Origin of the sequence: uncultured Ruminococcus sp., from assembly GCA_902785355.1 — a bacterium.
Taxonomy (GTDB): domain Bacteria; phylum Bacillota; class Clostridia; order Oscillospirales; family Acutalibacteraceae; genus Ruminococcoides.
Window position 1 is genome coordinate 1 of record CACZYF010000015.1, and the last position, 49,671, is coordinate 49,671.

The window sequence follows — 49,671 nt, forward strand, 5'->3', positions numbered from 1 at the left end:
TGGAAATCCCCTCGCGAGTTCCTTTACCATTTCCTCAATACCAGCGAGGTCATCTTTTCTTGAATTTGTGTAACACATCATTGACAAACCAACATTTTACGCAAAATATTGGGCTCAGTAGGAGCCGAGTACCCCGCCGTAGGACGGCACCGAGCCGACAATCACCGTCTGGGCGATCTCGAAGGTCGACGAGGTGCTGACGGTCTGACGGATACGGAAGGGATTATAGACCAGCAGATCGACGTACACGGTCATCGTGATATGGTGGACGGTCTGGTTCAGCCCCGCCCCCTCGAAGGTGCTCTCGAACTCGCAGGACACGGTCTGTGTACTGTCGACGGGGAGACGCACCTCGGGACCGACGTTGAGCAGAATGACCAGTCCCGTGAAGCTGCCCAGCCGCGTGCTGATCCCCTGCGTGTGCGACAGCTCGTCGATGTATGCCTGCGCTCTCTTCGTCACGGAGGTCTTGACCGCGTTGACCGCAGCGGTATCGGCGCTCAGAGCGGCGACGGATCCGTCATGGAAGCTGATACGGCACAAGCTCTCTCCGATATCGGGATTCTCCGCTAAATAATCGTCGACCGCCAGCGTGACCGCTCTCTCACTGAGGGTCTGCATATCGCGGATGATGATATCTCTGAGCTGGGTTTTTACCGCAAGCTCAAAATAGGTCAGACAAAGAATGATCCCCGCGACCGTCAGAGTGATCAGCTTACGCGCTCTGCGTCGGCGGGGCGTGGGTCGTTTACGGCACAGCATCATATCACCTCACGGTATCATATGCGCGAGAGGAGGAGAAGTGAGAAGTTAGGAACGGAGAATGGTGAATGGTGAATGGTGAATGGTGAATGGTGAATGGTGATGGGAAAGCCTGACGGCTTTGTTGAACTAAGAAATAAGAAATAAGAAATAAGAAATAAGAAGTTACGGAAAGCCTGACGGCTTTTGGATTGGTATAACGACTGCTTTTCATACGTCTGCGACTCTTTATCGGGTCGCAGGCATTACGGTTAAATCCCGTTTTACAAATCAGGTGCGGACAACGTCCGCCCTTCACCATTCACTATTACCCATTCACCATTCACCAAATAATCGGGTGCGGGGGATCTCCCCTAAGGGGAGGTGTCGCGAAGCGACAGAGGGGAGCCGTCTCCGGCGAGGAAGCGCCCGCCTTCCACCGTTCTCTGTTCTCCGTTCTCTGTTCTCCGTTCTCCGAATATTCCTCACTCCTAACCAAGAAAGCGCGCTCTGCGCGCATTTCGTATAGCCATCGCTCGTTGTTGCGCAGCAACAAACTGAGCGGGCATACAAATCTTTTTTACTTTACAGGAAACGAGCAGTTTCTTATAAAGTAAAAAAAGCGGCACGCCGCAGCGCACCGCTTTACATTCTCTTGATTATTTATCTTCTTCAACTTCCTCAGCGTCGGCTTCGAGCGCCTTGATGTCCTCGTCGAGCTCAGAGAAGTCGAACTCGATCTCCTCACCGCAGTAGGGGCAGTCAAGCTCGCCCTCGATCAGCGCGTCCTCGTCGACGATCGTGGTCTCGCCGCAGGTAGGACAGGTGACCTCATAGTAGGGCTCGTCGTCATCAAAATCGAAGTCATCGTCGTCATCATCATCGTCGTCGTCATCATCATCGTACCACTCGCAGTCCTCGCCGTCACCGTAGAGCTCTTCCTCTACCTCGGCAAGATCCTCGTCGATCTCGTCGACCTGATCACACACATCATCGATGATATCTTCCATATCGACTACATCGTACGCCATATCCTCCAAGAGGTCGATGATCGCGTTGATAACCTTGACCTCGTCCTTGGTCTCGTCGAGCTTGAGTCCCTCAGCCAGTCCGCGGATATACGCAATTCTCTCAGTCAGATTCATACTATTCTCCTTGTTAAATCGGTTGCGATTGCCACGGGGTCAAAGCCCCTCGCAATGACGATTTGTATATTCTTATGCTCTGCCCAGATACTCGCCGGTACGGGTGTCGATCTGGATCATCTCGCCTTCCTCGATGAAGAGCGGAACCTTGATCTCGGCGCCGGTCTCGAGGGTAGCGGGCTTGGTCGCGTTGGTCGCGGTGTTGCCCGCGAAGCCGGGGTCGGTCTGGGTGACCTTCAGCTCAACGAAGTTGGGCGGCTCTACGCCGAATACATTGCCCTTGTAGGACAGGACCTTGCAGACCATGTTCTCTTTGACGAACTTGAAGTTATCGCCGAGGATAGAAGCGTTGATCGGGATCTGCTCCCATGTCTCGGTATCCATGAAGTAGTACAAATCGCCGTCATTGTAGCTGTACTCCATATCCTTGCGATCGATGAACGCGGTGGGGTACTTGTCGTTGGGGTTGAAGGTCTTTTCAACCACGGCACCGGTAATGACGTTGCGAATCTTAGTTCTTACGAAAGCGGCACCCTTACCGGGCTTTACATGCTGGAATTCGATGATGGAAACAACCTGTCCATCCATCTCAAAGGTTACGCCGTTTCTGAAATCGCCGGCAGAAATCATATACATTTCCTCCTAGTAATTAAGTTTCAAGTGCCAAACAGCACTTTATCTCTAGTATTATACAGGGATTATCGGGAAAAATCAATACTTTCAAAGAATAATAATCCACTGAAATCAGATAATTGTCAATTCTTTCGGGATTTCGGCGAGGTCGACCGCCTCATCCCCCTTGACGAGGAACATATCCTCGATCCTCACGCCGAAGCGGCCGGGCAGATAGATACCGGGCTCGTCGGTGATGACCATGCCGTCCGAAAGGATCGTCCCGCATCTGCCGCTGACAGCGGGGGCTTCATGGATCTCCAGCCCTACGCCGTGACCCGTGCTGTGTCCGAAGTAATCGCCGTAGCCGCACATCGCGATGTGGTCGCGGGCGGCGGCGTCAACCTCCGCAGCGGGTACGCCCGCTCTGATCGCCCGCTGCGCCTTCTTATGCGCTTCGAGCACGGTCTCATAGATCATCCGCATCTCGTCGCTCGCGTGACCGACCGCGACGGTACGGGTCATATCGCTGTGGTAACCGTCGTAGACGGCGCCGATATCGAAGGTGAAGAAGTCGCCATCCCTGACGACCCTCTCCCCCGGTACGCCGTGCGGAAGCGAGGTATTCGCGCCGGTGATGCAGATCAGGTCGAACGCGACCCGCTCGCCGCCGTAGACATGGATCAGATGCTCGAGCTCCACGGCGATTTCGCGCTCGGTCACACCGGGACGTAGGAGATTCAGCACCTCAGTGTAAGCGCGCTCGGTGATCCGCTGGGCGGTGATGATCTTCTCGATCTCGTCGGGCGTTTTGACCATGCGTATCTCACTGAGCTTCTCGGACAATCCGCCCGCAATCACCTGAGCCGAAAGCGCCTCGTCGAGCTGTCGAAACACCGCGAGGGTGATCGAATCATCCTCGATCAGAATGGTCTTAATATTCTCTGATGGAATTATATTATTGATATTCTCCGTCATCCGCTGCATCCGCATGACCTCGATCGGCGGCTGCACCGACTTCTGCGCCGCCTCAAAGTAACGGAAGTCGAGCAGTAGGATCGCGCGGGTCTTGGTAACTAATACCGCACCCGCGGAGGAGGTAAAGCCGCTGAGATAACGGCGGTTGACGTCGCTCGTGATCAGCGCGGCGGAGGTTTCATCAGGCAGAAACGCCTGTACTCTCTCTACAGCTGTCATACGTCTTACGCGATATCATAGTCGATCGACTTGATCTTCAGGTCGTCGTCGTAGGTGATGCGGGTATGGTAGCCGTCCTGGGAATAATGGTCGGATACAAGCTCATGACCCTCGCGGTCGAGCAAAAACGGGAAATAACAGGACGGGTCGGCGTACTGCACCTTTGCGATCGGATCGCCGACCTGAAGCTTATCAAAATAAGCGCGGGTAAGCACGGTATAACGGAGCGACTCGAGCTTTGAGCGCTCGATCCAATTCGCGTCCTTATCAAAGTACAGCACGAGTATCTGATTCTCACCGACATAGACGGTATGATAGCCGTCGTCATCCTGTCTCAGACAGGTGATCGCGTACTTCTTGTTCACATCGTTGATATCCCTGCTGGACGCCATCAGGTTATAGATCTCGACGAGCTGAGCGTCCTTGTAATTCTCCTCCGCGAGCTCGTACATGCTACGGGCGGGATCGGACAGCGCCGCGGGAAAGCCGGGAGCGTTCTGAGAACAGCCGCAAAGGCATACGCAGAGCAAGAGCGTCACACCCAGTAAAAAAGCGGGTAGTGCGATAGATTTTTTCATAGCTGACACCTCGATTGGGTTACTCCGGTTTAATCGGTATCGGTCAAGGAACTGAACACGCTTGCCTGTAACCGTTTCGTTGATGGAAACGCGCGGTTTCCAATAAAGCAAAAAACGGACAGGAGACCTGTCCGTTCATTTGTTGATTATCTGTACTTGCGCTTGCGAGCAGCCTCGGACTTCTTTTTACGCTTTACAGAAGGCTTCTCGTAAGCCTCTCTCTTACGAACCTCAGCGATGACGCCGGCGCGTGCGCACTGCTTCTTGAAGCGGCGCAGAGCACTTTCCAAAGATTCGTTTTCTTTGAGTCTTACTTCTGACATGTATTTCCCTCCCATCCGCCATAAGGCAGGGGTAATTCGCATATAGCAACATTGATTATACATTAATGTTCCCGAAGTGTCAAGGGTTAACGCCCAATTTGTAGGAATTTGACAAATTCGAGTACAAAATTTTTACATATTGGCGAATATACGAGCTAAGGTTATACAAATCATCCGGCGTCGCCGATCAATCTCCTTGGTCGATCATTTGCCAGTAGCCCGCAGTATCGTGCTCAAAGCGCTCGCCGTAGGCGTCATACCATTTTTGCGATAAAAAAGGCATGGGCGTATGCGGCGGCAGCTGACGCGCCAGACGGTCGATGTTATCGCACAGGTAGAGGGCGATACGCTGCCGCTGTTCATCCATCGAGATCTCGGGATCATAGGCGATCGGCTTCCCGACAGAGATCACGGCGTTTTTCTTTTCAACATAGACCGGATAGAAATTGATCCGTTTACCGGATCTGCGGTAGTACAGGCGTGCAAAGTCGATAAAGCCGACCTGCAGACGGTTGATATACTCGGTATATCGCTCTGAGGATTCGGCGAAGATCACCAGGCTTTCGCCGTCGTTGAGAGCTTTTATACTCTGCTTAAAGGTAGAGATGAGATTACTGTCGTGGTAAACAGGGATCACGGGTTCATACTTCAAAAGCTCGGGCAGCGCTATGGAAATGACCTTTGACAAGAATCTGTAAAAGCCCTTGAAGCGCCTGCTATCCCCCACCAGGATATCATGAAAAGCATAGTTGACCGCCTTTTTACGATCCATCGCGTAGCTTAAGGTCCATGTTTTGTGCCTGACGTGAAAATCAAGCGTCATCAACACAGGTCCGCGAATTCCGGAATGATTGCAGACAAACACAGCCGGTTCATTATCAAACGGTATTTCAAATACCGTTTTCGCTTTCGGAAAAACCATTCTCGCGATGGCGTGCATGATTTTGTTGTAGACTTGTCCGAATTTCATTCCAAACCTTCCCTTCCTATACGATACGCACAAAACCAAGCAGCCTGAAGACTGCTTGGCTTTGAATCATACTGCGTCAGGGCTTGACGACGATATTGACGAGGCGACCCTTGATATAGATCTCCTTGACGATATTCATGCCGCTGATCACCTCGGCGACCTTCGGCTCCGCCTTCGCGAGCTCCAGCACCTCAGCCTGCTCGGCGTCGGCGGCGATATTCAGCTTCGCCTTGATCTTGCCGTTGACCTGCGCGACGATCTCGATGGTATCGTCGACGCACTTCGCCTCATCATACTCCGGCCACTTTGCCTCGGCGACGATGCCCTCGCCCAGCGCCTTCGCCTCCCAGACCTCCTCGGTCACGTGGGGCGCAAACGGATTGAGCAGGATTGCGAAGATCCCCAGCTCCTTCTTCGTGACCTTACCGGTCGCGTAGATACTGTTGATCAGCGCCATCAGCGCGGCGATCGCGGTATTGAACTTGATATTCTCGATGTCGTTACCGACCTTCTTGATGGTTTTGTGGAACTCCTTCTCGAGCTCGGGACGGATGAAGTCGTCTTCGGTCATGAACTCCTGCATATTCCAGAAGCGCTCGATGAACTTGCGGCAGCCGCGGACGGAGTTGGTGCTCCAGGGAGCCGCCTTCTCAAAGTCGCCGATGAACATCTCGTACATACGCAGGGTATCCGCGCCGTACTCGTTGACGATATCGTCAGGGTTGACGACGTTGCCGCGGGACTTGGACATTTTCTCGCCGTTCGCGCCGAGGATCATACCGTGGGAGGTACGCTTCGCATAGGGCTCCTTGGTCGGGACGACGCCGATATCATAGAGGAACTTATGCCAGAAGCGGGAGTACAGCAGGTGGAGGGTGGTATGCTCCATACCGCCGTTGTACCAGTCGACCTGATGCCAGTAGTCGAGGGCTTCCTTAGAGGCGAGCGCCTCGCTGTTGTGGGGATCCATATAACGCAGATAATACCACGACGAGCCCGCCCACTGGGGCATGGTATCCGTCTCGCGGTAAGCCTTGCCGCCGCAGCACGGACAGATCGTCTCGACCCACTCGGTCATGTTGGCGAGGGGGCTCTCGCCGGTATCGGTCGGCTCATAGCTTTCGACCATCGGGAGCTTTAAGGGAAGCTCGCTCTCGGGGATCGGGACATAGCCGCACTTGTCGCACTTGACGATCGGGATCGGCTCGCCCCAGTAGCGCTGGCGGGAGAATACCCAGTCGCGCAGCTTGAAGTTGACCTTCTGATGACCGATGCCCTTCTCGGTAAGTACTTCGATGATCTTCTTCTTCGCGTCCTCAACGCTCAGACCGTCGAGGATATCGGAGTTGACCATGATGCCGGTCGCGCAGTCGGTGAACGCCTCCTTCTGAACGTCCTCGCCGCCCTTGACGACCTCGATGATCGGCAGATCGAATTTCTTTGCGAACTCCCAGTCGCGGGTATCATGAGCGGGGACTGCCATGATCGCGCCGGTACCGTAGGAGATCAGAACGTAATCGGAGATGAAGATCGGGATCTCGCGGCCGTTGACGGGATTGATCGCGGTCACGCCCTCGAGGCGCACGCCGGTCTTGTCCTTGTTGATCTCGGTACGCTCAAAGTCGCTCTTCTTCGCGGACTCCGCCTGATAGGCTCTGACGGCGTCCATATTGCTAAGCTTATCCGCCCACTTCTCGATGTAGGGATGCTCGGGGGATACGACCATGTAGGTCGCGCCGTAGAGGGTATCGGGGCGGGTGGTATAAACGGTCAGCTTATCGCCGGCGGTGGTGTCGAACTCCACCTCGGCGCCGTAGCTGCGTCCGATCCAGTTCTTCTGCTGGAGCTTGACGCGCTCGGGGTAATCGACCAGCTCCAAATCGTCGATCAGGCGGTCGGCGTACTTGGTGATACGCAGCATCCACTGGCTCTTGACCCTGCGGACGACCTCGCTGCCGCAGCGCTCGCACACGCCGTTGACGACCTCTTCGTTCGCCAAAACGCACTTACAGGAGGTACACCAGTTGACGGACATCTCCTTCTTGTACGCTAAATCATGCTTGAACAGCTGGAGGAAGATCCACTGGGTCCACTTGTAGTAGTCGGGGTCGGTGGTATTGATCTCGCGGCTCCAGTCGAAGGAGATACCCAAGGACTGAATCTGCTTCTTGAAGCGGGCGATGTTATCCGCCGTGACCTTCTCGGGATGGATATGGTTCTTGATGGCGTAGTTCTCGGTGGGCAGGCCGAAGGCGTCCCAGCCGATGGGATACAGCACGTTGTAGCCCTGTAAGCGGCGCTTACGCGACACGGTATCGAGGGCGGTGTACGGACGGGGATGTCCGACGTGCAGACCCTGACCAGAGGGGTACGGGAACTCGATCAGGGAAAAGAACTTCGGCTTATCCGAATTGGTCTCGGCATGGAAAACGCCCTTATCCTCCCAGATCTTCTGCCATTTAGGCTCGACAGCCTTGTGATTATACTTCATGTTATATACCTCCAAGCGGACGCGCGCGTCATTATTCACCATACTACGGTGTCGGCGCTTGTCATTTGTTTAATCTATCACTGCAAGCAGCGTGTCATAATGAGAAAGGGAGCCTGTTTACTCGGTTATGACGTCCGAGATATCGACGACCTCGCCGTCCTCCCAGAGGCGGTCGAGATCATAGTACTGGCGGCTCTCCTCGTTGAACACATGGACGATGACGTCCACATAGTCGAGCAGGATCCAGGTATCGGAGCGGTGTCCCTCGATATGGCTGACGGACACGCCCTGCTCGTCCATCTCATACTCCACATAGTCGGCGAGCGACTTGACGTGGGTCGAGGAGGTACCGGTGGCGATCACCATATAGTCGGCAAGAGAGGAGATGTCCGCGATCTTCAGCACACGGACGTCCATTCCCTTGCGGGCGTCTAAAATCTTTGCGATAGCTTTTGCTTCCTGTAATGAATCCATAGTTTACCTCTTTTTGGCGAATGGTCAACGGTTAACTCTTCACCCTTATTTCTTAGTTCTTATTTCTTAGTTCTTAGTTCTTATTTCTTAGTTCTTATTTCTTAGTTCTTAGTTCTTATTGTTCTTCACTCAATAGTATTTCGTTATAAGCCGCGAGCGCGTCGGGGCTGACGAGATTGCCTCTGCCGATCAGTCGGGAGAGGGTGAATTTGAGCCCGTAGAGCATCCCTTCCTCAAGGGAATTCTCGGCATGCTCACGGATGATATCGATATCGGGATAATCGCGCTCCGCCGAGGTGAAGTCAGCGAGGAACACGACCTTCTCGAGCATACTCATCCCCGCGCGGGCGGTGGTATGGAAACGGATCGCGTTGAAAATATCGGGATCGTCGATACCCAGCACGTCGCGCACATAGCAGGCGCCGGAGATCGCGTGCCAGAGCTTAGGCGAGCGTTTCTCGGTTTCGCTGAGAATTATACCACCCTTTTCGATGATTTGCAACTGTTTATCGCCGTCTGTCTCCTTGGTGACGTCGTGCAGCAGTCCCGCCAGACGCGCCTTTTCGACGTCGGCGCCGTATTTTTCGGCGAAGCGAACCGCTTCCTTCGACACGTTCAGCGAATGGACGCGGCGGTATTCGGACAGAGCGTCAAGCTCACTGAGATATTGTTCGATATTCATAAGCTCACCTGTATAAGTCGTTATCCTGAATGTATTTCAATACGCGGCTGTCGATCATCGAGCTGACGTCCGCGCCCGAGGCGATCCCCTCGCGCACGATGGTGGACGACAGTTCGCCGATACCCTGATGGGCGATGATGGTACGGCAGTTGTACAGCAGTTTGTATTCCTTGTATTTTTCTTTTAAAGAATCATAATCCAGCTCGTCACGCGGCGCGACAAGGATCGTCGCGTTATCGAAGATATAGCGGAACTCGTGCCAGCGGTCGAGCGTCATATACATATCCGCTCCGACGATCAGGAACAGGCTGTCCTCGTCGTTCTTCAGCGCCGCGATGGTATCGGATGTGTAGCTCTCCCCCTCGCGCCTGAGCTCGATATCGCTGACCTCCAGCTGCGGGTAATCCTGCGCCGCGAGCTCGCACATCCTGTAGCGGTGCATGCCGTCGACGATATGGGAATTATCCTTCAGGGGTGTGACGCGGGTCGGGATCAGCGTCACGCGGTCAAGCTCAAACTGACGCGCAAAGGTCAGCGCCAGGCGGATGTGGTCGTTGTGGATGGGGTTGAACGAGCCCCCGTAGATCGCCCGCCTCATTTGACCAGCTTGATCTTGGGGTCTTTCTTATTGCGGCGGTACAGGACGAACTTGGAGCCGATGACCTGTACGACGTCCGCGCCGATCTGCCCGGCGATCTCGTCGGCTGCCTCGCGCGCGGAATACTCGCACGCCTCGAGCACCTTGCCCTTGATCAGCTCGCGGGCGGTGATCGCCTCGTCGGCGGTTTTATAAAGCTGCTCCGAGAAGCCGCCCTTACCGACCATCAGCACGGTGTCGATGGGGTTCGCGAGCGCGCGGAGCTGGGCTCTCTGTTTACTGGTTAACATAGCGTCCTCCGTTAAAGGTAATGAATGTTTCGATAGTGATTCAAATATCCCGCGATTTGTCTATCACAGAATCGCGGAATACGGAAGCAGCGCCTCGCGGAGCTTTCTCAGGGCGTTGCCGCGATGGCTGTACTTATCCTTCTCTTCCCCGCTGAGCTGAGCGAAGCTCACGCCGTTCACGGTGAATACGGGATCGTAGCCGAAGCCGCCTTCCCCACTCGGCGCGAGGGCGATTTTACCCTCACAGCGACCCTCGACCTCGATCACGGTATCGTCGTCGAGGATACAGCAGACAGCGCAGGAGAAATGTGCCCCGCGATCCTCTTCGGGAACGTCCTTCAGCTCCTTTAGCAATAAAGAGATCTTCTCGATATAGGTGCTGTCCTCTCCCCCGTAGCGTGCGGAATACACGCCCGGTCTGCCGCCGAGCGCGTCGACGCACAAGCCGGAATCATCCGCGATCACGGGCTGACGGCACAGGTCGTAGGCGTGCTTCGCCTTGATATAGGCGTTGGCGGCGAAGGTATCGCCGTCCTCGACTACGTCGCCGAGGTCGATCCCCTTCTCTTTCGCCGAGACGGCGGTCATACCCAGTGGGGCGAGGATACGTCCGATCTCTTCAACCTTGTGGCTGTTGCCGGTGGCGATCATCAGCTCCATCATCGCTCGTCCTTTACGAACAGCGCCTTGGAAAACTCGACCGGGTCGAAGGGCTGCAGATCGTCGATCTGCTCGCCGACGCCGACGAACTTCACAGAGATACCGAGGGTATCCTTGATGGCGAGGACGACGCCGCCCTTGGCGGTACCGTCGAGCTTGGTCAGCACGATACCGGTGATACCGGTCGCCTTGGCGAACTCAGCCGCCTGATTGATGGCGTTCTGACCGGTGGTCGCGTCGAGCACGAGCAGCGCTTCCTTATCCGCGTCGGGCAGTTCGCGATCGATGACGCGGCGGATCTTCGCGAGCTCGTCCATCAGATGCTTCTTGTTATGCAGTCTGCCGGCGGTGTCGATGATGATGATATCGGAGCCCTTCGCCTTTGCGGAAGAGATCGCGTCAAAGACGACCGCCGCGGGGTCGCTCCCCTCGCCCTGCGCCACGATATCGGCGCCGCTGCGGTCAGCCCAGATACGCAGCTGATCGATCGCCGCCGCGCGGAAGGTATCGGCAGCTGCCATCGTGACCTTCTTACCCTGCTTGATGTAATAATTCGCGATCTTGCCGATCGAGGTGGTCTTGCCGACGCCGTTGACGCCGATGACCAGGATCACGGAGGGCTTGGTGTTCAGCTGCATCGCGTTGTTCTCGGATAAAAGCTCCGCCGATACCTCGGCGATCTCATCCATGATCTTCGCGGGCTTGCTGATGCCCTTCTCACGCACGCGGATACGTACCTCGCCGCAAATCTTGTTGGCGGTTTCCATACCGACGTCACCCATGACGAGCAGCTCCTCGAGTTCCTCAAAAAGGTTATCGTCGATAACCGTAAAGGTCTGGAGCATCGCGTCGATCGAACCCACAACGCTGTCGCGGGTCTTTTTTAAGCCTTCTTTTAATTTACTGAAAAATCCCATAATCTACTCCTTCTCTATCAATGGTCAGTCAAGGAAAATACAAATCGGGTGCGGGCAGCGCCCGCCCGTAACCATTCACCATTCACTATTCACCATTCTCTTAATTCGCTTTCATTCCCAGTCTTGCCGCGACCTCGCTCGCGCGCAGCTCCAAGAGCTTGCTGATACCCTCGTCCTGCATGGTCACGCCGTAGAGGACGTCCGCCTCCTCCATCGTACCGCGGCGGTGGGTGATCAGGATGAACTGGGTGCTGCTTGTCAGATTGCGCAGGTAGCTTGCGAAGCGGTCGACGTTGACCTCATCCAGCGCCGCCTCGATCTCATCCATCACGCAGAAGGGCGCGGGACGGACCTTCATGATCGCAAAATACAGCGCGATGGCGACCAGCGCCTTCTCGCCGCCGGAGAGCGCCTCCAGATGCACCACGATCTTACCGGGCGGGTGGACGATGATGTCGATGCCCGAGGTGAGGATGTTCTCGGGGTCGGACAGCTCCAGATGACCCTCGCCGCCGCCGAACAGCTCCTTGAAGGTCACGGTGAAGTTGCGGTTGATCTCGCCGAAGGAGTCGACAAAAACCTCCTTCATCTGCTTGGTGAGATTCACGATCAGGTTCTCGATCTCCTTCTTGGACTTCTCGACGTCGTCGACCTGGGTTTTCATGAAGGTATAGCGTTCGCTTACCTCCTTGTACTCCTCGATCGCGCCGGTGTTGACGGAGCCGAGCGCCTTGATCTTGTTCTTGAGGGATGACAGGCGGGAACGCGCCTCGGTGAGGTTCTCGATCTCGATCGCCTGCTCCTCCGCCTCGCGGCGGGTCAGCTCGTATTCCTCCCAGAGCTTGCTGATAATATCGTCGAACTCCTTCTGCTTACTCGCCTTGCGTTCCTCCAGACGGGAGAACTCATTGGAGGCGAGCTCGCGCTCGGAGGTCTTATCTCTCTCTAACTGGCGGAGCTTGACGGTATCGCGTTCGAGCTCCAGCTTCTCGTTGTTCAGGCGCTCGATGTTCTCAGCGTTCTGCTTCTGCTTCTCGGTAAGCGCCTCGATCTCAGCCTGATAGCCGGTGATTTTATTTTCTATTTCAGAATTATTATTCTCATAATCCGTCTTTTCATTCTCGAGCTCACGGATGCGGAGCTGCTGATCGGAGCCGGTGCTCTCAGCGCTCTCGATCTCAGCCTTGCGGGTATCGACGTCCTTTTCGAAGCCGAGGATGTCGAGCCGCAGCTGCTGGAGCTTATCGGCATATTCCTCACGCTTCTGCGTAAGCTCCTTGCGGGAGCCGGAGATCGTCTTGATCTTCAGCTCGGTGGACTCGATATCGGCGTTGAACCGGATCATATCCTTCTGCGCAAGCTCGCGAGCCGCCTTCGCCTCGGTGATCTTCTCAGCGCCGGCACTCAGCTCGCGGTCGATATCCTCGAGGTCGCGGCTGACGGCGGCAAGCTCCGACAGACAGGCGTTGTACTCGGCGTTCAGGCGCACCTTGTCGTTCTGGGTATTGGTCAGGTCGGCGCGCGTACCGAGCAGGTCGGCTTCGACCTTCGCGTACTGCTGCTCGGCGTCGGTGAGCTTCTCCGCGGCGTTCTTCGCCTTGGCGCTCAGCTCCGCCGCCTGCTTACGCAGCGAGTCGATCTCGCTCTCACGCGAGAGCAGACCGCTGTTCTTCGCCCTCGAACCGCCGGTAAAGGAACCGCCGGCGTTGATGACCTGACCGTCAAGCGTGACCACCTGGAAGCGGTAACCGTAGCGCTTCGCGATCGCGGAAGCGGCATTCAGATCCTCGGCGATGACGATCCGTCCTAAGAGATTCGAGAGGATATTGGCGTACTTCGGCTCGGTCGAGCACAGCTCGGAGGCGATACCGATGTAGCCGTAGCAGTCGTCGAGCCCTTTTTCATCCAAGGTACGGGGCTTTATGGTCGTGATGGGCAGAAAGGTCGCGCGGCCGCCGTCACGCTTCTTGAGCATTTCGATCGCGCGCTTGGCGTCGGAATCGGTGTTGACGACAATGTGCTGCATCTTCGCGCCGAGGGCGACCTCCATCGCGATGTTATACTCGGACGGCACCTTGATCAGCGTGGTAACGGGACCGCAGATACCGCCTACAGCGCCGCGCTTCGCCTCTTTCATGACGATCTTGACGCTGTTGTAAAAGCCCTCAAAGTTTGCGGAGAGGTCTGACAGCAGCTTTGCGCGGCGGGATTTCTCCTCCGCGTCAAGGCGCAGCGTCTCGGCGGTGCGGCGGAGCTCCTCGCGCTTCTGCGCGCGGGCGTTCAGCTTCATCTGCAGGCCGTCGATCGAATTGCCGAGAGCGGCGATCTTCTGCTCCGCGGTTTTGATCTTTGTTTCGTAATTTTCTTTTATGGAAATTAAATCGTCGCGCTGGGTGCGCTTTGCTTCACTTGAAGCACGCAGCGTCTTGCCGCGTTTCTCCAGCTCGTCGATGGTTGACGCGCTGGTGATATCGGTCACGCGCACATCGGCTAATCGCTGGGACAGCGAGGCGATGATGGCGGAGAGCTTCTGCAGCTCGTCGCCCGAACGCGACGCGTCGTTGTTGATATGGTTCAGCTCGTCGGAGATCGCGTTGTAATCCGACTGCTTAGCGGCGATCTGCTCCTTTAAAGCGGTGATCTCGGCGATCTTCGTCTCGACGACCTTTTTGATGTCGACGGTGGAGCTCTCGGCCTTCTCGATCTCGCCGACGATACGCTCGATGTTTTCCTTATTATGCAGGATATCGTTCTCGGATACGGAGATCAGCGCGCGCTTCTCGGCGATCTGCGCCTCAAAGAGGGATGAAGCGGCGCGTTCCTGTTCGATCTGCGAGCTGAGCATGCCGTTCTTGACATAGATCTCCTCGGTTTGGGTCGCGATGGAGCTCAGGGTCGCCTCCGCCTCGTCATACTGCGCCTTGGCGACAGCGATCTTGTCCTCGTGATCGCGCAGTACCGCCGAGCTCTTATTCAGCGTATCGAGCCAGAGAGCGATCTCCAGGCCGCGTTTCTCACCCGAGTATTCAAGGAACTTCTGCGCCTTCTCGGACTGGATACGCAGGGGCTCTACCCTGTCCTCGAGCTCCGTGACGATATCGCGCAGTCTGAGCAGGTTATCCTCGGTATGGGCGAGCTTACGCTCCGCCTCGGTCTTGCGGTAACGGTAGCGGGAGATACCCGCCGCCTCCTCAAAGATTTCGCGCCTGTCCTCGCTCTTGGAGGCGACGATGGAGTCGATCTTGCCCTGACCGATCATGCTGTAGCCGTCGCGGCCGAGACCCGTATCCATGAACAGCTCATGGATATCCTTGAGTCGGACAGAAGCCTTGTTGATCAGGTACTCGGACTCGCCGGAGCGATAGTAGCGGCGGGTGACCGCTACGTCGTCGCCGCCGTAGGGCAGGCTGCGGTCGGAATTGTCGATGGTCAGGGTGACCTCGGCATAGCCCTGCCGCTTGCGCTTATCGGTACCGTTGAACACGACATCCTCCATCTTGGAGCAGCGCAGCGCCTTGGCGCTCTGTTCACCCAGTACCCAGCGGATGGCGTCACTGATGTTGGACTTGCCGGAGCCGTTGGGACCGACGACCGAGGTGATGCCGTGGTCAAAGGTCAATTTCGTTTTATCGGGAAAGGTCTTGAAACCTTGCAGTTCAAGAGATTTTAAAAGCATATGAACCTCTTTTGCTTATAGAATAACTTCCAGATCCTTCAGATTCTCATCTTCCAGTATAGTGATATCATAACCCCTGTCAAACAGGGCGATCAGATTCATTTTTTTATTGCCGGTCATCTTGGAGCGGCTCCTCGGCGACACACGAAGGGTGTATGCCCCGGGCTCTTTATCCTTCAAAAGCGCTGTCGCCTTATCGAGCATGATACGGCTCTCGCACAGCTCGCGGAAGGCGGGATGATACGGCCCCGCCAGCATATCGCGGCGCAGGCTCTCGGTATCGTGCAGACCGACGCGGATCACGCGGATGCCCCCGCGCTCAAACAGCGTGAGAAGTCTCGCGCACAGCGCGACCGCTCCGTCGAGCTCCTGCGGACGGTAAACGCCCTGTTCATAGAGTTCGCCGAGCCTTGTCCCCTTCATCACGATCGTCGGATAGACGCGCACGGTATCGGGGCGCAGCTCGATGAACCGCTCCGCCGTGTATAGATCGAGCTCGTCACTGCTGCCGTAGAGTCCTGTCATCATCTGCAAGCCGAGCTCGAAGCCGCCGTTACGGATCAGTTCAGCCGCGCATACAACGTCGGCTGAGTTATGTCCGCGCTCGTTCATACACAGCACCCGGTCATCCATGCTTTGGGCACCCAGCTCGATCGCCGTGACCTTATTCTGCCTGAGCAGCGAGAGGATCTCACCGTCGATACAGTCGGGGCGGGTGGATATCCTGATCCCCTTGAAGCGGTCAAAATACGGCGTGGCCGCTTCGAGCAGCATGTGCATATAATCACGGTCGAGGGCGGTGAAACTACCGCCAAAGAAGGCGATCTCACTGTGTTTTGTATTTTCTTTTAAAGAATCAACAGCTGTTTCCAGCGTCGAACGTACATCCTCAGCCGTCGGCTGATATACCCTGCCGGTGATACTGCGCTGATCGCAGAAGGAGCACCGGTGCGGACAGCCGTTGAACGGGACGAAGATCGCGACGTTAGCGTGCTTAGACACTGCCGCACCCCTAATAGCCCATCAGCTCCAGGGCTTCACGCGCCGCCTGCTGTTCGGCTTCTTTCTTAGAGCGTCCGCCGCCCCTGCCGATGACGTTGGAGTTCAGGCAGACCTCGACCTTGAAGTGCTTGTCGTGGTCGGGACCGGACGAGCCGATCAGCCGATACTCGAGCTTCTCGCCGGGATTCTTCTGGATGATCTCCTGCAAGGCGGTTTTATAATCTTTAAAAGAATTATTCTTATGATGCTCGATTTCCGGAATCACAAAGCGCAGAATGTGCCGCCGCGCGGCATCCATGCCGCCGTCAAGATAGATCGCCGCGATCAGCGCCTCAAAGGCGTCGGATACGATAGACGGGCGCTTAGCTCCGCCGTTACGGCGTTCACCGTTAGACAGGCGCAGGTAAGAGCCCAGCTCGATCTGCTTGGCGAAATCGAACAGGCTTTTTTCACAGACCAGAGAGGCGCGGAGCTTGGTCAGCTCGCCCTCGGGCAGGTCGGGACAATGCTTGTAGATATAATCGGACACAACGATCGAGAGCACCGCGTCGCCGAGGAACTCCAGCCGTTCGTTGTACTTCATATTCTTATGCTGTTCATGGGCGTAGGACGAGTGGGTCATCGCCTCGGTCAGCAGAGCGGGATTGTGAAAGGTATAACCGATGATTTGCTGTAGATCCTTCATCATTCATCCTCTTCTCCGCTGTCCTCGAGCGTACTCAGCGCTTCGGTCACGGTCTCGATCACACGGTTATCAACATAACCCATACAGACGCGGATCGCGTTCTTGATGGTCTTGGCGTTGGCGTTGCCGTGCGCCTTAAAGACGGGCTTGGAGCAGCCGAGCACCGCGGTACCGCCGAACTCGTCGAGGTCCATCGTCGCCTTGAACTCCTTCATATCCTTGAGCACCAGCGCGGCGGCGAGCTTATTCTTCACGCTCTTGGTGAAGATCCCCTTGATCTTCTTCAACAAACCGATCGCTACGCCCTCATAGGTCTTGATGATCAGATTGCCGGTGAAGCCGTCGCAGACAACGACGTCCGCGCCGTCGAGCGGGATATCGCGACCCTCGACGTTGCCGATGAAGTTGACGGGCGTTTTCTGCAGAAGCTTATAGGTCTCCTGACGCAGCTCGTCGCCCTTATGCTCCTCGGTGCCGACGTTCGCAAGCCCCACGCGGGGGTTGTCGATGCCGAGCACCTTGTTCATATACACAGAGCCCATCACGGCGAACTGCTGGAGCACCTTGGGGCGGACGTCGGTATTGATACCGCTGTCGATCAGCATGAACTTGCCGGTCATGTTGGGAATGACGGGTGCGAACGCGACGCGCTTGACGCCCTTGATACGCTTGACGATGAACATCGAGCCCGCGCCGATCGCGCCGGAGTTACCGGCGGAGAGGAACGCGTCGCCTTCGCCGTCCTTTAACAGACGGAAGCCGGTCGCCAGCGAGGTATTCGCCTTCGCCTTGGTGCGGATCGAGGAGGGCTGGTCGTTGTTGGTGAACACGTCGGGCGCATGCACGATCGCGATACCGTCGAGGCTGATCTCATTCTCCTTCGCCACACGACGGATGGTGTCCTCGTCGCCGGTGAGGACGATATCCACCTTGTATTCGTTCTTCGCGTCAACTGCCCCCCTGATGATCTCCAAGGGGGCGTTATCGCCGCCGAAAGCATCTACGATGATTTTCATATTACCAAATCCTTATCTTATATATTTAAAGCAAATTATTATCCTCAATAAACTTTTTCAGGTCGCCCAGCGCCCTGTCGGCATAAGCCTGTCCGCGCTCCGCCTTGTCGCGGGGACGGTGTTCGAGTTCGGGCAGGATACCGAAGTTCGCGCCCATCGGCTGGAAGTCGGTGACGAACGGATCGCTGATATAGCGGCTCATCGCGCCCATCATGGTGGTCGCGGGGAGGGTCATGGTAGGCTCTCCGTTCAAAAGCCGCGCGGCGTTGATACCGCAGAGCAGCCCCGATGAGGCGCTCTCCATATAGCCCTCGACGCCCGTGAGCTGACCGGCGAAGAAGCGGTTTTTATTTTCCTTATCAGAATAATCCGAGTTGAGAATCCTCGGAGAGTCGATGAAGGTATTGCGATGCATCACGCCGTAGCGCAGGAACTCCGCATGACGTAAGGCGGGGATCATGCTGAACACCCGCTTCTGCTCGCCGAATTTCAGGTTCGTCTGGAAGCCGACGAGGTTGTACATCGTGCCGTCGGCGTTCTCCTTGCGCAGCTGCAGCACCGCCCACGGACGGTGACCGGTGCGCGGGTCGCGCAGTCCGACAGGCTTCATCGGGCCGAAACGCACGGTATCCACACCGCGCTGCGCCATCACCTCGATCGGCATACAGCCCTCGTAGACCTTGGGATTCATCACGTCGAACTCGTGAACAGGCGCGCGCTCGGCGCTGATCAGCGCTTCATAAAACGCCTCGTACTCCTCTTTATTCATCGGACAGTTGAGGTAGTCCTCTCCCCCGCCCTTGCCGTAGCGCGACTCATAGAAGGCGTATTCCATATCGATGGATTCAGCCGCCACGATCGGCGCCGCCGCGTCAAAGAAACGCAGGCTCTGTCCGTAGCGCCGGGCGATATCCGCCGCCAGCGCGTCATGGGTGAGCGGACCGGTCGCGACGATGGTCACGCCGTCCTCGGGCAGGCTCGTCAGCTCTTCTTCGATCACGGTGATATTCGGATCACTTCGGATCGCGTCGGTCACCAGCTGTGAGAACAACTCGCGGTCGACCGCTAAAGCGCCCCCGGCGGGTACGGCGCATCGGTCGGCACACTGCAAAAGCAGAGAGCCGAGGGTACGCATCTCCTCCTTGAGGAGTCCCGCGGCGGAATTGACGCGCTTCGCCTTGAAGGAATTGGAGCAGACGATCTCGCACAGGAGATCGGAGTGATGTGCGGGACTTTTCTTTATCGGCTTGCTGTCATAGAGCTCGACGCGAATACCGCGCCTGCTCAACTGATAAGCCGCCTCGCAGCCGGCGAGTCCCCCGCCGATAACGGTTACTTTCTTCATTGTCAGCAGTCAGTGGTCGGAAGTTGATTCAACTCCTCACTCCTAACTCCTCACTCCTAACTGTTTTATTTCTTATATCCGCAGCCTTCACGGGCGCAGAATAATCCGCCCTTCTTGCCCTTGCGCTTGAAGAGGATATCGCCGCAGTTCGGGCAGCGCTCGTTGACCGGCTCATACCACGACACAAAGTCGCAGTTCGGGTAATTGGAGCAGCCGTAGAAGGTCTTGCCCTTGCCGGTGCGCTTCACGATCACGTCGCCGCCGCACTTGGGACACTTCACGCCGACGTTCTCGACGTACTTTTTGACGTTCTTGCACTCGGGATAGCCGGGACAGGCGATAAACTTGCCGTAACGTCCGACCTTGACGACCATCTGACGTCCGCATTTCTCACAGATGATGTCCGTCTTGTCCTCCTCGAGCTGTATCTTCACGCCCTGCATATCGGCTTTCGCCTTCTTGAGGGTCTTTTCGAAGTCGGTATAGAACTCGTCGAGCAGATCGTTCCATTGGATCGTACCGTGCTCGACGGTATCGAGCTCCTGCTCCATCTGGGCGGTGAACTTGACGTTGACGATCTTGGGGAAGCGCTCCTTCATCAAGCCCGCCAGCGCCTCGCCGAGCTCGGTGGGGATCAGGGTCTTGCCCTCGCGCTTGACGTACTCGCGGGAGGTGATGGTAGAGATGGTGGCGGCATAGGTAGAAGGTCTGCCGATGCCGTACTCCTCCAGCGCCTTGATCAGCGACGCTTCGGTAAAGCGCGCGGGCGGCTGGGTGAAGTGCTGGTTCGGCACGAGCTCCTTGAGCTTACAGGGAGTATCCTTCTCGAGCGAGAGGATTCGGTTATCCTTATCGTCCGCCTCGTCCTTGCTCTCGACATACAGAACGGTGAAGCCCTCGAAGTCGACGCGGTAACCCGCCGCCTTGAAGACATAGCCGTTCGCCTCAATATCCGCCTGAGTGGTCTTCTGGATGCAGTCCGCCATCTGGGACGCCATGAAGCGCTCCCAGATCAGCTTATACAGCTTATACTGATCGGTCGTCAGGCTCGACTTGAGCTGAGCGGGGGTGATGGATGGGGTGGAGGGACGGATCGCCTCGTGGCCGTCCTGAGCGCCTGCGCGGGATTTATAGACGCGGGGCTTTGACGGCAGAAACTTATCGCCGTAGGTATCGCGGATATAGGTCTGCGCGTCGGCGATCGCGTCGTTGGACACACGCAGGGAGTCGGTACGCATATAGGTGATCAGACCGATCGCGCCGATGCCCTCGACCTCAACGCCTTCATACAGCTCCTGAGCGACCTTCATGGTGCGGCGGGACTGGAAGTTCAGCTTGCGGGAAGCCTCCTGCTGCAGGGTGGAGGTGATGAACGGCGGCGCGGGGGATTTCTTGCGGGTACCGTTCTTGACCTTGGTGATGATATAGGAAGCGCCGTCAAGATCGGAAAGGATCTTATCCGCCTCTTCCTTATTGTGTATTTTCAGCTTGCCGTTTTGATCGCCGTAAAGGGACGCGGAGAACGCCTTGCGCGAGCCCTTGGGGATGAGCTTCGCGTCGATAGACCAGTATTCCTCGGGCTTGAAGGCACGGATCTCGTTCTCCCGGTCGACGATGATACGCACCGCGACAGACTGCACGCGGCCGGCGGACAGTCCGCGGTGGATCTTCTGTGATACAAAGGGGCTGAGCTTATAGCCGACCAGACGGTCGAGGATACGGCGCGCCTGCTGGGCGTTGACCAGATCGATATTGATGGTACGCGGAGCCGCCATACCGTTTTTGATACCGGTCTTGGTGATCTCGGTGAACTCGACGCGGTCGATCTCATCCAGCGGCAGGTTCAGAAGATACGCCAGATGCCACGAGATCGCCTCGCCTTCTCTATCAGGGTCCGTCGCGAGATAGACTTTATCGGATTTCTCCGCCTTCGCCTGCAGCTCGCTGACGAGCTTTTCTTTTCCTCTGATGACCTCATACTTCGGCTCAAAGTTGTTGTTGACGTCTACGCTCAGGCGCGCCGAGGGCAGATCCCTGACGTGACCCATGGACGCGACGACGTCGTAATCCTTGCCTAGGTACTTCTTGATGGTTTTCGCCTTTGCGGGCGACTCAACGATAACCAGATTAGACATATGATAATTGTCCTCCAATGATTTTGCTTTCTGTATATTAGAATGAGATTGCCACGGCTCCAAAGGAGCCTCGCAATGACAACTTATATGATACGGTACATTCTGCCCTTATCCGCCTCGATCAGCCCTTCGAGCTCCAGCTCGGTCAGCGCTGTCAGAACTTCGCTCACGGGCAGTCCCGAGACTTCGGTGATACTGTCGATATGCGTCGGGTCGGGCGTCAGCATTCGATAGACCTTCTCCGCTTGTTCGGAAACGTCGATATCGGTCTTATGCTTCGGGATAGGCTTAACAACGTCGTCAGGCTCGCCCTCGATACCAAACCGCGGATAATATGAGGTGATGTCCGTGAAGTCGGTCACGGGGATCGCGCCGTCCTTGATCAGCGCGTTCGTTCCCTGAGAATAAGGCGAGGTGATGTTGCCCATCACGGCGAACACATCTCTCCCCTGCTCCAGAGCGGTTCGCGCAGTGATCAGAGAGCCGCTCTTTGAGCCGGCTTCGATCACCAAAACGCCGTTGCTCAGTCCCGAGATGATACGGTTGCGCTCGGGGAAGGTGAACCTGCCCGGCGGATAATCGGGCGGGTACTCGGAGACCACGGCGCCTCGCTCGACAATCGTCTGTCGCATTTTGAGGTTGCCCATCAGGTAAGGGTAGTTGATCCCACAGCCGAGCACGCATACGGTCACGCCGCCGGTCTCCAGCGCCGCGGTATGGCTGAGGCTGTCGATACCCATCGCGCCGCCGCTGACGATGATCACGCCGACCTTTGCGAGAGAACCCGCGAGCACATGCGAGGTCATCTTGCCGTAGGCGGTCGCGTTGCGCGTACCGACGATCGCGATCGAGAGATTATGCTCAAAATCAGGGAGCCGACCCTTCAGATAGAGCACTGCAGGCGGATCATAGATTTCTTTGAGCTGCTCCGGATAAGCCGGATCGTCCAGCGAAACGACAGAGATCCCCAGCTGATTACAGCGCGCGATCACCTCGATCGCCTTGCTAAGGGGCGTACTTTCCAAAGCGGCGATATCCTTCGTGCCGAGCACGCCGGACAATCGCCACTCCGGTTCACCGCCGTTGTAAAATTCGGCGATATCGGGATATAAGGACGCGAGCGCCTTGCACTTAGGCGTGCTGTAGCCCAGCGCCTGACTCAACCAGATAAAGTACTTTGTCGCGTTGGTCATTTCACCATTTCCCAGAGGATGATACCTGCGGCGGCAGAGACGTTCAGACTCTCCGCGTCGCCGCGCATGGGGATATAAAGCTTGCGGGTACAGGCGGCAATCGTCTCGGGCGTCAGCCCGTTGCCCTCGTTGCCGACTGCGGAAAGTACGGCGCCGTTCAGGTCACATTCCGTCAGCGGAACGGATCCGCGATCCAACACCGCCGCATAGGAGGTACCGAAGCGGTTGAAATCCCCGATCAGCGCGGGCAGATCATCGGTGATGTGCAGGGGCTGGCGGAACACCGCGCCCATACTGCCGCGCACGACCTTCGGCGCGTAGACGTCACAGCAATCTCTGCTGAGGATGACCGTATCCACGCCGAATGCCTCGGCAGTCCGGAGGATCGTACCGAGGTTAACGGGGTCCTGAACATTTTCAAGAGCCAACACTTTTCCATTATTCTTAATTTTATCAAAGTCAAAGCTTTTGTCAAGTCTTTTTATCACGAACAGCACGCCCTGAGGGGTCTTGGTATCGCTGACAGCGCTGAAAATGTTGTCGCGCAATACAAGGCACTCCCCCGCTTTGCGCTGAGCTTCGTCGATAAAGTCGGGATTCTTTTCGATAAAGCTCTGTGAAAAGTACGCCGAAACGACCTCGGCGCCGCTTCTCAGCGCGTCGGAGCAAAGACGCAGCCCCTCGGCGGCAAAGACCCCTTCCTCCCTGCGGAAGGAAGCGGAGGAGAAGAGCTTTTTCAGATATTTGATTCTTTTATTTTCTTTAGAAGAAATAAGTTCCATATTATTACCTATTATTATGATAAGGTGAATGGTGAATAGTGAATGGTGAAGAGTGAAGGGTGAAGAGTGAAGAGTGAAGGGAAAGCCTGACGGCTTTTGGATTTGTATAACAACTGCTTTTCAAACGCCTGCGGCTCTGTATAAAGGGTCGAGTGTGTTGTTTCCCGATCAAACGTTATATAAATCCGGTGCGGACAGCGTCCGCCCGCCACCATTCACCATTCACTAATCACCATTCACCGTTAACCGTTCTCCATGATCCGTTCCCAAATATAAAAGCGTTTGGGGGTTACCCAAACGCAGTTATAGCTTTTTATGCGTTTTTGACCTGCTCAACAAGAGCGGTGAAAGCGGCGGGATCGGAGATTGCGATCTCGGACAGAACCTTGCGGTTCAGGGCGATACCGGCTTTCTTCAGACCGTTCATGAAGGTGGAGTAGTTCATGCCGTTAGCCTTGCAGCCGGCGGAGATACGGGTGATCCACAATCTGCGGAAGTCTCTCTTCTTCTGCTTTCTGCCGATGTAAGCGTAGTTGCCGCTCTTCATCACCTGCTGCTTCGCCATCTTAAAGTGCTTACTCTTCGCACCATAGTAGCCCTTAGCCAGCTTTAATACTTTCTTTCTTCTCTTGCGAGTCATCATCGCGCCTTTAATACGTGCCATTTATAGTTACCTCCGTTATCTTAGTAAAAAGTGCTGAATTATTTGTAGGGAACCAGGCGCTTAACCTGAGCTACATTGGTCTTATCAGCTACGGTAGTCTTTCTCAGACCTCTCTTACGCTTGGTGGTCTTCTTGTTCAGGATATGGCTCTTGTTAGCATGAGCGCGGATAACCTTACCGTTCTTAGACAGTTTGAAACGCTTTTTAGCTCCGCTGTGAGTTTTGATCTTAGGCATATTGATAATCCTCCTTTTAATACATTAGGGTTCGGCTTTCATCAGGGCGTAACACGCCGTAAAGCCTTAGCTTACTTTGTGGGCTTGGGAGCCAGGAACATGAGCATCTGGCGACCCTCGAGCTTAGCGGGACGCTCGATGTTGGCGACCTCGGCGCATGCGTCCGAGAACCTCTTCATCGTCTCGTAGCCGTACTCGGAATGACCCATCTCACGACCTCTGAATCGGATCGAAACCTTGACCTTATCGCCGTGAGCAAAGAACTTCATCGCGTTCTTGAGCTTGGTGTTAAAGTCGTGCGTGTCGATGTTAAGTGAGAGCTTGATCTCCTTTACGTCGACGGTGTGCTGGTTCTTTCTCGCTTCCTTCTCGCGCTTCGCCTGCTCAAAGCGATATTTACCGTAGTCCATGATCTTACAGACGGGCGGCGCAGCCTGAGGGGCGATCTTGACGAGATCGAGATTCTTCTGGTCGGCGATATGCTGGGCGTCGGCAGCTGACATGATGCCGAGCTGTGCGCCGTCGGGACCGATTACGCGCAACTCTTTGTCGCGAATTTCCTCATTGATCTGAGGTTCCTGTTTGCTGATAAGTAAGCACCTCCAAAGTTTCATAAACAAATAGAAAAGCGGACAGATAGCTCCGTCCGCATACAATACAACATAAAGGGATCATATCCCCTATCGGTATTGACCCGTGCAGACGACACCCCACAGGTGAAAGCTAAAAGTGCTTTACTTTGTTTTCGATATGTATTATAATATCTTTCATATTGATTGTCAAGAATTATTTTTTCAAATCTTTGTATTATCATTGATTGGAAGATAAAAAGAACCCTCAAAGGAGTAATATCGTGCAAAACTATCCGTATAATCCGCCACAGCAAGCCTATCCGCAGCCTCCGCGCTATATTCCGCCCGCAATGACAAACGAGGAATATCAGACGCTGAGATATCAGAAGGGACTCAGACGCGCCGCGAACGGTCTGGGGATCCTGATGATCTGCTTCTTTGCGTTGGAGCTTTTGATCGCCCTTGTATCCCAGTTCATCCTCTACGCGCACGGACTGGCGAATGATGTACTGGAGCTTGACGTGCTGCAGATGCTCGAGAGCGGTATGATCTCATCCGTCGTCTTTTTTGTCACGGGACTGATCTACTGCTGTTTCCGCAAGCTCAGATTCAGCTCCCTGTTCCCTTTTCAAAAAACGGGCGCAAAGATGCTGTACCGCCTGTGCGCCGTCGGCATCGCGTTCTCTCTGATGAGCAACTATGTCGTCGATCTGCTGAACAATAATCTCGGTCTGTTCGGTATCGAGAACAACGGCGGCATTTTCGAGACCGGAGATAATCCGAATATCCTGATGTACTTTTTGACCGTCGCGATCATCCCCGCGTTCGTTGAAGAATTCGCCTTCCGCGGCGTGATCATGGGCGTACTGCGCCCCTACTCCGAGGGAGTGGCGATCTTCGTATCCTCCGCCGCCTTCGCGCTGATGCACGGCAACTTCGTCCAACTGCCGTTCACCTTCTGCTGCGGTCTGGTGTTCGCTTATATCGACATCAAGGCGAACTCCATGCTCCCCTCGATCATCGTACACTTCCTCAACAACGGCTTGTCGGTGCTGTCCGATATCCTGACCTCCTACAAGGTCATTTCCGAAACTACCTCCAACCTGATCTACGGCGCGATCTTCGTCGTGACCGGCGTGCTGGCGTTCCTCGCGATCCGCGGAATTATTAAAGAAAAGGAAAGCGGCTGGTTCAGTCTCAAGGGCGGCGACGATATCATTCCCTTCAAGCGGAAGATGAAAACCGTCTGCACCTCTCCCTTCATCATCAGCTTCGCCGCGGTCATGCTGATCTACTGCGTGGTCGTGATGGTGAGCGGTCTGTAATGGAACGGCGATTCATGGAGCGGGCGCTCGCGCTCGCGAGGGAGGCGGCGGACGAGGGCGAAGTACCTGTAGGCGCCGTTGTCGTCAGGAACGGCCGGATCGTCGGCGAGGGACGAAACCGCCGCGAAAAGGCGAAAAACGCCTTATCCCACGCGGAGCTGGAAGCCATCGGCAACGCCTGTAAGGCGCTCGGCGGCTGGCGGCTGTGGGAATGCGAATTGTATGTTACGCTGGAGCCATGCCCCATGTGCGCGGGCGCGATCGTCAACGCCCGTATCCCGCAGATCTTCTTCGGCGCTTATGACAGCAAGAACGGCTGCGTCGGCTCCGTCGCAAACATCCTCGAGCTGCCCCTCGCCTTCCATCCGAAATACGAGGGCGGCGTCATGGAGCAGGAATGCGGCGCCATCCTCACCGAATTTTTCAAACAACTTCGCAAACGGTGAATCTATGAATACAGAACTCCGCTACGCGGGCGATATCCCGGTCTATTACGCTCCCGATCAGGCGCTCCGTCGCTTCTGCCTCTGTATATACGTCAAGGCGGGAGCGATCTACGAAAGCCGTGAAAACAACGGCTACGCGCATCTTTTCGAGCATATCGTGTTCCGCAATCTGAAAAAGCAATACGGCGACGGCTTCTACACGCTGTTGGCGCAGAACGCCGTCGATTTTAACGCTTCCACTCATAAGAGCGTGATACAATTCACCTTTTCGGGACTGCCCCGGGGGATTCCGCTCGTCTGCGAGATCATCGCCCTCATGTTCAGCGCGCTCGTCGTCAATACGGGCGAATTCAACATTGAGAAGAGCCGTATCAAAGCGGAATACAAGGAGGATGAACCGCACAGGCGATTCTCCTACCTATGCGGACAGACGGTCTGGGCGGGCAGTACGGCGCGGCAGGACGAGCTCGGCTATCTCACCAATATCAACAGAGCCTCCCTTTCATCCCTGGACCGCTATCGGCGCGAGGTCATCTCGAGAGGTAACATCTTTGCCGTTGCGACGGGTTGCGTCAGCCGAGATGAACTGGGTATGCTGTCGAAGGCTCTCGCGTCCGTCCCGCTCTCCGACGCGCCGATCAAGGAGAAAACGGTCGACGTTCCCGCCCGCTATCTCTGCCGCGACTGTACGATGGTCATTAGGGACGACGTCTACACCTACCTGCATTTTTCATTCGATCTCGGAGATACCGCCGCGTACTATCACCTTACCGACTTTCTCTACTTCCTCCTGTTCTTCGGCTACGATTCCGTTCTCCAACAGGAGCTGTCGGAGAAGCGAGCGCTGATCTATGGCTTTGATTCGGGTGTTGAACGCTACCGCAATATCGGTATCCTGGACTTTTCCTTTGAGGTGTACAACCATCGGTTGGAAGAAGCGATGACCGCAGTAGTCGACACCCTGAACCGCGTCAAAAGCGGCGACTTCGATTATGATACGACGATACAGAAGCTCGTCACCGATCATACCGAGATCCTCGACGATATCGAGGGCCTCAACTGGGATATCGCCTATCACCACCTTCTGTTCGGTCAGACACGGGACGGAGAAGCCGAGCTGAAAACGCTCATGAGCTTAAACAAGGGTGAAATCGCCGCTTTCGCCGCAGAGCTGTTCAGAACCGACCGTCTGGTGCTCGGGCTCAAGGGGAATAAGCGTGCCATCGATAAAAACCGCGATAAGCTGAAAGCCATCCTTCAAAAGCTCGATATATAATGTATAAGTAAAGCTCCCGTTTTCGGCGGGAGCTTTACTTATATCCATTACTGTATCTTCTCGACCTCTTGCGCGGCGAGCATCACGCTCAGCTTGGCGGTATTGAAGGACAAGCCGCCCTGTAAGTACACGGCGTACGGCTCGCGCAGGGGGCCGTCGGCGCTGATCTCGATGGACGAGCCGAGGGTAAAGGCGCCCGCCGCCATGATGACCTCACTGTCATAACCGGGCATCGGCGAGGGCTGGGGCGACACGAAGCTGTCGATCGGCGAGCCGCTCTGGATACCGCGGCAGAAGGCGCACATCTTCTCCGGAGAGCCGAGGGTGATCACGTCGATAATATCGCCACGTTTCTTTTGATAAGAAGGCTCCACGTCGTAGCCGAGCACCTCGAACAGCGCCGAGGCAAACACAGCCGTCTTGACCGCCTGAGCAGCGGCGATCGGGGCGTTATACGCGCCGAGATACATCTCGCGCAGCGTGCCGAGGGTACAGCCGAGCTCTCTGCCCGTACCGGGAGCGCTCAGGCGATAGGCGCACAGCTCCACGAGGTCTGCCCTACCCGCGATATAACCGCCGGTAGGCGCGATACCGCCGCCGGCGTTCTTGATCATCGAGCCCGCCATGATATCAACGCCCACGGTGATCGGGGACTCATACTCGGTGAACTCGCCGTAGCAGTTGTCGAGCATGATAATGGTTTCGGGCGAGATTGGCTTGACGATATCGCAGATCTGCCTGATCTCCTCATTCCGCAGGGACGGACGAAGGGCGTAGCCCTTACTGCGCTGGATGTAGACCATCTTCGGCTTTTTCACGCTGACCGCCTCGCGGATTCCGTCGAGGTCGAGACTGCCGTCGGGCAGAAGCGCGACCTCGCTGAACTTTACGCCGAAATCCGCGAGCGATCCGCTGCAGGGCGTTATGCCGATAACGGGCTGTATCGTATCATAGGGCGTACCGGTAACTGCGAGCATCTCGTCGCCCGGTCTGAGCATACCGAAGAGCGCCACGGTCAGGGTATGGGTACCGCTCATGAAGTGCTGACGCGCGAGCGCGTCCTCCGCGTCAAAAACGTAAGCATAGATCTTATCGAGCGTATCTCTGCCGCGGTCGTCATAGCCGTAGCCGGTCGAGCCGGCGAACATGCTCTCACTGACCTTGTATTCCTGAAACGCCTTGAGCATCTTCTGCTGGTTATATTCCTGCACGCGGTCGAGCTGAGCAAAATGCTCCGCGCACATCGCCATCGCCTGATCGGCGGCTAAGCGTATCTTTTCATCAATTTCAAACAGTGTTTTCATATACTCTCCTTATTGATCGGTTAAGATTGCCGCAGCTATGTAAAACAAAATATTCACAAAGCTTTGCAATAACTAATGAATAAAACATTCTCTGAATACCGCGACGGTCTCAAAACCGGAATTCTGATAAAAGCGTGTATTCGCTTCACTTGCGCTGAACACATAAGCGGCTCTGCCCTGCTTATTGATCTGAGAAGCAAGCGTTCTTACCAGCTCGCGCGATAAGCCCCGCCGTCTGTAATCGGGATGGGTCGATACCGCGCCGAGGATGGCGACGTTCTCCGTCTCGGAGACCGTCATCACTGCCGACGCAAGCGAGCCTTCAACGTCCGTTCCGAGGATTCGGCACTTTCCGAGATTCAGCCTATGCCGTACATCCGAGAGAAATACCATATAATCGGGCACGATAAAAATATCGCTCGCACAGCTTTGCAGAAGGGCGTATAACGGCTTGATCTCGGGTTGATATAATTCTAATTCAGAATTATAATCCTCTCCGCAATAGCGGAGCACCTGTCCGCCTATCTCCCGCTTCGCCTTGATATCGAGCGTGAATCGTCCGTCAAACATAACGGAACCCGCCCCCTGAAAGCTCAGGAAGGCGGATATCTCGTCAAAATCAGCGCTGTCGGTCAGGTACAGGCTGAATTTATCCTCGAAGCGCGAGATCGCGGCGACCTCTTCCCCGTCGTGCTCCTGTACCCAAAAGCCCGTGAAGGCATAGCCCTCACCGTAGCTCTCGTACAGCGAGAGGATGCGTGTATAGAAGGGATCGTCGGTACGAAAAGCCGTCAGCGAATCCCGTTCGGCGAGTCGGATCACAGCGCGTTCACCAGCGCCTTGAAGTGCTTGCCGCGCGCGTCAAAATCCTTATACAGGTCGAAGCTCGCCGACGCAGGCGACATCGACACGATATCACCGCTCTGCGCGTGCTCACGCGCCGCCTGCACCGCCTCCGCCATATCCTTGACGCGGATGATCAGCGGATTGTTTTCGGAATAGCTCTTTGATTCACGGATCGCGGTCTCGATCTTGTCGGCGGTCGCGCCCATCAGGATCGCGGTCTTGACCTTCTTGCAGATCACGTCTCCGAGCTCGGTATAATCGAGGTGCTTGTCATAGCCGCCCGCGATCAGGATGATCTTGAAATCGTACAGAGAGAGCGTACCGCTCGCGGTACGGGTCGGGCTGGAGGCGATCGAATCGTTATAGTACTTCACGCCGTCGAGCTCGCGGACGAACTCCGCACGATGCTCCACACCGCCGAAGTTGCGCGCAACATACACGATGTTCTCAACGTCCACGACGCCCCAAACGGCGCAGATTGCGGTCATGTAATTCTCGACGTTGTGCATACCGGGGATCTTGATATCGCGGATATCGAGCACCTCGGTTTTCTTCTCTCCGTCGGTATATATAATGGTATTGCCGTCGAGATAAGCGCCGCGCTCGACCGCCTGACGGCGTGAGAAATACACGACCTCGCCCTTACATTCAGGCGCGAAGGACGCGGTGATCTCGTTGTCGAGATTCAAAACGGCTTTGTTGTCTTTATTCTGATAAAGAATAATATTCTTCTTGCTGTCGATATACTCCTGCATATCCTTGTGGATATCGAGGTGGTTGGGCGCGAGGTTGGTCACGACTGCTGTATCGGGACTCTGACGCATCGAGATCAGCTGGAAGGAGGACAGCTCAACCACACAGACATCCTCGGAACGAATGGTCTCAATCTCGGGTAGGAGCGGCTTACCGATATTGCCGCCGATATGTACGGTGTAACCCTGCTTCTTGAGCATCTCGGAGATGACGGTGGTCGTGGTGGTCTTGCCGTCGGAGCCGGTCACCGCGAAGATCCTACACGGACAGATGTCGAAGAATATCTCCATCTCCGAGCTGATGACGACGCCTTTCTCGCGCAGGGCGTTCAGCTCATCGCAGTAGAAGCGCATGCCCGGCGTACGCAGGGCGATATCGACGTCGATATCATCGAGATAATGCTCGCCGAGCGAGAGCAGCGCGCCGTCCGCCTTCGCTTTCTCTGCGATCTCACCCAGCGCCGCTTCGTCACGCTTATCACAGGCGATAACGGTCGCGCCGTATTTCGTAAACAGCGGGATCAGAGGCATATGACTGCGCCCCATGCCGATCAGCGCGATCCGCTTTCCGCTGATGGACTGAAAAAATGATTCTATACTCTGTTTCATACAAATCCCTCCAAAGGCACAGAATATTCATTATATCTTATTATACTATCTTTTTATAAAATATCAACCTTTTTCAAAGGCTCCGGCGAGATTGAGCACACGATACACCATGAACAGGCTCAGAATATAAAACAGCACCCCGATATTCATGCTCAGGATCGAGAAGTAGATCGCCGAGAGCACGACCAGCGGATGCACCTTCACGCTGTCGGATACGATCCGCGGCTCGAGAATCTGGCGCACCGCGACCGTCACCAGAAAGCCGATCAAGAGAGCGACCCCGGAGATATAATTCTTTTGGAGAATCATAACAGCTGCCAGCGGCAGATAAACCGCGCCCGGTCCCAGTACCGGCAGGATATCGGCGACCGCCGCGATGAACGCGAACGCCAGCGGATATTCCACGCCCGTCAGATAGAAGATCACGACCGCCTCGGCGAAGGTGATCAGGTACAACAGCAGATACGAGCGGATAAACCTGCGAACCATCGTATAGGCGATGTGCAGCACCCGCCCGAGCAGCGGCGCGTAGTCCTCCCCCGCCCTATCCGTCAGACGACGGCGGATATCTCCCAGATGATGGAGGAAAAATACCGTCAGCGCGAACGTCACCACTACAAAGGTAATGGCCGTAGGAACCGCCTGAAACAACGTTCCCGCTACGCCGGAAGCTACCTTGAACAGATTACCCGACAATGCCAGAGCCCTAAGATTATCGAGCAATTCTCCCGATGTCAGATAATCCGCGATCATGTAACGGTACTCGGTAAACAGGCTCAGCGCCTGACGTATGACGAGAAACAGCAGAAAGCCGACCGCCGCGAACAGTACGCCGAAGATCAAAAGCGTCAGCAACGTCGCCGCGAAGGTAGACCGAAAGCGAAACCGCTCACGAAGATAATCGTACAGCGGCTTCATCACCACGGCGACGATCATCGCGATCACGAACGGCAGCACAAACCCGACCGCCTGCATCGCCAGCGCAAAGCACAATGTATAGATCAGAAAAAACACGACTCTCGGATTCTTCAGCCAAGCTCTGATATTCATCCGAAACACCACCCTTATTCGGTTGAGATTGCCGCGGGGATTCCCTCGCAATGACTCAATTTTATATGGTTGAGATTGCCGCGGGGACTCCCTCGCAATGACTCATCTTTATATGGTTAGTTATGGCTGAAAAACGGGCAATCATACGATTTTCGTACAAATTCAAACGGTAGGCCCCGAAAGACCTACCGTTTGAAAAACAGAAACCAAAATGCTTGGAAAAACTCTGAATGATTCAATTGTCTTACTGCGGAGCACGTCCGAGCAGGAAATCGACCGAAACCTCAAGGATATCCGCCAGCGCGACGAGCTCTACGTCAGTCACGAACCGGATCTGACCCTCAAGCTTTGAGAGGCCGGAGGCGTTCATATCCACGCCGTTGACCTGCAGCTGAGCGAGCAGCTCCTTCTGCTTCATACCCTTCTTTTTGCGGGCGGCTTCAACGCGCGCACCCACAAGATTACGATCGCCTAATTCCTGTTTACGAAGTCTCATTTTATCTCCCCAAATCTATACTATACAGAAAAATTATTTCTTTTAAATAATTCCTTACGGAAATTCTTTAAACGTATTAAATCGAATGTACATGTATTATAATACGTTATTCGAAAAAAAACAACCCTTTTTTGTAAGAAAATTTAAATTTTTGATACATTTTTCACCTTTTCGTTACAACCCTTTAATTTTTGCACAAGAAAAAGTATCATTTTTTGTAAACTTTTTCATGCTGCTTGTTGTTGACAAAAACCGACATACAAGATGTAGATTTGGTGAAAAAAGTATCTTACAAAGATTTGAGAAAGGATAGATTCACCGCCCTGTCGTTTTGAACAGAGAAAGCCCCCTTACGGGAGCTTTCGGATGAGTAGATCTATAAGCCGGGTTCTGTATTGGGCAGTCATCTATCTTGGCCGTGCGTTGCCGCGACGGCTCGGTGCCACCTCCACGGGACAGCCGAGCAGGCCGTATGTCCCTCCGCGGTGTTGCTTCGGATAGGGTTTACACAGCAGTGAGGTCTCCCCCACTCCGGTGAGCTCTTACCTCGCCTTTCCACCCTTACGTCGTCACGGTCTGTGCTCGGTTAAGGAGCATTACGCGACGATTCGCGGTAATTTTCTGTTGCACTTTCCCTGGGGTCGCCCCCGGCGGCCGTTAGCCGTTATCCTCGCTCTGTGAAGCCCGGACTTTCCTCGGACAGGGGCTTTCGCCCGTTGACCGCGACTGCCTGACCTACTCATAACCTTATTATATATAGGAACTCACGCTTTGTCAAATGTCGCCGTTACATACGCGAGCAGCGCGGCCTTTTCGTTAGGAAGCTCGCCGGCGATCACCTGATCGAGCGCCGACTCCAGCATCTCGCCGATCTGCTTCCCCGAACGATAGCCGAGGTGGAGCAGGTCAGCCCCGCTGATACCGAGCATCCTCAGCGAATAACACTCGCCCGATTCCAGTATGCGCAGAAGCTCGGTATAGACTGCGCCGAGCTTTCGCAGCTTCTCGTCCCTCATATAGGACGACTGCGCCATGATATCCGCGCGCTGTATCTTATACAGCCGCTTCATATGCTCCGGACCGAGCTGTTTTAAAAACTGCTTGAGCTGTACCGTATCCGGCTCAAAACGAACATCATGATAACGAATCAGCGTACAGACCTCGTCGATAAAATGATTCGGCAGGCATAATCGGCGCAGGATCTCCCGGGTCATCGCGGCGCCGATCTGCGGATGGTTGCGATAGTGATACTCACCCTTCTTATCCACCGTCTGCGCCAGCGGCTTTCCGATATCGTGAAAGAGCATCGTCATCCTCAGGAGCGGATCGGGCTCGATATTCCGCACCGAAGCGACAATATGACGATACACATCGCGGTTATGGTGCTTGTTGTGCTGGTCGAAGTCGAAGGTGCCCATCAGCTCGGGGATCACCACCGCGATCACCGAACGGTAACGCCGCAGGATGAAGTCGACCTTCTCTCCGCACAGAAGCTTCAGCAGCTCGTCGCGCACACGCTCGGCGGAGATATCGGCGAGAAGCCTCCGCTGTTTGAGGATCGCCTCCGCCGTCCGCTGCTCGATGCTGTAGCCGAGCATCGCCGCAAATCGCAGCGCGCGCAGGATCCGCAGCGCGTCCTCACAGAAGCGCTGCTCCGGCTCGCCGACGCATCGGATCACACCGAAGCCCATATCCGACCTGCCGCCGTACAGATCGACCAGCCCGTCGCGCTCATTATACGCCATCGCGTTGATCGAAAAGTCCCGCCGCGCAAGATCATCACAAAGGCTGCTCGAAAAGCTCACCTCGTCGGGGTGGCGCGTATCGCTGTAGCCGCCGTCGACCCGGTAGGTCGTGATCTCATGCGGCGCGTCGTCGAGGATCACCGCGATCGTACCGTACTGCTTACCGACCGTAACGGTCGGGTGATCCGCGAACACCCGCTCGATTTCGTCGGGCAGCGCCGAGGTGGTGAAGTCCCAGTCGTTCGGCTCAACGCCCCTGAGGCTGTCGCGCACGCATCCCCCGACCGCGTAACACTCATAACCCGCGTTCTGCAATTTTTCAATAATATATTTGGCATTATCCGGTAAATTGATTCTCATAATCCACCAAAATCGTATTTTTTTCCAGTATAGCATTAAATCATACAGGTTACAATAGAATTGAACAGAAATAATCAAACATTTCCAATCAAGATTACTTCCGATTTCTCAGCGCCTGCAGCCGAATTGCCGAAAACCTTCCTCTTGTATCGACACGCACCGCTCACATACTACCCTCGGAGCGTCTGCTCCAAGGAGGGAGGAAAAATATGCATCGAAAGATCCTATCCGTTCTGGTTGCTTTTCTGCTGCTGTTCCCGGTCTGTACGGTATCGGCGGCAGACAAGCCGAAGAAGGTCATCCTCGGCGGAATCCCCTTCGGGCTGACAATGTACACGGGCGGCGTGATGGTCGTCAACATCGACGAAAGCTACGATTCCCCCGCGAAGCAGTCGGGGCTGAAGGAGAACGACGTCATCACCCATGCCGACGGCACCGAGATCACCTCGAACGAACAGCTGCGATCGCTGATCGAAACGTCAGAGGGGTCGGATATCGAATTATCCGTCTTGCGCGATAAGAGCCCGATATCCCTCAGCGTGACCCCCAAGCGTGACGAACGAGGCGATTACACGGCGGGCATGTGGGTACGCGACTCCACCGCGGGACTGGGTACCGTCACCTATTTTGACGAAGAGACCCACACCTTCGGCGCCTTGGGTCACGGTATATGCGACCGTGACACCGGAATGCTGCTGCCGCTGGGCAGCGGAAAAATCGTCAAGGCGCAGATCACCTCGATCAGTAAAGCAAAGAAAGGCGTTGCAGGCGGCTTGAACGGCTATATGAGCGACGAGATCATCGGCGATATGACCGTCAACAGCGACTTCGGCGTATATGGCAGCTATACCGCCGTGCCGAAGGGCAGGGCGCTGGAATGTGCCGACAACAGCGATATCCACACGGGTGAAGCGGTCATCTACTCGACGATCGGCGATACCGAACCGCAGGAATACACCGTGAACATCGAGAGCCTGAATCTGAACGCTAACAGCGGTCAGAACATGGTCATCCGCGTCACGGATAAAAAACTGCTGAATACGACAGGCGGCATCGTACAGGGCATGAGCGGCTCGCCCATCGTACAGGACGGCAAGCTGATCGGCGCGGTCACCCATGTCTTTGTCAATACGCCCGAGAAGGGCTACGGCATCAGTATCGGCAATATGCTCGGCTGTACGGCGTAGTTTAGCTTAAAGCTTAAAGGTCAAAGCTTAATTCTCAAAGCTCAAAGGCCAAAGCCGATGAAGGCTGTCGGGAAAAGCGACGCGCCGGACATTGCATCCGCATTTTTTCGTCCTAAATCACAATCCGCAAAATCTGTCGAATGATTCTTTTGAAAATTTTTTAGTTTCCTCTTGCCAAATTTACCAATTTATGGTAAGCTTATTTCACAAAACGAAACAGGAGATGTAAAAATGACAGAAAGAATCAAGCTCTTGATGACCCAAGATAATGCTGAGAATATGACCGACGCCAAAAACACCCTCGAACAACACGGTATCGCCGTCAGCTTCTGTATGAAGGACGGAGAGGAGGTCATCAGCCGGATCGCCTCCGATCAGCCCGACGTGGTCATCATGGATCTGTTCATGACCCATATCGACAGCATCGGCGTGATGCGCGCCGTTCACAGGCAAAAGCCCGAGAAGCTTCCGCTCTTCGTGGTGTACTCCGGCTTTGACAGCCCGGTGCTTGAGCGCGAGGTCATGAGCGCGGGCGCGACGTATTTCGTGCTAAAGCCGTTCAATCTGGGCGATCTCGCCGAGAATATCATTCGCCTGAACAAGCGCCGAAAGGCACGCGCCAAGGGCGGGATCCGAGCGGCCGGCTTTGACGGCGGCAGCCTCGAGATGAAGGTGACGGAGATTCTGCACCAGATAGGAGTCCCCGCTCATATCAAGGGCTACCATTATCTGCGCGACTCCATCATCCTCTCCATCGAGAAGCCCGATATCATCAACGCCGTGACCAAGCAGCTCTACCCCACCGTCGCGAAGAAGTACGACACTACCTCCTCCCGCGTAGAGCGTGCGATCCGTCACGCGATCGAGGTCGCGTGGGATCGCGGCGACGTCGAGGTGCTCAACTCCTACTTCGGCTATACCATCCAGGGCAGCCGCGGCAAGCCCACCAACAGCGAGTTCATCGCCATGATCTCGGATAAGCTGAGATTACAGATGAAAAACGCGGGATAAGCTGCCCGTGATCTATCCACTCTTCATTATACTAATCCTTAATAAAAACCTTTATCATCTATTGCGCTATATTTCGTATAGCTTTGTTGGGCTCCTTGACAGGCGCCAGCCTGTCTGCGTCTCCTCCGAAATATATCACTAATATCTGATTAAATCTTTTTATCAAGGATTAGTATTAATCCACAAAACCACTCGTTTTATGCAACGGGTGGTTTTGTTACGGATGAGAAATTATCGTTATCGTCTTTTCAACATACTTTTTCTATGTTATAATAGAACATGACGAAGGTAGTGTTCGTTTGCTCGGACATTCATTGCTTTCACGATCAAATATTTCAGAAAAAAGGAGAATGAGAAAGAATGAAAATCAAACAATTAACTGCGGGGCTCCTTGCGATCATCCTGGTATGCTCTGCTTTATTCATGAGCGGCTGCAGCACAACAAAACCGACGCAGGCTACCGAAACCACTGCTGAAGCCACTGCCGAAACCACCGCCGAAACCACCGCCGAAACCGCCGCCGAAACCACTGCCGAAAGCTCATCTGTACTGTTCACGACGCCCCGCGAGCGTATCGGGGAGGACGCGGAGGATTCTCCCGAATGGGTAACAAAACTCGACGCGGCAAAGGATGCGAAGCAGCTCTTTGTGGTCGCGGGCTATGAGCGCTCGACCGCTTGGATCTCCATGCACGAAAAGGACGAAAACGGCAACTGGAAAATGATTATGACTACGCCCGGCTTTATCGGTAAAGAAGGTCTGGGCAAGACCAAGGAGGGCGACGGCAAGACGCCTGTCGGCACCTTCAGCTTTAACAAGGCTTTCGGCATCGCCGATGACCCGGGCTGTGCGATCCCCTACACCAAGGCGGATGAAGATACCTATTGGTCGGGCGACAATGACGTCATGTACAATCAGATGGTCAGCATCAAGGATTATCCCGACCTCGACACCGAGAGCAGCGAGCATATCGTGGATTATCGGTATGAATACCGCTACTGCCTGAACATCAGCTATAATCCCGACGGCACCAAACACGCGGGCTCGGCAATCTTCCTACACTGCTTTGGCAACAGAAAGCCCCGCACCGGCGGCTGCGTCGCGATTCCCGAGGAACAGATGTATTATGTGATGCGTCACGTTGACCCTGCATGCGTCGTGGTGATCGATTCTATGGAGAACCTCGGAGCGGAGTTTTGATCGCTCAAAACAACTGAATAGACCGTTAGAAAAGGGACTGTGGGAAAACACTGTCATTGCCGGAAGTGATGACAAAGGAGGTGTTATTTCACAGTCCTTTTGTTATTGACATAGCAGAGAGCAAAATGGTATAATAACCTTATAAATCCGGTTATTATACAAATTTATATGCCCGCCCGGTTTGTCGCTTCGCGACAACGGGTGATGGCTGATTATACCATATAAACATAAAGGCGGTGAAGAGATGGCATTCGATACCTTTGATGAAGGCATCAGCTTAGGCGGTATGCGCTCCAAGACGGAGATCCGTACCCTGATATGCTATATGTACAAGAGCGTCGGCTCCCCCATGAGCAAGGACGCCGTGATCAACGCGCTGATGGAGAAGGGGCTCGCGAACTACTTTGAGACCAGCGCATGCTTTGAGGATCTGGTCAGCAAGGGTAACATCGAACTGACCGACGCCGAAAAGGGCTTGTACTACAATACCGAAAACGGCGATATGATCGCAACCCAGCTCGAGGATACCCTCGCCCCCACCGTGCGCGAGCGCGCGACCGAATGTGCCCTGAGCCTCTTGAAGCGCGAGCAGATCGAGAGCAGCAACAAGGTCACGATCGAGAAAACCGAGAACGGCTGTAACTTGACCTGCCGTATCTCGGGCGGCGATATGGACCTGCTCAGCTTTACCGTATATGTACCGGATGTCGCCCAGGCGCGTCAGATCCGCAAGAACTTCTATAAGAATCCCGACATGTTCTACGACGTGATGATCGCCATGCTCACCCGCAACAAGCGCGAGGTCAGAGATATCTTAAACGAGCTCGGCTCCGTTATCTAAGCCCAACGGCTCCCTTCTCCGGGGAGCCGTTTATAACGCCGTCAACAGCACCAGCAGCGCGACGCCCGGGACGCCGCCGATCATCGAGGTCAAAAGCGTCAGCCGCGTAACGGGGATATATACCCCGATCAGATTTGACAGGCAGTTGACCGCGCACAGTACCGCGATTCCCAATACCATCGACAGAAAAGCCCTCTTGAAGGGCTTTTTACTTTTTGCCGCGTAATGGATGAAAGAAAACAACAGGAAGGTACACCCGACCGCTAAAAACACATACAGCATACTTTTCTCCAAAACAAAAAGACTACCGGATCACTCCGATAGTCTATTCTATGTTGTACGTTATGAAATTATTATGCCTCGTCGGCAGTAGCGGTCACAGCCGCGGAGTCGGGAGTCGCGGTAGCAGCGGTATTGGCATTACCCTTAACAGCGTAAGCGATGATGTTCAGCGCCAGAACGACGACGACAAAGACGATCGCGAACCACTTGGTCGCGCGGGAGAGGAACGCGTCATAAGAGCGCGCCTTGTTCTTAGAGAAGAAGGTGTCCGCACCGCCGGAAACAACGCCGATGCCCTGCTGGTTACCTTCCTGCAGAATAATAACAACAACCAGTACAATAGAAGCGATCAGCAGAAGTGCTCCTAAGATAATTTCAACAGCAGACATAATTTATCTTCCTTTCAATGCGATTATACTCAAATGCAAAGATAATTGTATCATACAAACAATCAGATTGCAAGTATTTTTTTATAAACCCGCAAAATTTGTTAAATCCTCCCGCTGACTTATAATATCGACAGCTGTTGGGCTTCATCATCGGATGACGGCAGAGCGCCCGCGGCGGGCAGCGTGCGCGTACGGTAGCGCGAAGGCTTGCTGAACCTGCCCTCCTCGTAGGGTGCGATACTCATGACGCGATGACCCTTCCTGAGCTTCATGACCGCTACGCCCTGGGTGTTCTTGGTGGTCTTGGGCGCGATCGAACCGCTGTGGAAGAGCAGCATACGACCCGCGGAGGACGTCAGGAGGAACTCTCGATCCTCCTTGCAGTAGTCGATACCGGCGAGCGGCGATTTATCCGAGTAAGCGTTGATCAGCTTCTTGCGGTTGGTCTTGGTCTCGTAAGCGTTCAGCGGCACCTTCGCGACCTTGCCGTTCTCGAATGCAAAGAGCAGATAGCCGCTATAGTCCTTGGTCTTGAGGACGAATACCGCCTTCTCCCCTTCATCCATGCCGAGACGCGCGGGGATATACTCGCCGAAGGCGCTCGCCTTGGTATCGGCGATCTCGCTGACCTTGGTCTTGTAGACCTGACAGCGATCGGTGAAGAACAGCAGATCGGTGTTGTTGGTGGTCTCGGTGGTATAGACGATCTCGTCGTTCTCCTTGAGCTTCTGCTCACCGCTCATACGCAGGCTCTGGGGCGTGATCTTCTTGAAGTAGCCTTCCTTCGTAAAGAACAGGTGAACAGCGTAATCGGGGATCTCCTCCTCGACGTTGACGTCGTCGGGCAGCTCGTCGGCACGCAGCAGCGGACACAGCCTGTCCTTGCCGTACTTATCGGCGACCTCCTTGAGCTCCTTGACGATGATGGTCTTGACGCGCGCCTTGGAGTTGAGGATCGCCTCGAGCTCGGCGATATCCTTGATCAGCTGTTCGATCTCAGCGGTACGCTTGAGGATATATTCGCGGTTGAGATGACGCAGGCGTATCTCGGCGACATATTCCGCCTGGATCTTGTCGATGCCGAAGCCGATCATCAGGTTCGGTACGACCTCCGCCTCCTCCTCGGTCTCGCGGACGATCCTGATCGCCTTGTCGATATCCAAGAGAATCAGCTTCAAGCCTTCGAGCAGATGGAGCTTATCCTGCTTTTTCTTTAAGTCAAAATAGGTTCTGCGGCGGATGCACTCGACGCGGAACGCGATCCACTCGTTGAGGATTTCCTTGACGCCTAAGGTCATCGGTACGCCGCCGATCAGGATGTTGAAGTTACAGGAGAAGCCGTCCTCCAGCGTGGTGAGCTTAAAGAGCTTCTGCATCAGCTTATCGGGATCGGTACCGCGCTTTAGGTCGATGGTGATCTTCATACCGTCGAGACCGGTCTCATCGCGGATATCGGAGACCTCCTTGACCTTGCCGTTCTTGACGAGGTCGATAACCTTCTCGATGATGACCTCGGTGGTGGTAGTCGGCGGGATGTGGGTGATGTCGATGCAGTTCTGCTTTTTGTCGTACTCGTAGATGGAGCGGACCCTGATCGAGCCTCTGCCGGTACGGTACACCTCACGGATGGTCTCTTCGTTATAGATAATCTGCGCGCCGCCGGAGAAATCGGGAGCGGGCAGCGTGGTGATGATATCATGATCCTTGTCGCGGATCAGCGCGGCGGTCGTCTCGCAGATCTCGCGCAGGTTGAAGGAACAGATATTAGACGCCATACCGACCGCGATACCCGTATTGGCGTTGACCAGCACCGAAGGATAGGACGCGGGCAGAAGGGTCGGCTCCTTCATCGTATTATCGTAGTTGTCGACGAAATCGACGGTGTCCTTGTCGATATCCTTGAACAGCTCGTTACAGATCGGGTCGAGCTTCGCCTCGGTATAGCGGGAAGCCGCCCACGCCATATCGCGGGAGTAGAACTTACCGAAGTTGCCCTTGCTGTCGACGTACGGATGCAGCAGCGCCTCATAGCCGCGGCTGAGTCGCACCATCGTATCATAGATCGCGCTGTCGCCGTGGGGGTTGAGCTTCATCGTCGCGCCGACGATATTCGCGGACTTGGTACGGGCGCCCGTGAGCAAGCCCATCTTATACATGGTATACAGCAGCTTGCGGTGCGAGGGCTTGAAGCCGTCGATCTCGGGGATCGCGCGCGACATGATGACACTCATCGCATAGGGCATGAAGTTCTCTTCGATCGTCGAAGCGATAGGCTGCTCGACGATATCGCCCGCGCCGGCGATCACGCCGTTGGTGATCGGTTTTATATTAGGTTTTTTCGTTTGTTTTTTCTTAGCCATAGTTTTTCCTTTGATTGAAGAACTCTTTTACAACGATTCACGATACAAAAACCGTGTTACCGTCATCACGAAACGTCCAGGTTATCCGTGTAATTCGCGCCGAACTCGACGATATAATCCTTTCTGCCCTGCAAATTATCGCCTAAGAGGACGTCGAAGATATGCGCCGTGCGCTCTGCGTCGTCGGGCATGACCTTGATCAGGCGGCGGGTCTCGGGGTTCATGGTAGTCAGGCTCATCATATCGGGCTCGTTTTCGCCCAGACCCTTCGAGCGCTGGATCGTGAACTTTGCATTACCGATCTCACTGATATACTTCTCCTTCTCCGCCTCGGTATAGGCGAAGTAGACCTTATCCTTCGCGGTGATCTCATACAGCGGGGACTCGGCGATGAACACCTTTCCCGCCTTGATCAGATCGGGCGTCAGGCGGTAGATCATCGTCAGGAGCATCGTGCGGATATGGAAGCCGTCGACGTCGGCGTCGGTACAGATGATGACCTTGTTCCAGCGCAGGTTATCGAGATTGAAGGCGTTGATATCCTTCTTCTTCGACTTGGTCTTGCCGGTATCGACCTGCACGCCGCAGCCGAGGATCTTGATCAGATCGGTGATGATCTCGCTCTTGAAGATGCGGTCGTAATCGACCTTGAGGCAGTTGAGGATCTTGCCGCGAATCGGCATGACCGCCTGAAAGTCGGGGTTACGCGCCTGTACGCAGGCGCCCTTCGCCGAATCGCCCTCCACGATGAACAGCTCGCGTTCCTCGACGTCCTTTGAGCGGCAGTCGGTGAACTTCGCGATCTTAGAGGTGATGTCCATATTCGCGGTCAGGTTCTTCTTGATCGTCTGGCGCGTTTTCTCGGCGTTTTCACGGGAGCGCTTGTTGATCAGCACCTGATTGGCGATCTTGTCCGCTTCGAGCGGATTCTCAATAAAGTAGACCTCCAGCTGCTTTCTCAGGAAATCGTTCATTGCGTCCTGGATGCCCTTGTTGGTGATGGCGAGCTTCGTCTGGTTCGCGTAAGAGGTAACGGACGAGAACGAGGATATGACGATGACCAGACAATCGGAAACGTCCTCGAACTTGATCTTGCTCTCGTTCTTGTTATACATGTTCTTGCTCTTTAAGTAGCTGTCGATCTGGTAGACAAAGGCGTTGCGAACCGCCTTATCCGGCGCGCCGCCGTGCTCGAGCCACGAGGAGTTATGGTAGTATTCGGTCACGTTGACCTTGTTGGAGAAGGCAAGCGCGACGTTCATCTTGCACTTGTACTCGTCCTTGTCATCGCGGTCGCGGCACATGCGCTCGCCGCTCCAGCTCTGGACAGTCGTGAAGCCGTCCTCGCCGATCAGCTCCTGTACATGGTCGCTGATACCGTTCTCGTAGTAGAACTCCTGTACGTCGAAGGAACGACCCGCCTGCTGACGGAAGATGAACTTCACGCCGGGGTTGACGATCGCCTGGCGGCGGATCATTTCGGTGAAGAACTCCGGCTGCATGTTGATGTCGGTAAAGACCTCGAGATCGGGCTTCCAGCGGATCTTGGAGCCGGTATCTCTGCCGTTGTAATCGGTGGATTGCAGTCCGCCGACGTTCTCACCCTTCTCAAAATGCAGGGTATATTTCTTATGATCGCGGCGTATCTCGGCGTCCATATACTCGGACGCGCACTGGGTCGCCGCCAAACCCAGACCGTTCAAGCCCAGCGAGAACTCATAGTTCTCGGCGTTCGCGTTGTTGTACTTACCGCCGGCATACATCTCACAGAACAGCAGATGCCAGTTGTAGTCCTCCTCCGCCTTGTTATAATCGACGGGGATGCCGCGTCCGTGGTCCTCGATCTCGACCGAGCCGTCGTTGTAAACGGTCAGTACGATCTCCTTACCGTAGCCCTCGCGCGCCTCGTCGATAGAGTTAGAGAGGATCTCGAAAACACTGTGCTGACAGCCCTCGATACCGTCGGAGCCGAAGATGACCGCGGGGCGCTTACGCACGCGGTCGGCGCCCTTTAAGGACGAGATACTGTCGTTGCCGTAATCCGGCTTTTTCTTTGCCTTAGCCATAGTTTCACCTTGGTTTCTGTTAGTTAAGAGGCGCTGACAGCGCCGCGGGAGAGCCGAAACTCTCCCCTGCAATTTATTTGATACCTTTCAGCTTCTTGATCTGGTCGCGCAGGAACGCGGCGTGCTCAAATTCGAGCAGCTTCGACGCCGCCTGCATCTCCTTCGTGAGCTGTTTGATCATTTCATTCTTCTGTTCACGCGACATCCTGCCGACGTATTCCATCTCTTCATCGGTATGGGTCGAGATCTCGATGATATCATTGACCTTCTTGATGATGGTCTGCGGGGTAATGCCGTGTTCTTCGTTATATTTCTGCTGGATACCGCGGCGGCGGTTGGTCTCGACGATGGTGTTCTTCATGCTCTCGGTCACGCTGTCGGCATACATGATGACCGTACCGTCGGCGTTGCGCGCGGCTCTGCCGACCGTCTGGATCAGCGAGCGCTCCGATCTGAGGAAGCCCTCCTTATCCGCGTCGAGGATCGCGACTAAGCTGACCTCGGGGATATCCAAGCCCTCGCGCAGAAGGTTGATACCGACGAGCACATCGAACTTACCCAGTCGCAGGTCGCGCACGATCTCCATACGCTTGACGGTATCGATATCGTGGTGCATATAGCGCACCTTGATATCCATGCTCTCGAGGTATTCGGTCAGGTCCTCCGCCATCTTTTTCGTCAGGGTCGTCACCAGTACGCGCTGACCCTTCTCCGTGCGGATATTGATCTCGGAGATCAGGTCGTCGAGCTGACCCTCGGTCGGTCTTACGGAGATCTCCGGATCGAGCAGACCGGTGGGTCGTATGATCTGTTCAGCTACGACCGCGCTTTTCTCCAGCTCCAGAACACCGGGAGTCGCGCTGACAAAGACCGCCTGATTCAACCGTTCATAAAACTCGTCAAAATTAAGCGGGCGGTTATCATACGCGGACGGCAGGCGGAATCCATAGTCGATCAGGCTCTTCTTGCGGGCGTGATCGCCGCCGTACATACCGCGCACCTGCGGCAGCGTGACGTGGCTCTCGTCAACAAAGAGCAGAAAGTCCTTCGGGAAGTAGTCGAGCAGGGTAAACGGCGCCGAGCCGGGCGCGCGACCCGACAACACGCGGGAGTAGTTCTCGATACCCGGGCACATGCCGATCTCCTGCAGCATTTCGATATCATAGTGGGTACGCTGCTCAATGCGCTGAGCCTCCAGCAGCTTACCATTGTCGCGGAAATATTTCAGCCGTTCCTCGAGCTCCCGCTCCAGCTCCGCGATCGCGCGGCTCATCTTCTCGCCGTCGACGATATAGTGCGAGGCGGGATAGATCGCGGCATGGCGCAGGTTTGCGATCAGCTCGCCGGTCAGCGGATTGATCTCGGTGATACGGTCGATCTCATCGCCGAAAAATTCCACACGGATCACTCGGTCGGAGGACGACGCGGGAAAGATCTCCACAATATCGCCGCGCACGCGGAACTTATCGCGCACGAAATTGATATCGTTGCGCTCATACTGCAGCTCGATCAGCTTACGGATCAGGTCGTCACGGCTTTTCTCCATTCCGGGTCGCAGGGAGATCACCATGTTGCGGTAATCGATCGGATCGCCCAGTGAATAGATACAGGACACCGAGGCGACGATGATCACGTCGCGGCGCTCCGACAGCGCGAGAGTTGCGCTGTGGCGCAGCTTATCGATCTCATCATTGATCGCGGAATCCTTTTCGATATAGGTATCGCTCTGAGGAATGTATGCCTCAGGCTGGTAGTAATCATAGTAAGATACAAAGTACTCCACCGCATTCTCGGGGAAAAACTCCTTGAACTCGGAGCAGAGCTGCGCGGCGAGAGTTTTATTATGCGCTAAAATCAGGGTCGGACGGTTCACCTGCGCGATGATATTCGCCATAGTGAAGGTCTTGCCCGAGCCCGTAACGCCCAGCAGGGTCTGTTCCCTATTCCCCGCGTTGATACTGTCGACCAGCTTTTGTATCGCGGCGGGCTGATCGCCCGTGGGCCGGTATTCCGATACAAGCTTAAAGCTATCCAAGCCTCATCATCCTTTTCGTTTTACATCAAACAAGCCCGACTCCGCCATCGACACGCAGTCGTGATCGGCGACGATAAAGTGGTCGAGCAGATTCACCTTTACAAGCGCCAGCGCATCCATCAGCTCAAAGGTCAGACGGACATCCTGCTGCGAGGGCAGAGCGCAGCCGCTGGGATGACTGTGGGCGAGGATACAGGAGGTAGCGCCGTAGTTCAGCGCCAGAGTTACGATCTCGCGGATCGAGATACTCACCGAGTTAAAATCACCGTGAGCGATCATCCCGCTGTACAGCTCCTTACCCTTCTGATCCATGAGCAGCAGAAACACATGCTCCTCTTCCTCCATACCGATAAAGCGATCAATAATAAGGCGAGGGATCGAATCCTGCTTGATCACCTTGGCGGGGTTATGATGCTTATCGACGAGGTAAAGCCGCGTTACATTGGGGAACAGCTTCAAATACAGCGCCTGGTGCTCCGTCAGCCCGGCGCGCTTGAGCATATCCATACTCGCGTCAAGTACCGCCGACAGCGAACCGAAGCGAGCGATCAAGTTCTTTGCGATATCATTCGTATTGCGCTGAGGGATCGCGTAATAGAGGAGGATCTCCAGCACCTCATGCGGCGCAAACATATCGATCCCCTGCTCGAGCAGTTTTTTCTTCATGCGGGCACGGTGACCGCTGTGGTCAGCTTTTTGCATCACAACACCTCCTCGATGAACTCCGGACGCATACAAAACAGTAAAACACCCCTAACACGTGCTATATAGCATCGTCAGCGTTCTCTATACTGTTATAAGGCATACAATACCGTTATAAACCCTATATGTAGCCATTTTAAATAGATTTTAACACAATTTATAGTAGATTGCAATATTTATCAAATGATTGTAACCGTAGAAACGCCTTTTTCAAGCCAGTTTTGAACCGTATATTTCCGAATAAGAAAAAAGTGCCGTTCTTTGTGAACAGCACCTGCTTCACAGCTTTTGCGTGAACTTTTATACTAATCCTTGATAAAAAGATTTAATCAGATATTAGTGATATATTTCGGATAGCGCGACGGGAGACGCAGACAGGCTGGCGCCTGTCACTTCCCGAGTACAGCGAACGACGACGACAACAAAGCTATACGAAATATAGCGCAATAGATGATAAAGGTTTTTATTTAGGATTAGGATTAGTATCAGCAATAGAAACGCCCTTAATGTAAAACTTCTTTGATGCAGCTTGAGCAGCGTCAGAACCATCGGACAATCTGCAATAAATATGCTCCATATATACTTCGTCAGTACCCGAACGACCGGCATCAACGGTAGTCATTGACTCTCCGCTCTTTGCGCCGTAGTTGCTGGAGTTAGCTGCAATAACGGTCCAGAACTTGATGTCGTTAGTAATAGTACCAGCAGGATCATCATAGGCGATGGACGCAGGAGTTGCATTGAAGGTTGCATTGTTGTCTGCGTTGTTCAGTTTAGCACTGTGAGACCATTCACCGTCTGTATCGGTTTTTACAACCAGACCGGCAGCAGCGGTGGTCTTCATGGAGATACCGTGTGCTTCGGCATCAGGGTTAGCAGCGAACCATGCGAATGTTGCGGAACCAAGAGCTACGAGAGCTACGAGGAGCATCGCAACGGAAGAGAGTAACGCTCTCTTTCTGAATTTAGTGTTTGTCATGAGAATTCCTCCTTAAATTATTTTTGTCCCAAACACGAGGACAGATTTACTATTTAATCAAGCGTTTCTGCGCTTGTTTAAACCGAAAATGTTTCGGGAGAACGGAGAACAGAGAACGGAGAACGGTGAAGGGAAAATCCTTTGGATTTTTGAATATATATACCGTTTCATCTATTTACCGTTCTTTGAGGTTTTCAGCGTTGCTGTTAACATACGGATCAACGACTTTAATAAAGGCTTTAAATCGTTATACGATTCATCAAAGAATCCGGATTGTTCTAAAATAATAAGCCAAAACTCTGTTTCGTTCGCTTCTTTTGCTGCTATTTGAATTTTGTTAATAAAATCTGCTTTACTGATTGCGTACTCAGCTTCATGGATATTGGCGCCTATACTCGTACCGCTTCTAAGAATCTGTCTTGCCACGACATACTCGCGCTTAACTTCTGTAAGCCATTTATAGTAAGAAATGATCCTCAGCGAAAACTCTATTGAATAGGTTGCCAGTTCACCTTTTATAATCTAAAACCATCAATAATTGAACGAGCGGAGCGAGAAACATGCACCGTTCTCTGTTCTCCGTTATCCGTTCTCCATAAAAAACTATTCAAACGAATTTCCGTTTTCATCGGCTCCGCCGAAGAGCATTTGGATGGTCAGATTTGAATCCTGTACATCGTTGTCACACTCGGGGTCGTTACCCTCTGCCCAGATACGAACCGTGATCTGCTTCGGCTCGAGCTTGTTCAAATGGAAGAGCCGGGAATCGGCGCCGAAGCTCTGACCTACGTCAAAGGTACTCTGGCCGTTGACCGGGGTGCCGCGGTTGAGCTCCCAAATAGCGGCGGAGCCGCTGTCCTCGAACGACGTACGAACCGCCCGGATGATATCCGCCTTGGAGCCGGTCTCGGTAGTGGTACATGCGGTGGTAGCGTTAGAGCCCTCAACCTGTACGGTCTGTCCGGACAGGTGAACATACATATCCGTGGTAGCGATGAACCAGACCTTGAACTCAAGATAGGATGAGGTCTCATTCGCGTTACGGGAGCTGCCGTTCTGACTTACAAAGGTGATACCGTTGCTGGTAGTAACCGGATCAAGTCGCTGATCGGCGATCCTCGTACCGTTCACCGAGGAAAGATACTGGTTGATCATATCGTTGGTCAGCACCTTCTTCCACTGGGAAACGTCGGTACCGCGGTTCTCGATATCAAGGTACAACTCGTGAGTCCGATGACGAAACCGTTGAAGAAAAGTTCTATAACGGACACCTCCAAGACTCGATAAGGTATAATAAATTGCGCAAAAACAAAATGGCATAAAAAGCAGACATAGTTTGCAGAATCTGTTAGAATGAAGTTACGACACAAAACATTCTGAAAGGAGACAGCAAACTATGTCCAAGAAAATTGTACAACTAAATGAA

47 protein-coding genes and 1 other RNA gene are annotated in these 49,671 nt (G+C 54.5%); 7 read left to right on the forward strand and 41 right to left on the reverse strand.

The window, feature by feature from the left end; translation table 11 throughout:
* Window positions 1-114: 114 nt before the first annotated feature.
* The 25 genes from R2I50_RS04960 to infC form a co-directional block, all read right to left on the reverse strand.
* On the reverse strand, window positions 115-762 hold the full coding sequence (locus R2I50_RS04960; RefSeq protein ID WP_316608054.1) for a sporulation protein YunB: 648 nt from the start codon (window positions 760-762) through the stop codon (window positions 115-117).
* Window positions 763-1,400: 638 nt separating this feature from the next.
* Window positions 1,401-1,886, reverse strand: coding sequence for a CD1247 N-terminal domain-containing protein (locus tag R2I50_RS04965; protein WP_316608055.1), 486 nt, complete (start codon window positions 1,884-1,886; stop codon window positions 1,401-1,403).
* Window positions 1,887-1,958: 72 nt separating this feature from the next.
* Window positions 1,959-2,516 (reverse strand): elongation factor P, encoded by a 558-nt coding sequence (gene efp / locus R2I50_RS04970; RefSeq protein ID WP_316608056.1) that lies wholly within the window; start codon window positions 2,514-2,516, stop codon window positions 1,959-1,961.
* Between the two features lie 114 nt (window positions 2,517-2,630).
* Window positions 2,631-3,695, reverse strand: coding sequence for an aminopeptidase P family protein (locus R2I50_RS04975; protein WP_316608057.1), 1,065 nt, complete (start codon window positions 3,693-3,695; stop codon window positions 2,631-2,633).
* Between the two features lie 5 nt (window positions 3,696-3,700).
* Window positions 3,701-4,273 carry a hypothetical protein gene (locus tag R2I50_RS04980; RefSeq protein ID WP_316608058.1) on the reverse strand — a complete coding sequence of 191 codons (573 nt, stop codon included), beginning with the start codon at window positions 4,271-4,273 and terminating at the stop codon, window positions 3,701-3,703.
* 146 nt (window positions 4,274-4,419) lie between these two features.
* Window positions 4,420-4,596, reverse strand: a complete 177-nt coding sequence (rpsU, locus tag R2I50_RS04985) for a 30S ribosomal protein S21 (protein ID WP_186833010.1) — start codon at window positions 4,594-4,596, stop codon at window positions 4,420-4,422.
* Window positions 4,597-4,783: 187 nt separating this feature from the next.
* Complete coding sequence (locus R2I50_RS04990) at window positions 4,784-5,566, reverse strand: hypothetical protein (protein ID WP_316608059.1); 783 nt, start codon at window positions 5,564-5,566, stop codon at window positions 4,784-4,786.
* 76 nt (window positions 5,567-5,642) lie between these two features.
* Window positions 5,643-8,057 carry a leucine--tRNA ligase gene (gene leuS / locus R2I50_RS04995; RefSeq protein ID WP_316608060.1) on the reverse strand — a complete coding sequence of 805 codons (2,415 nt, stop codon included), beginning with the start codon at window positions 8,055-8,057 and terminating at the stop codon, window positions 5,643-5,645.
* A 117-nt stretch (window positions 8,058-8,174) separates the two neighbouring features.
* Window positions 8,175-8,531 (reverse strand): ribosome silencing factor, encoded by a 357-nt coding sequence (rsfS, locus tag R2I50_RS05000; protein WP_316608061.1) that lies wholly within the window; start codon window positions 8,529-8,531, stop codon window positions 8,175-8,177.
* A gap of 115 nt (window positions 8,532-8,646) precedes the next feature.
* On the reverse strand, window positions 8,647-9,213 hold the full coding sequence (yqeK, locus tag R2I50_RS05005; protein ID WP_316608062.1) for a bis(5'-nucleosyl)-tetraphosphatase (symmetrical) YqeK: 567 nt from the start codon (window positions 9,211-9,213) through the stop codon (window positions 8,647-8,649).
* A 4-nt stretch (window positions 9,214-9,217) separates the two neighbouring features.
* Entirely contained in the window at window positions 9,218-9,811 is a 594-nt protein-coding gene (gene nadD, locus R2I50_RS05010) for a nicotinate (nicotinamide) nucleotide adenylyltransferase (protein ID WP_316608063.1), read from the reverse strand.
* Entirely contained in the window at window positions 9,808-10,101 is a 294-nt protein-coding gene (locus tag R2I50_RS05015) for a YhbY family RNA-binding protein (protein WP_316608064.1), read from the reverse strand. Before R2I50_RS05015 ends, nadD begins: the two co-directional genes overlap by 4 nt.
* A 63-nt stretch (window positions 10,102-10,164) precedes the next feature.
* Window positions 10,165-10,764 (reverse strand): RdgB/HAM1 family non-canonical purine NTP pyrophosphatase, encoded by a 600-nt coding sequence (rdgB, locus tag R2I50_RS05020; RefSeq protein ID WP_316608065.1) that lies wholly within the window; start codon window positions 10,762-10,764, stop codon window positions 10,165-10,167.
* A complete protein-coding gene (gene ftsY, locus R2I50_RS05025; protein ID WP_316608066.1) occupies window positions 10,761-11,678 on the reverse strand; it encodes a signal recognition particle-docking protein FtsY in 918 nt (305 codons plus the stop codon). Before ftsY ends, rdgB begins: the two co-directional genes overlap by 4 nt.
* A 100-nt stretch (window positions 11,679-11,778) precedes the next feature.
* Window positions 11,779-15,354: a chromosome segregation protein SMC gene (gene smc, locus R2I50_RS05030; protein WP_316608067.1), complete on the reverse strand. Its 3,576-nt coding sequence runs from the start codon at window positions 15,352-15,354 to the stop codon at window positions 11,779-11,781.
* A 15-nt stretch (window positions 15,355-15,369) separates the two neighbouring features.
* On the reverse strand, window positions 15,370-16,356 hold the full coding sequence (locus R2I50_RS05035; protein ID WP_316608068.1) for a radical SAM protein: 987 nt from the start codon (window positions 16,354-16,356) through the stop codon (window positions 15,370-15,372).
* A gap of 10 nt (window positions 16,357-16,366) precedes the next feature.
* Window positions 16,367-17,041, reverse strand: coding sequence for a ribonuclease III (gene rnc, locus R2I50_RS05040; RefSeq protein WP_316608097.1), 675 nt, complete (start codon window positions 17,039-17,041; stop codon window positions 16,367-16,369).
* Window positions 17,041-18,057, reverse strand: a complete 1,017-nt coding sequence (plsX, locus tag R2I50_RS05045) for a phosphate acyltransferase PlsX (RefSeq protein ID WP_316608069.1) — start codon at window positions 18,055-18,057, stop codon at window positions 17,041-17,043. Before plsX ends, rnc begins: the two co-directional genes overlap by 1 nt.
* Before the next feature lie 25 nt (window positions 18,058-18,082).
* Window positions 18,083-19,402: a methylenetetrahydrofolate--tRNA-(uracil(54)-C(5))-methyltransferase (FADH(2)-oxidizing) TrmFO gene (gene trmFO / locus R2I50_RS05050; protein ID WP_316608070.1), complete on the reverse strand. Its 1,320-nt coding sequence runs from the start codon at window positions 19,400-19,402 to the stop codon at window positions 18,083-18,085.
* A 65-nt stretch (window positions 19,403-19,467) separates the two neighbouring features.
* Window positions 19,468-21,537 (reverse strand): type I DNA topoisomerase, encoded by a 2,070-nt coding sequence (topA, locus tag R2I50_RS05055; protein ID WP_316608071.1) that lies wholly within the window; start codon window positions 21,535-21,537, stop codon window positions 19,468-19,470.
* An 83-nt stretch (window positions 21,538-21,620) separates the two neighbouring features.
* Window positions 21,621-22,730: a DNA-processing protein DprA gene (gene dprA, locus R2I50_RS05060; protein WP_316608072.1), complete on the reverse strand. Its 1,110-nt coding sequence runs from the start codon at window positions 22,728-22,730 to the stop codon at window positions 21,621-21,623.
* Complete coding sequence (locus R2I50_RS05065) at window positions 22,727-23,512, reverse strand: RNA methyltransferase (protein ID WP_316608073.1); 786 nt, start codon at window positions 23,510-23,512, stop codon at window positions 22,727-22,729. The genes dprA and R2I50_RS05065 overlap by 4 nt, the downstream gene beginning before the upstream one ends.
* A gap of 313 nt (window positions 23,513-23,825) precedes the next feature.
* A complete protein-coding gene (rplT, locus tag R2I50_RS05070) occupies window positions 23,826-24,176 on the reverse strand; it encodes a 50S ribosomal protein L20 (protein ID WP_316608074.1) in 351 nt (116 codons plus the stop codon).
* A 38-nt stretch (window positions 24,177-24,214) separates the two neighbouring features.
* On the reverse strand, window positions 24,215-24,412 hold the full coding sequence (rpmI, locus tag R2I50_RS05075; protein ID WP_003533099.1) for a 50S ribosomal protein L35: 198 nt from the start codon (window positions 24,410-24,412) through the stop codon (window positions 24,215-24,217).
* Between the two features lie 71 nt (window positions 24,413-24,483).
* Entirely contained in the window at window positions 24,484-25,026 is a 543-nt protein-coding gene (infC, locus tag R2I50_RS05080; RefSeq protein WP_316608075.1) for a translation initiation factor IF-3, read from the reverse strand.
* A gap of 239 nt (window positions 25,027-25,265) precedes the next feature.
* Here infC and R2I50_RS05085 point away from each other — a divergent pair, with 239 nt between their 5' ends.
* From R2I50_RS05085 to R2I50_RS05095, 3 genes are read left to right on the forward strand one after another with little or no spacing between them, the layout of a single operon-like run.
* Complete coding sequence (locus R2I50_RS05085; protein ID WP_316608076.1) at window positions 25,266-26,309, forward strand: type II CAAX endopeptidase family protein; 1,044 nt, start codon at window positions 25,266-25,268, stop codon at window positions 26,307-26,309.
* The gene (locus tag R2I50_RS05090; RefSeq protein WP_316608077.1) at window positions 26,309-26,755 is read left to right on the forward strand and encodes a nucleoside deaminase; all 447 of its coding nucleotides are present in this window, start codon (window positions 26,309-26,311) and stop codon (window positions 26,753-26,755) included. The genes R2I50_RS05085 and R2I50_RS05090 overlap by 1 nt, the downstream gene beginning before the upstream one ends.
* Before the next feature lie 4 nt (window positions 26,756-26,759).
* Window positions 26,760-28,031 (forward strand): insulinase family protein, encoded by a 1,272-nt coding sequence (locus R2I50_RS05095; RefSeq protein WP_316608078.1) that lies wholly within the window; start codon window positions 26,760-26,762, stop codon window positions 28,029-28,031.
* A 47-nt stretch (window positions 28,032-28,078) separates the two neighbouring features.
* On the opposite strand, the gene R2I50_RS05100 is transcribed toward R2I50_RS05095, so the two are convergent.
* The 7 genes from R2I50_RS05100 to R2I50_RS05130 form a co-directional block, all read right to left on the reverse strand.
* Window positions 28,079-29,335 (reverse strand): methionine gamma-lyase family protein, encoded by a 1,257-nt coding sequence (locus R2I50_RS05100; protein ID WP_316608079.1) that lies wholly within the window; start codon window positions 29,333-29,335, stop codon window positions 28,079-28,081.
* Window positions 29,336-29,407: 72 nt separating this feature from the next.
* Window positions 29,408-30,157: a GNAT family N-acetyltransferase gene (locus R2I50_RS05105; RefSeq protein ID WP_316608080.1), complete on the reverse strand. Its 750-nt coding sequence runs from the start codon at window positions 30,155-30,157 to the stop codon at window positions 29,408-29,410.
* Window positions 30,154-31,542 (reverse strand): UDP-N-acetylmuramoyl-L-alanine--D-glutamate ligase, encoded by a 1,389-nt coding sequence (gene murD, locus R2I50_RS05110; RefSeq protein WP_316608081.1) that lies wholly within the window; start codon window positions 31,540-31,542, stop codon window positions 30,154-30,156. The genes R2I50_RS05105 and murD overlap by 4 nt, the downstream gene beginning before the upstream one ends.
* A 63-nt stretch (window positions 31,543-31,605) precedes the next feature.
* On the reverse strand, window positions 31,606-32,592 hold the full coding sequence (locus R2I50_RS05115; protein ID WP_316608082.1) for an AI-2E family transporter: 987 nt from the start codon (window positions 32,590-32,592) through the stop codon (window positions 31,606-31,608).
* Between the two features lie 244 nt (window positions 32,593-32,836).
* Window positions 32,837-33,088 (reverse strand): XRE family transcriptional regulator, encoded by a 252-nt coding sequence (locus tag R2I50_RS05120; protein ID WP_316608083.1) that lies wholly within the window; start codon window positions 33,086-33,088, stop codon window positions 32,837-32,839.
* A 363-nt stretch (window positions 33,089-33,451) separates the two neighbouring features.
* Window positions 33,452-33,830: RNase P RNA component class A (rnpB, locus tag R2I50_RS05125), an RNA gene on the reverse strand.
* Window positions 33,831-33,852: 22 nt separating this feature from the next.
* On the reverse strand, window positions 33,853-35,193 hold the full coding sequence (locus R2I50_RS05130; protein ID WP_316608084.1) for an HD domain-containing protein: 1,341 nt from the start codon (window positions 35,191-35,193) through the stop codon (window positions 33,853-33,855).
* 209 nt (window positions 35,194-35,402) lie between these two features.
* On the opposite strand from R2I50_RS05130, the gene spoIVB reads away from it, so the two are divergent.
* The 4 genes from spoIVB to R2I50_RS05150 all read left to right on the forward strand — a co-directional run bounded on the left by spoIVB (window position 35,403) and on the right by R2I50_RS05150 (window position 39,432).
* Window positions 35,403-36,380: a SpoIVB peptidase gene (gene spoIVB / locus R2I50_RS05135; RefSeq protein WP_316608085.1), complete on the forward strand. Its 978-nt coding sequence runs from the start codon at window positions 35,403-35,405 to the stop codon at window positions 36,378-36,380.
* A gap of 231 nt (window positions 36,381-36,611) precedes the next feature.
* Window positions 36,612-37,391 (forward strand): sporulation transcription factor Spo0A, encoded by a 780-nt coding sequence (gene spo0A / locus R2I50_RS05140; protein ID WP_316608086.1) that lies wholly within the window; start codon window positions 36,612-36,614, stop codon window positions 37,389-37,391.
* Between the two features lie 360 nt (window positions 37,392-37,751).
* A complete protein-coding gene (locus R2I50_RS05145; RefSeq protein WP_316608087.1) occupies window positions 37,752-38,591 on the forward strand; it encodes a L,D-transpeptidase family protein in 840 nt (279 codons plus the stop codon).
* A 244-nt stretch (window positions 38,592-38,835) separates the two neighbouring features.
* The gene (locus R2I50_RS05150; protein WP_316608088.1) at window positions 38,836-39,432 is read left to right on the forward strand and encodes a DUF4364 family protein; all 597 of its coding nucleotides are present in this window, start codon (window positions 38,836-38,838) and stop codon (window positions 39,430-39,432) included.
* A 30-nt stretch (window positions 39,433-39,462) separates the two neighbouring features.
* Here the strand turns inward: R2I50_RS05150 and R2I50_RS05155 are convergent, their stop codons facing one another.
* The 9 genes from R2I50_RS05155 to R2I50_RS05195 form a co-directional block, all read right to left on the reverse strand.
* Window positions 39,463-39,714, reverse strand: coding sequence for a pro-sigmaK processing inhibitor BofA family protein (locus R2I50_RS05155; protein ID WP_316608089.1), 252 nt, complete (start codon window positions 39,712-39,714; stop codon window positions 39,463-39,465).
* A 71-nt stretch (window positions 39,715-39,785) separates the two neighbouring features.
* A complete protein-coding gene (secG, locus tag R2I50_RS05160; RefSeq protein ID WP_316608090.1) occupies window positions 39,786-40,103 on the reverse strand; it encodes a preprotein translocase subunit SecG in 318 nt (105 codons plus the stop codon).
* Between the two features lie 119 nt (window positions 40,104-40,222).
* The gene (locus R2I50_RS05165; protein WP_316608091.1) at window positions 40,223-42,463 is read right to left on the reverse strand and encodes a DNA topoisomerase (ATP-hydrolyzing) subunit A; all 2,241 of its coding nucleotides are present in this window, start codon (window positions 42,461-42,463) and stop codon (window positions 40,223-40,225) included.
* A 65-nt stretch (window positions 42,464-42,528) separates the two neighbouring features.
* Window positions 42,529-44,529, reverse strand: a complete 2,001-nt coding sequence (locus R2I50_RS05170; protein ID WP_316608092.1) for a toprim domain-containing protein — start codon at window positions 44,527-44,529, stop codon at window positions 42,529-42,531.
* Window positions 44,530-44,602: 73 nt separating this feature from the next.
* Window positions 44,603-46,564 (reverse strand): excinuclease ABC subunit UvrB, encoded by a 1,962-nt coding sequence (gene uvrB, locus R2I50_RS05175; protein WP_316608093.1) that lies wholly within the window; start codon window positions 46,562-46,564, stop codon window positions 44,603-44,605.
* Window positions 46,565-46,570: 6 nt separating this feature from the next.
* A complete protein-coding gene (locus tag R2I50_RS05180) occupies window positions 46,571-47,266 on the reverse strand; it encodes a JAB domain-containing protein (RefSeq protein WP_316608094.1) in 696 nt (231 codons plus the stop codon).
* Between the two features lie 463 nt (window positions 47,267-47,729).
* Entirely contained in the window at window positions 47,730-48,245 is a 516-nt protein-coding gene (locus R2I50_RS05185; protein WP_316608095.1) for a hypothetical protein, read from the reverse strand.
* Between the two features lie 171 nt (window positions 48,246-48,416).
* Window positions 48,417-48,767, reverse strand: a complete 351-nt coding sequence (locus R2I50_RS05190) for a four helix bundle protein (RefSeq protein WP_316608098.1) — start codon at window positions 48,765-48,767, stop codon at window positions 48,417-48,419.
* Window positions 48,768-48,848: 81 nt separating this feature from the next.
* Window positions 48,849-49,466, reverse strand: coding sequence for a hypothetical protein (locus tag R2I50_RS05195; RefSeq protein WP_316608096.1), 618 nt, complete (start codon window positions 49,464-49,466; stop codon window positions 48,849-48,851).
* Window positions 49,467-49,671: the final 205 nt, after the last annotated feature.

Excerpts from the sequence above, each read along its gene's own strand:
- rdgB (WP_316608065.1), bottom strand. The coding sequence starts at position 10,764 with ATGATGGAGCTGATGATCGCCACCGGCAACAGCCACAAGGTTGAAGAG.
- efp (WP_316608056.1), bottom strand. The coding sequence starts at position 2,516 with ATGATTTCTGCCGGCGATTTCAGAAACGGCGTAACCTTTGAGATGGAT.
- topA (WP_316608071.1), bottom strand. The coding sequence starts at position 21,537 with ATGTCTAATCTGGTTATCGTTGAGTCGCCCGCAAAGGCGAAAACCATC.
- R2I50_RS05145 (WP_316608087.1), top strand. The coding sequence starts at position 37,752 with ATGAAAATCAAACAATTAACTGCGGGGCTCCTTGCGATCATCCTGGTA.
- rsfS (WP_316608061.1), bottom strand. The coding sequence starts at position 8,531 with ATGGATTCATTACAGGAAGCAAAAGCTATCGCAAAGATTTTAGACGCC.
- R2I50_RS05095 (WP_316608078.1), top strand. The coding sequence starts at position 26,760 with ATGAATACAGAACTCCGCTACGCGGGCGATATCCCGGTCTATTACGCT.
- secG (WP_316608090.1), bottom strand. The coding sequence starts at position 40,103 with ATGTCTGCTGTTGAAATTATCTTAGGAGCACTTCTGCTGATCGCTTCT.
- R2I50_RS05120 (WP_316608083.1), bottom strand. The coding sequence starts at position 33,088 with ATGAGACTTCGTAAACAGGAATTAGGCGATCGTAATCTTGTGGGTGCG.
- R2I50_RS05165 (WP_316608091.1), bottom strand. The coding sequence starts at position 42,463 with ATGGCTAAGAAAAAACAAACGAAAAAACCTAATATAAAACCGATCACC.
- R2I50_RS05150 (WP_316608088.1), top strand. The coding sequence starts at position 38,836 with ATGGCATTCGATACCTTTGATGAAGGCATCAGCTTAGGCGGTATGCGC.
- rplT (WP_316608074.1), bottom strand. The coding sequence starts at position 24,176 with ATGGCACGTATTAAAGGCGCGATGATGACTCGCAAGAGAAGAAAGAAA.
- plsX (WP_316608069.1), bottom strand. The coding sequence starts at position 18,057 with ATGAAAATCATCGTAGATGCTTTCGGCGGCGATAACGCCCCCTTGGAG.
- ftsY (WP_316608066.1), bottom strand. The coding sequence starts at position 11,678 with ATGGGATTTTTCAGTAAATTAAAAGAAGGCTTAAAAAAGACCCGCGAC.
- rnc (WP_316608097.1), bottom strand. The coding sequence starts at position 17,041 with ATGAAGGATCTACAGCAAATCATCGGTTATACCTTTCACAATCCCGCT.
- R2I50_RS04960 (WP_316608054.1), bottom strand. The coding sequence starts at position 762 with ATGCTGTGCCGTAAACGACCCACGCCCCGCCGACGCAGAGCGCGTAAG.
- R2I50_RS05170 (WP_316608092.1), bottom strand. The coding sequence starts at position 44,529 with ATGGCTAAGGCAAAGAAAAAGCCGGATTACGGCAACGACAGTATCTCG.
- rpmI (WP_003533099.1), bottom strand. The coding sequence starts at position 24,412 with ATGCCTAAGATCAAAACTCACAGCGGAGCTAAAAAGCGTTTCAAACTG.
- leuS (WP_316608060.1), bottom strand. The coding sequence starts at position 8,057 with ATGAAGTATAATCACAAGGCTGTCGAGCCTAAATGGCAGAAGATCTGG.
- R2I50_RS05015 (WP_316608064.1), bottom strand. The coding sequence starts at position 10,101 with ATGTTAACCAGTAAACAGAGAGCCCAGCTCCGCGCGCTCGCGAACCCC.
- spo0A (WP_316608086.1), top strand. The coding sequence starts at position 36,612 with ATGACAGAAAGAATCAAGCTCTTGATGACCCAAGATAATGCTGAGAAT.
- R2I50_RS04990 (WP_316608059.1), bottom strand. The coding sequence starts at position 5,566 with ATGAAATTCGGACAAGTCTACAACAAAATCATGCACGCCATCGCGAGA.
- R2I50_RS05115 (WP_316608082.1), bottom strand. The coding sequence starts at position 32,592 with ATGAATATCAGAGCTTGGCTGAAGAATCCGAGAGTCGTGTTTTTTCTG.
- R2I50_RS04975 (WP_316608057.1), bottom strand. The coding sequence starts at position 3,695 with ATGACAGCTGTAGAGAGAGTACAGGCGTTTCTGCCTGATGAAACCTCC.
- R2I50_RS05065 (WP_316608073.1), bottom strand. The coding sequence starts at position 23,512 with ATGGAACTTATTTCTTCTAAAGAAAATAAAAGAATCAAATATCTGAAA.
- dprA (WP_316608072.1), bottom strand. The coding sequence starts at position 22,730 with ATGACCAACGCGACAAAGTACTTTATCTGGTTGAGTCAGGCGCTGGGC.
- spoIVB (WP_316608085.1), top strand. The coding sequence starts at position 35,403 with ATGCATCGAAAGATCCTATCCGTTCTGGTTGCTTTTCTGCTGCTGTTC.
- R2I50_RS05100 (WP_316608079.1), bottom strand. The coding sequence starts at position 29,335 with ATGAAAACACTGTTTGAAATTGATGAAAAGATACGCTTAGCCGCCGAT.
- murD (WP_316608081.1), bottom strand. The coding sequence starts at position 31,542 with ATGAAACAGAGTATAGAATCATTTTTTCAGTCCATCAGCGGAAAGCGG.
- infC (WP_316608075.1), bottom strand. The coding sequence starts at position 25,026 with ATGAAACTTTGGAGGTGCTTACTTATCAGCAAACAGGAACCTCAGATC.
- trmFO (WP_316608070.1), bottom strand. The coding sequence starts at position 19,402 with ATGAAGAAAGTAACCGTTATCGGCGGGGGACTCGCCGGCTGCGAGGCG.
- R2I50_RS05090 (WP_316608077.1), top strand. The coding sequence starts at position 26,309 with ATGGAACGGCGATTCATGGAGCGGGCGCTCGCGCTCGCGAGGGAGGCG.
- smc (WP_316608067.1), bottom strand. The coding sequence starts at position 15,354 with ATGCTTTTAAAATCTCTTGAACTGCAAGGTTTCAAGACCTTTCCCGAT.
- R2I50_RS04965 (WP_316608055.1), bottom strand. The coding sequence starts at position 1,886 with ATGAATCTGACTGAGAGAATTGCGTATATCCGCGGACTGGCTGAGGGA.
- R2I50_RS05185 (WP_316608095.1), bottom strand. The coding sequence starts at position 48,245 with ATGACAAACACTAAATTCAGAAAGAGAGCGTTACTCTCTTCCGTTGCG.
- R2I50_RS05180 (WP_316608094.1), bottom strand. The coding sequence starts at position 47,266 with ATGCAAAAAGCTGACCACAGCGGTCACCGTGCCCGCATGAAGAAAAAA.
- nadD (WP_316608063.1), bottom strand. The coding sequence starts at position 9,811 with ATGAGGCGGGCGATCTACGGGGGCTCGTTCAACCCCATCCACAACGAC.
- R2I50_RS05155 (WP_316608089.1), bottom strand. The coding sequence starts at position 39,714 with ATGCTGTATGTGTTTTTAGCGGTCGGGTGTACCTTCCTGTTGTTTTCT.
- yqeK (WP_316608062.1), bottom strand. The coding sequence starts at position 9,213 with ATGAATATCGAACAATATCTCAGTGAGCTTGACGCTCTGTCCGAATAC.
- R2I50_RS04980 (WP_316608058.1), bottom strand. The coding sequence starts at position 4,273 with ATGAAAAAATCTATCGCACTACCCGCTTTTTTACTGGGTGTGACGCTC.
- R2I50_RS05130 (WP_316608084.1), bottom strand. The coding sequence starts at position 35,193 with ATGAGAATCAATTTACCGGATAATGCCAAATATATTATTGAAAAATTG.
- rpsU (WP_186833010.1), bottom strand. The coding sequence starts at position 4,596 with ATGTCAGAAGTAAGACTCAAAGAAAACGAATCTTTGGAAAGTGCTCTG.